At 63.9% G+C, this 54,381-nt stretch carries 47 protein-coding genes and 1 pseudogene; 31 read left to right on the top strand and 17 right to left on the bottom strand.

Going from position 1 to position 54,381, the window contains the following annotated elements:
- Both ACE3UG_RS20255 and ACE3UG_RS20250 read left to right on the top strand, forming a co-directional pair.
- The coding region (locus tag ACE3UG_RS20255; protein ID WP_374627271.1) for an electron transfer flavoprotein subunit alpha/FixB family protein at positions 1–206 on the top strand (206 nt) is incomplete at its 5' end.
- 134 nt (positions 207–340) lie between these two features.
- Positions 341–1,444, top strand: a complete 1,104-nt coding sequence (locus ACE3UG_RS20250; protein WP_374627269.1) for an NAD(P)/FAD-dependent oxidoreductase — start codon at positions 341–343, stop codon at positions 1,442–1,444.
- A gap of 176 nt (positions 1,445–1,620) precedes the next feature.
- Here ACE3UG_RS20250 and ACE3UG_RS20245 read toward each other — a convergent pair whose 3' ends face one another.
- Positions 1,621–2,016, bottom strand: coding sequence for a transposase (locus ACE3UG_RS20245; protein ID WP_374627267.1), 396 nt, complete (start codon positions 2,014–2,016; stop codon positions 1,621–1,623).
- Positions 2,017–2,744: 728 nt separating this feature from the next.
- On the opposite strand from ACE3UG_RS20245, the gene ACE3UG_RS20240 reads away from it, so the two are divergent.
- Positions 2,745–3,560: an IclR family transcriptional regulator gene (locus tag ACE3UG_RS20240; RefSeq protein WP_374627265.1), complete on the top strand. Its 816-nt coding sequence runs from the start codon at positions 2,745–2,747 to the stop codon at positions 3,558–3,560.
- 107 nt (positions 3,561–3,667) lie between these two features.
- On the opposite strand, the gene ACE3UG_RS20235 is transcribed toward ACE3UG_RS20240, so the two are convergent.
- From ACE3UG_RS20235 to ACE3UG_RS20225, 3 genes are all read right to left on the bottom strand, one after another.
- The gene (locus tag ACE3UG_RS20235; RefSeq protein WP_374627263.1) at positions 3,668–4,678 is read right to left on the bottom strand and encodes an AraC family transcriptional regulator; all 1,011 of its coding nucleotides are present in this window, start codon (positions 4,676–4,678) and stop codon (positions 3,668–3,670) included.
- A gap of 153 nt (positions 4,679–4,831) precedes the next feature.
- Entirely contained in the window at positions 4,832–5,599 is a 768-nt protein-coding gene (locus ACE3UG_RS20230) for a 3-hydroxyacyl-CoA dehydrogenase (RefSeq protein WP_374627261.1), read from the bottom strand.
- 35 nt (positions 5,600–5,634) lie between these two features.
- Positions 5,635–7,296 carry an acyl-CoA synthetase gene (locus ACE3UG_RS20225; protein ID WP_374627259.1) on the bottom strand — a complete coding sequence of 554 codons (1,662 nt, stop codon included), beginning with the start codon at positions 7,294–7,296 and terminating at the stop codon, positions 5,635–5,637.
- 454 nt (positions 7,297–7,750) lie between these two features.
- Between ACE3UG_RS20225 and ACE3UG_RS20220 the strand changes: the two genes are divergently transcribed.
- Positions 7,751–8,884, top strand: coding sequence for an acyl-CoA dehydrogenase family protein (locus ACE3UG_RS20220; RefSeq protein WP_374627257.1), 1,134 nt, complete (start codon positions 7,751–7,753; stop codon positions 8,882–8,884).
- Positions 8,885–9,032: 148 nt separating this feature from the next.
- A complete protein-coding gene (locus ACE3UG_RS20215) occupies positions 9,033–9,590 on the top strand; it encodes a YggT family protein (RefSeq protein ID WP_374627255.1) in 558 nt (185 codons plus the stop codon).
- On the opposite strand, the gene ACE3UG_RS20210 is transcribed toward ACE3UG_RS20215, so the two are convergent.
- Positions 9,564–9,962: a hypothetical protein gene (locus tag ACE3UG_RS20210; RefSeq protein WP_374627253.1), complete on the bottom strand. Its 399-nt coding sequence runs from the start codon at positions 9,960–9,962 to the stop codon at positions 9,564–9,566. The two genes, ACE3UG_RS20215 and ACE3UG_RS20210, sit on opposite strands and share 27 nt — an antisense overlap.
- A 455-nt stretch (positions 9,963–10,417) precedes the next feature.
- On the opposite strand from ACE3UG_RS20210, the gene ACE3UG_RS20205 reads away from it, so the two are divergent.
- The 14 genes from ACE3UG_RS20205 to ACE3UG_RS20140 all read left to right on the top strand — a co-directional run bounded on the left by ACE3UG_RS20205 (position 10,418) and on the right by ACE3UG_RS20140 (position 26,643).
- A complete protein-coding gene (locus ACE3UG_RS20205; protein ID WP_374627251.1) occupies positions 10,418–11,518 on the top strand; it encodes a MurR/RpiR family transcriptional regulator in 1,101 nt (366 codons plus the stop codon).
- Positions 11,515–12,471: an isoaspartyl peptidase/L-asparaginase family protein gene (locus ACE3UG_RS20200; RefSeq protein ID WP_374627249.1), complete on the top strand. Its 957-nt coding sequence runs from the start codon at positions 11,515–11,517 to the stop codon at positions 12,469–12,471. Before ACE3UG_RS20205 ends, ACE3UG_RS20200 begins: the two co-directional genes overlap by 4 nt.
- Positions 12,472–12,582: 111 nt before the next feature.
- Positions 12,583–14,436 carry a dipeptide ABC transporter ATP-binding protein gene (locus ACE3UG_RS20195; RefSeq protein WP_374627276.1) on the top strand — a complete coding sequence of 618 codons (1,854 nt, stop codon included), beginning with the start codon at positions 12,583–12,585 and terminating at the stop codon, positions 14,434–14,436.
- Between the two features lie 187 nt (positions 14,437–14,623).
- On the top strand, positions 14,624–16,183 hold the full coding sequence (gene gsiB, locus ACE3UG_RS20190) for a glutathione ABC transporter substrate-binding protein GsiB (RefSeq protein ID WP_374627247.1): 1,560 nt from the start codon (positions 14,624–14,626) through the stop codon (positions 16,181–16,183).
- Positions 16,184–16,282: 99 nt separating this feature from the next.
- A complete protein-coding gene (gsiC, locus tag ACE3UG_RS20185) occupies positions 16,283–17,203 on the top strand; it encodes a glutathione ABC transporter permease GsiC (RefSeq protein ID WP_374627245.1) in 921 nt (306 codons plus the stop codon).
- A gap of 10 nt (positions 17,204–17,213) precedes the next feature.
- The gene (gsiD, locus tag ACE3UG_RS20180) at positions 17,214–18,122 is read left to right on the top strand and encodes a glutathione ABC transporter permease GsiD (RefSeq protein WP_374627243.1); all 909 of its coding nucleotides are present in this window, start codon (positions 17,214–17,216) and stop codon (positions 18,120–18,122) included.
- A 20-nt stretch (positions 18,123–18,142) separates the two neighbouring features.
- A complete protein-coding gene (locus tag ACE3UG_RS20175) occupies positions 18,143–19,264 on the top strand; it encodes a P1 family peptidase (RefSeq protein WP_374627241.1) in 1,122 nt (373 codons plus the stop codon).
- Positions 19,265–19,288: 24 nt separating this feature from the next.
- Positions 19,289–20,107, top strand: a complete 819-nt coding sequence (locus ACE3UG_RS20170) for a M55 family metallopeptidase (protein WP_374627239.1) — start codon at positions 19,289–19,291, stop codon at positions 20,105–20,107.
- Between the two features lie 150 nt (positions 20,108–20,257).
- Positions 20,258–21,157 carry a DUF4118 domain-containing protein gene (locus tag ACE3UG_RS20165; RefSeq protein ID WP_374627237.1) on the top strand — a complete coding sequence of 300 codons (900 nt, stop codon included), beginning with the start codon at positions 20,258–20,260 and terminating at the stop codon, positions 21,155–21,157.
- A gap of 2 nt (positions 21,158–21,159) precedes the next feature.
- Positions 21,160–22,029, top strand: a complete 870-nt coding sequence (locus tag ACE3UG_RS20160) for an alpha/beta hydrolase (protein WP_374627235.1) — start codon at positions 21,160–21,162, stop codon at positions 22,027–22,029.
- 122 nt (positions 22,030–22,151) lie between these two features.
- Entirely contained in the window at positions 22,152–23,354 is a 1,203-nt protein-coding gene (locus ACE3UG_RS20155; protein WP_374627233.1) for an ABC transporter ATP-binding protein, read from the top strand.
- Between the two features lie 110 nt (positions 23,355–23,464).
- Complete coding sequence (locus tag ACE3UG_RS20150) at positions 23,465–24,778, top strand: ABC transporter substrate-binding protein (RefSeq protein ID WP_374627231.1); 1,314 nt, start codon at positions 23,465–23,467, stop codon at positions 24,776–24,778.
- 108 nt (positions 24,779–24,886) lie between these two features.
- Positions 24,887–25,762: a carbohydrate ABC transporter permease gene (locus ACE3UG_RS20145; protein ID WP_374627229.1), complete on the top strand. Its 876-nt coding sequence runs from the start codon at positions 24,887–24,889 to the stop codon at positions 25,760–25,762.
- A complete protein-coding gene (locus ACE3UG_RS20140; RefSeq protein ID WP_374627227.1) occupies positions 25,759–26,643 on the top strand; it encodes a carbohydrate ABC transporter permease in 885 nt (294 codons plus the stop codon). Before ACE3UG_RS20145 ends, ACE3UG_RS20140 begins: the two co-directional genes overlap by 4 nt.
- A 173-nt stretch (positions 26,644–26,816) precedes the next feature.
- Here the strand turns inward: ACE3UG_RS20140 and ACE3UG_RS20135 are convergent, their stop codons facing one another.
- The 3 genes from ACE3UG_RS20135 to rarD all read right to left on the bottom strand — a co-directional run bounded on the left by ACE3UG_RS20135 (position 26,817) and on the right by rarD (position 28,810).
- A complete protein-coding gene (locus ACE3UG_RS20135; RefSeq protein ID WP_374627225.1) occupies positions 26,817–27,278 on the bottom strand; it encodes a universal stress protein in 462 nt (153 codons plus the stop codon).
- A gap of 264 nt (positions 27,279–27,542) precedes the next feature.
- Positions 27,543–27,797, bottom strand: coding sequence for a hypothetical protein (locus tag ACE3UG_RS20130; protein ID WP_374627223.1), 255 nt, complete (start codon positions 27,795–27,797; stop codon positions 27,543–27,545).
- A gap of 83 nt (positions 27,798–27,880) precedes the next feature.
- Complete coding sequence (gene rarD / locus ACE3UG_RS20125; RefSeq protein ID WP_374627221.1) at positions 27,881–28,810, bottom strand: EamA family transporter RarD; 930 nt, start codon at positions 28,808–28,810, stop codon at positions 27,881–27,883.
- 248 nt (positions 28,811–29,058) lie between these two features.
- Here rarD and hisN point away from each other — a divergent pair, with 248 nt between their 5' ends.
- Complete coding sequence (gene hisN, locus ACE3UG_RS20120; protein ID WP_374627219.1) at positions 29,059–29,859, top strand: histidinol-phosphatase; 801 nt, start codon at positions 29,059–29,061, stop codon at positions 29,857–29,859.
- 87 nt (positions 29,860–29,946) lie between these two features.
- Here hisN and ACE3UG_RS20115 read toward each other — a convergent pair whose 3' ends face one another.
- Positions 29,947–31,278, bottom strand: a complete 1,332-nt coding sequence (locus tag ACE3UG_RS20115) for an MATE family efflux transporter (RefSeq protein WP_374627216.1) — start codon at positions 31,276–31,278, stop codon at positions 29,947–29,949.
- 239 nt (positions 31,279–31,517) lie between these two features.
- Between ACE3UG_RS20115 and ACE3UG_RS20110 the strand changes: the two genes are divergently transcribed.
- The 3 genes from ACE3UG_RS20110 (at position 31,518) to ACE3UG_RS20100 (ending at position 34,244) form a co-directional block, all read left to right on the top strand.
- Positions 31,518–31,910: a YXWGXW repeat-containing protein gene (locus ACE3UG_RS20110; protein ID WP_374627214.1), complete on the top strand. Its 393-nt coding sequence runs from the start codon at positions 31,518–31,520 to the stop codon at positions 31,908–31,910.
- Between the two features lie 366 nt (positions 31,911–32,276).
- Entirely contained in the window at positions 32,277–33,596 is a 1,320-nt protein-coding gene (locus ACE3UG_RS20105) for a ShlB/FhaC/HecB family hemolysin secretion/activation protein (RefSeq protein ID WP_374627212.1), read from the top strand.
- Between the two features lie 195 nt (positions 33,597–33,791).
- Positions 33,792–34,244, top strand: coding sequence for a hypothetical protein (locus ACE3UG_RS20100; protein ID WP_374627210.1), 453 nt, complete (start codon positions 33,792–33,794; stop codon positions 34,242–34,244).
- 443 nt (positions 34,245–34,687) lie between these two features.
- Here the strand turns inward: ACE3UG_RS20100 and ACE3UG_RS20095 are convergent, their stop codons facing one another.
- The 7 genes from ACE3UG_RS20095 to ACE3UG_RS20065 form a co-directional block, all read right to left on the bottom strand.
- Complete coding sequence (locus ACE3UG_RS20095) at positions 34,688–34,921, bottom strand: formate dehydrogenase subunit delta (RefSeq protein WP_094068424.1); 234 nt, start codon at positions 34,919–34,921, stop codon at positions 34,688–34,690.
- Positions 34,922–35,145: 224 nt separating this feature from the next.
- Positions 35,146–38,010 (bottom strand): formate dehydrogenase subunit alpha, encoded by a 2,865-nt coding sequence (gene fdhF / locus ACE3UG_RS20090; RefSeq protein ID WP_374627208.1) that lies wholly within the window; start codon positions 38,008–38,010, stop codon positions 35,146–35,148.
- Positions 38,011–38,023: 13 nt separating this feature from the next.
- Positions 38,024–39,631, bottom strand: a complete 1,608-nt coding sequence (locus ACE3UG_RS20085; protein WP_374627206.1) for a formate dehydrogenase beta subunit — start codon at positions 39,629–39,631, stop codon at positions 38,024–38,026.
- Positions 39,628–40,095: a formate dehydrogenase subunit gamma gene (locus ACE3UG_RS20080; protein ID WP_374627203.1), complete on the bottom strand. Its 468-nt coding sequence runs from the start codon at positions 40,093–40,095 to the stop codon at positions 39,628–39,630. The genes ACE3UG_RS20085 and ACE3UG_RS20080 overlap by 4 nt, the downstream gene beginning before the upstream one ends.
- Positions 40,096–40,786: 691 nt before the next feature.
- Positions 40,787–41,500, bottom strand: coding sequence for a GntR family transcriptional regulator (locus ACE3UG_RS20075; protein ID WP_374627201.1), 714 nt, complete (start codon positions 41,498–41,500; stop codon positions 40,787–40,789).
- A 29-nt stretch (positions 41,501–41,529) separates the two neighbouring features.
- A complete protein-coding gene (locus ACE3UG_RS20070; RefSeq protein WP_017231699.1) occupies positions 41,530–41,748 on the bottom strand; it encodes a hypothetical protein in 219 nt (72 codons plus the stop codon).
- A gap of 565 nt (positions 41,749–42,313) precedes the next feature.
- Positions 42,314–43,327, bottom strand: coding sequence for a 2-dehydropantoate 2-reductase (locus tag ACE3UG_RS20065; protein WP_374627199.1), 1,014 nt, complete (start codon positions 43,325–43,327; stop codon positions 42,314–42,316).
- 738 nt (positions 43,328–44,065) lie between these two features.
- On the opposite strand from ACE3UG_RS20065, the gene oxlT reads away from it, so the two are divergent.
- From oxlT to ACE3UG_RS20035, 6 genes are all read left to right on the top strand, one after another.
- Positions 44,066–45,412 carry an oxalate/formate MFS antiporter gene (gene oxlT, locus ACE3UG_RS20060; RefSeq protein ID WP_374627274.1) on the top strand — a complete coding sequence of 449 codons (1,347 nt, stop codon included), beginning with the start codon at positions 44,066–44,068 and terminating at the stop codon, positions 45,410–45,412.
- Between the two features lie 192 nt (positions 45,413–45,604).
- Positions 45,605–47,395 (top strand): oxalyl-CoA decarboxylase, encoded by a 1,791-nt coding sequence (gene oxc / locus ACE3UG_RS20055; RefSeq protein ID WP_374627197.1) that lies wholly within the window; start codon positions 45,605–45,607, stop codon positions 47,393–47,395.
- A gap of 25 nt (positions 47,396–47,420) precedes the next feature.
- Positions 47,421–48,671, top strand: a complete 1,251-nt coding sequence (gene frc, locus ACE3UG_RS20050) for a formyl-CoA transferase (protein WP_374627195.1) — start codon at positions 47,421–47,423, stop codon at positions 48,669–48,671.
- Between the two features lie 214 nt (positions 48,672–48,885).
- The gene (locus tag ACE3UG_RS20045) at positions 48,886–49,329 is read left to right on the top strand and encodes a PAS domain-containing protein (protein ID WP_374627193.1); all 444 of its coding nucleotides are present in this window, start codon (positions 48,886–48,888) and stop codon (positions 49,327–49,329) included.
- A gap of 718 nt (positions 49,330–50,047) precedes the next feature.
- A complete protein-coding gene (frc, locus tag ACE3UG_RS20040; protein WP_374627191.1) occupies positions 50,048–51,295 on the top strand; it encodes a formyl-CoA transferase in 1,248 nt (415 codons plus the stop codon).
- A gap of 122 nt (positions 51,296–51,417) precedes the next feature.
- Positions 51,418–52,191, top strand: a complete 774-nt coding sequence (locus ACE3UG_RS20035; protein WP_374627189.1) for a fumarylacetoacetate hydrolase family protein — start codon at positions 51,418–51,420, stop codon at positions 52,189–52,191.
- Positions 52,192–52,265: 74 nt separating this feature from the next.
- On the opposite strand, the gene ACE3UG_RS20030 is transcribed toward ACE3UG_RS20035, so the two are convergent.
- Positions 52,266–53,246: a LysR family transcriptional regulator gene (locus tag ACE3UG_RS20030; protein WP_374627187.1), complete on the bottom strand. Its 981-nt coding sequence runs from the start codon at positions 53,244–53,246 to the stop codon at positions 52,266–52,268.
- A 251-nt stretch (positions 53,247–53,497) separates the two neighbouring features.
- On the opposite strand from ACE3UG_RS20030, the gene ACE3UG_RS20025 reads away from it, so the two are divergent.
- Both ACE3UG_RS20025 and ACE3UG_RS20020 read left to right on the top strand, forming a co-directional pair.
- Complete coding sequence (locus ACE3UG_RS20025) at positions 53,498–53,872, top strand: hypothetical protein (protein ID WP_374627185.1); 375 nt, start codon at positions 53,498–53,500, stop codon at positions 53,870–53,872.
- Between the two features lie 42 nt (positions 53,873–53,914).
- Positions 53,915–54,381, top strand: a pseudogene (locus ACE3UG_RS20020) (NAD(P)(+) transhydrogenase (Re/Si-specific) subunit alpha); the annotation flags it as partial.

Genomic DNA, 54,381 nt, shown 5'->3' with positions numbered 1-54,381 from the left:
TGGGTCAGACGGGCAAGATCGTGGCGCCGCAGTTGTACGTTGCGGTGGGGATCTCGGGGGCGATTCAGCACCTGGCGGGGATGAAGGATTCGAAGGTGATCGTGGCGATCAACAAGGATCCGGAAGCACCGATCTTCTCGGTGGCGGACTACGGACTGGTGGGCGATCTGTTCACGGTGGTGCCGGAGTTGACGGCGGCGCTGTAAGCGGCCTGTCGTGAGGTGACGTTGCGGGCGGCGCATCAGGCGATGAGCGCCTCCCGCAGCCGATCCGCATGAGGAGACCGGCCGGCGACGGCGCGATGTCTTCATGCGAATCGGAAGGCAATCAAGGAACAGCAATGGACAAGGTCGATTGCGTCGTGATCGGCGCGGGTGTGGTGGGGTTGGCGGTTGCGCGGGCGATGGCCATGGCTGGCCGCGAAGTGGTCATTCTGGAATCCGAGCGCGCGATCGGCACCGGCACGAGTTCGCGTAACAGCGAAGTCATTCATGGCGGTATCTACTATCCTCCGGGCTCGCTGAAGGCGACGCTCTGCGTCGAAGGCAAACACCGTCTGTACGAGTTTTGCGCGTCGCACGGCGTGGCGCATCGCCGCTGCGGCAAGCTGATCGTCGCGACCACCGATCGTCAGGTGGGTGAGCTCGAAGCCATTGCCGCCAACGCGCGCGAGAGCGGTGTCGACGATCTGCAATGGCTTACGGCGGATGAAGTCGCCCAGCGCGAACCCGAATTGCACGTATCTGGTGCATTGCTGTCCCCGTCGACGGGCATTGTGGACAGCCACGGTCTGTTGCTTGCCCTGCAGGGCGATGCGCAGAGCGCGGGCGCCATGCTCGCGTTCGACGCTCGCGTCGTCGGCGCGCGCGTGGGCCATGCAGATGGCATCGAACTGGACGTCGAGACGGAAGGCGTCACGACGACGTTACTTGCCAATGTCGTCGTCAACAGTGCCGGTCTTCACGCTGTAGACATCGCACGCACGTTCGATGGGCTGGCGTCCGAACACATTCCGCCGTGCCATTACGCGAAGGGGAGCTACTTCGCGTGCGCGCAGCGCGCACCGTTTTCGCATTTGATATATCCCGTGCCGGAACCGGGCGGACTGGGCGTGCATCTGACGTTGGATCTTGCCGGGCAAGCCCGTTTCGGTCCGAACGTGGAATGGGTCGATACGATCGACTACACGGTCAATCCGGCAGACGGCGATGGTTTTTATGCGGCGGTGCGGCGCTATTGGCCGAGGCTGGCGGACGGCGCGCTGCAGCCCGGCTATGCGGGCATCCGACCGAAGATCAGCGGACCGGGCGAGGCAGCGGCCGACTTCCGCATCGATGGGCCGGCGGTGCATGGCATCGCGGGACTCGTCAATCTGTTCGGCATCGAGTCGCCGGGGCTGACGGCGTCGCTGGCCATCGCCGAGGCGGTGCGCAAAGCACTTTGATGTGACGCGCGACACGCCGGACGCGGGACGCGACCGGCGGTCGCATCTCGCGCAAGGGCGGCTATCTGGCTAACCCCGTACGTAGTACGTAGTGCTTGCCCGACGGTGCCGCGAGCGCTGCGCGGCATTCCTGTCGAACGCGAATCGTTGTGACGATGGGCCGAAGCGTGCGCCGATCAGCGAACGGCAACCGGCGGCTTCCACGAAGCCGGGTTCGTCCAGAACACACCGCGCAGGCGATCCGTGTCGCCGCAGGGCGTGCTGCGCGTCGGCTTGCTGATCTGGCCCGCGCAGGCGCTGATGTCGCGGCCCGATTGTTGCAGGCGTTTCAGAATCGTATCGAGCATGCCCGATTCGCGCCATTCATTGAGCTTGCGACGGCAAGTCGGTACGGAGGGGTATTGCATGGGCAGCTTGGACCAGCTCTCACCCGTGAACAGCACCCACAAGACAGCATTGGTCAGCGTGCGCTGCTCGACTTGAGGGCGGCCACGTCGTTCCGTACGGACCGGTCGGTCGCAAATCAGATCACGCAGGGCGTGCCATTCAACGTCGCTCAGTTCAGTAAACATAACACCTCGACCCGAAACAAACGGAGGCGCCGCAGGGGGCGAGTCCGGGCTTCACGATCTGGCGGGCCCCTGTGCCAACCGGCACCCGCTTATCAATGAAACCTCGGCCAAGGCGGCGTCGTTCCCCGATGCTGGAAATACAAGCAACAAGCATGCCAGAGCATCGAGTTCTCTCGTGAAGAACGCCGCGGGCGGGTCGAACCACACTGCGAAGGGGGCGTTTGACCAGCAAAAAAACGCCCACTTGGCAGGTGGGCGCAGCTCCTGGGTGGCTATTGGGATAGGCAATCGCAAAAGCGTCAGGAGAAAAGGAATACGTGCCTTTTGGCCAGTCCGGATCGTTTGTTGTTCTCGGTCCTGGTCAGAGTGTCTCGCTCCACATGCGCCAGCTTGTCAAGCTTGCAGGCGCAATGATGACAAAAAGCGCGAGTCGACGCGCTTCGGAATTACCCCCATTGCGGTGCATTGCCCGGGCCGAAGGCGAATCGCCCAAGATGGGTGCCCGTTTGCGCCCCGATAGGGCACTGTGACGCGAGAACGGGCGCAACCCGGCGCGGGCCAGGCGCAACCAAGTCTCGCCACATGAGAAGACGATTGGCGGCGAAGTGCGGTGCGCCGCCGTGGGCGGTGAACGAGTCCGTAGCCTATAATGTGCGCCTTCGATGAATATCGTCCATCGGCTGCGCGGAACCGCCGCACACCGGTCGGCGCCAGTGTGCGCACACGGCATGAGCAACGACAGCGATAACAAATACTCCGTCCCGGGCCTTGAGCGCGGATTGCGCATTCTCATGACGTTCTCGGCGCGCGAGCCCGTGCTGGCCGGGGCCGATCTCGCGCGGCGTCTTGGCATTCCGCGCTCGACGGTGTTTCGCCTGTTGCAGACGCTCGAAGCCGAAGGTTTCATCGAGAAGGCGGGCGACGATCGTCACTACCGGTTGGGCGTGGCGGTGCTGCGCCTCGGTTTTGAGTATCTGAATTCGCTCGAACTGACCGACATGGGCACGCCGGTCATTGAAAAGCTGCGCGATGCGACGGGCTTTTCCAGTCATATTCTGATTCTCGATCAACGCGACGCAGTGTTTGTCGCGAAGGCGGCCAGTCGCGAACTGGTGTTCGGCTCAGTGCGTGTCGGCACCCGACTGCCTGCCCACGCGACGGCCGTCGGGCACATTCTGCTCGGCGACTACTCGCTGGCATCGCTCAAGCAGCTTTACCCGGAACGCAAGCTCGAAGCCTACACGGTGCACACCCCGACGACCGTCGACGCGTTGTACCGCGTGGTGCAGGAAGATATCGCCCGCGGGTACAGCATGAGTCAGGCGTTCTTCGAGCAGAACATTTCGACGATCGCCGCGCCCGTGCGTAATCATCGCGCTCAGATCGCGGCAGTGATCAGCGTGACGATTCCTCAGGCCCGCGTGGAAGCCGATCTGCTCGAGAGCGGCATCGTCGAGAAGGTCGTGTCCGCCGCCGACGAACTCTCGCACAAGCTGAATTACCGCGCGGCGCCTGCGGGCACGGTGCCGATGGCGCCCCGGTAAAGTGCGTGGGGCGTGGGTGACGCCGTAGCGACGGCGAACGCGGCGAGGCGGACGAAAGCCACTGCGTCGGTGCGAGAGCGCGTTCGGGCCGACCCGCCAAGCGTGCGTCAAGCCTCCACGGCCTGACGCCGGTAATCGCCGGGGCGCGCGCCGGTCCACTTACGGAATGCGCGAAAGAACGCGCTCGGATCGGCAAAGCCCAGCGACAAGGCAATTTCCAGCATCGGCTTGGACGTGTGGCACAGCGCGTGAATCGCGAGATCGCGCCGCAACTGGTCCTTGATCGACTGATATGACTGGCCTTCTTCCTCGAGCCGCCGGCGCAATGTCGACGGCGTGGTGTGAAATTCACCTGCCAGCGCTTCGAAGGCCGGCCAGCCATCGGTCGGCATCGTCTTCAGACGTCGCCTGACCCGTGCGACCATGCCCTTCGTGTTCTTGTACTTGAGAATGATGTTGCCCGGGGCGGCGCGCAAGAACTCCTTTACGGACACGTCGTTCTGCACCACCGGCAAGTCCAGACACGTCGCATCGAACTCGATCGCCGTGTGTGGCGCATCGAAAATCAGGCGCGGGGCATACATCGTTCGATACTCGTCGCTGTAGACCGGTTCGGAAAACGCAAAATAGGCCGTGCTCAACGGTACGCGCCGCGCGATCAGCCAGCAGGTGAGCGCGTAGAAGAGAATCAGCAGCGTTTCGTGTCCGAAGATGCGGGGTGCGCGCGCGTCTGCACGCTCGTGCACCTCGAGCCGGGCATGCGTGCCGTCTCGAACCAGATGCATTTCCAGATCGTCGAGCAACAGTCCCATGAAGCGCGCTGCGCGTTGCAGCGCCTGCTCCAGCGTGCGGCAGGTGACGACACTGTGGCACAGCATCGCGAAGCTGCCGACTTTCATGCGGCGTGAATCCTGCCCGAAGAATTCGTCGTCGAGCGCGAGACTGATCAACTGCCACAGGTGCGCGTATCGGTCGGCCGACACGCGGGCGTGCGCATGCGCGAGCAGCGATGGCGCAATATCGGCGGCACGCAGCAAGGCGAGCGGATCGCCGCCGAGCCGCTCGACATGGGCCAATGCGTTGATAACGAAATGTATCGAGATGCTGCCTTTTTCCATGCGTCGCAAAACGGAACGTCGTAGCAGGGGACGCACGAATTCTAGCAGTGCGGCCCCTGTCGACGCTTCCGGTGCCGTCCGAAAACCGGTTCGGCCCTGTCCGATTGTTGTCCGGTTTTGCGTTCGGCGTTGGACGTCGATGCGTGCAAAGGCTTACTTGGGCGCCATGCGCAACGCGCCGTCGAGGCGAATCACTTCGCCGTTGAGCATGACGTTCTCGACGATGTGACGTACCAGCGCGGCATATTCCGAAGGACGTCCGAGGCGCGGCGGGAACGGCACCGACGCGCCCAGCGCTGCCTGCACCTCGGGCGTCATGCCGGCCATCATCGGCGTTTCGAAGATGCCGGGAGCAATCGTCACAACGCGTACGCCAACGCGCGCCAACTCGCGCGCGGCCGGTAGTGTGAGGGCGGCGACACCGCCCTTCGAGGCAGCATAGGCGGCCTGGCCGATTTGTCCGTCGAAAGCGGCGACCGATGCCGTGTTGACGACCACGCCGCGCTCACCCTCGGCGTCGGCGGGGCCTTCGGCCATCGCCGAGGCGGCGATGCGCAGCACGTTGAACGTGCCGATCAGATTCACATTGACGATGCGCGCGAAGCTATCGAGCCGATGCGGGCCTTGCTTGCCCAGAATACGTTCCCCGATGACGAGCCCGGCGCAATTGACCACGCCGTTCAGACCGCCGAATTCGCTTCTCGCCGTATCGACCAGGCGCTGCACATCGTCCTCGCGCGTGATATCGGTCGTGACGAAGCGAGCGGCGTTACCGAACGCGGCGACCTGTTTGGCGCCTGCGTCGGCGTTGATGTCGCCGAGCACGACCTTGGCGCCCGCGTCGACAAACATGCGTGCCGTTGCTGCGCCGAGACCCGACGATGCACCGGTAACGAGAAAGACACGATCCTTGATCTGCATGGGTTGAGATTCCTCGAAGAGATGCGAGATGGCGCTCAGGCTGCGCCGGCCGACGCTTGCGCGGCCTTGGCGATTTCCTGATTGCGCAAGATGAACCGCTGGAGCTTGCCGCTTGGTGTCTTGGGCAGTTCCGTGACGAATTCGATTTCACGCGGATAGGCGTGCGTGGAAAGGCGATGGCGCACGTGTTCCTGCAGCTCGTGCGCGAGTGCGTCCGTCGGTGCGAACTGCGGATGCAACACGACGAACGCCTTGACCAGCTCGGTGCGCGCCGGATCGGGCTTGCCGACCACGGCCGTCTCGACCACCGAAGGATGCTCGATCAGCGCGCTCTCGACATCGAACGGCCCAATGCGATACCCGGCCGACGTAATGACGTCGTCGTTGCGTCCGACAAAGCTGATGCTGCCGTCCGCATTGCGCTCGACGGTGTCGCCGGAGAGGTAGTAGTCGCCGACGAACGCAGGCGTCTCGCGCGACCAGTACCCACTGAACCACATGAGCGGCGATTGCTTGCGATCGAGGGCGAGAACCCCCGGCTGGCCGACCGGGCACTCGCGCCCGTCGTCATCGAGGACGGCCACACGATGGCCCGGCGAGGCGAAACCGGCGGTCCCCGCCTGCACGGGATGGGCGAGCGCGTGGTGGTTGCAGACGACCATGCCGAGTTCCGTCTGCCCATAATGGTCGTGAATGGTCACGCCGAGGTGTTCTGCGAACCAGCGGATGACTTCGGGATTGAGCGGCTCACCGGCACTGGACACGGCACGCAGTTGTCCTTTCAGCGGCGCGGCCGCCTTGTCGCCCCCCGCGATCAGCAGACGGAAGGCAGTCGGTGAGCCGGCCAGATTCGTCACGCCCAGTTTCTGGACGATCCGATACGTGCTTTCGACGTTGAACGGACCGTCGTAAAAGGTGGTGGGGATGCCCATCGCGAGCGGACCGGTCACGGCGTAGTAAAGGCCATAGGCCCACCCGGGATCGGCAATGTTCCAGAAGGTATCGGTCGGTCGCAGATCGACGGCGTCGCGCATGTAACCCACGAACGCCATGATGGCGCGCAATGGCACCATGACCGGCTTTGCGGAGCCGGTGGTGCCCGACGTAAACATCATCAGAAACGGATCGTCGCCACGCCGCAGCACGGGCGCGAAGTCGGGGGTCTGTTGCTCGACCTCGTGCCAGAAGCTGAAGTCGCCCCGCCGTACGCCTTGGCCGCGCGGCCCGCTGACGACGGCGACAGGAGGGCAGTCGGCCACGTCGTCGAGCTTTGCACGATTCGCGCCATCGGTTACCACGAGCTTGCTCTGCGCGGTGTGCAACCGGTGTTCGATCGCCTTCGGCCCGAACGCCGTGAAGAGCGGCTGATACACCGCGCCCGCGCGCCAGGTGCCGAGAATCGTCACAAGCAACTCAGGCGTTCTCGGCAGCAGCCCGCTCACGCGGTCGCCAGACTGCACGCCCTGTTCGCGAAGGAAGTTGGCAAAGCGCGCGGAGAGCGCCTGCAATTGCCGGAACGTCCACGTCTGGCTCGTGCCGTCCTTGCTCTCCCAGAACAGGGCGATGCGCCCCGGCAGCGCGTGGCGGTCGCAACACTCGATGCATGCGTTCATGCCGTCGAGATGGCCGGCCAGCGTGGCGCGCACGGTGGCGTCGAGGTCGAATGCGCGGTAGGCGTCGGTGTAGTCCGCAATCATGGGTCGTCTCCTGTAGTCGGATGCCAGCCGACAACCGCGCGCCCATGAGGGAAGGGCGCGCTCGCGCATGGCAGACCAGCCCTGGCGCCGTCTGGATGGGGACGCGGCGCTCATGGGGCAATGGCGAAATTCATCCTAATGCGTGGCGTCGGCCATAGGCAATGCCCAAACGGGTCAGAGTTTGTGAGGGATTTATCCACTCCGGCGGTGGGGACTTGGGCGGTGTTCGGTCTGCCGCCCAAACAATACGACTCGGGAACCTGCGCCGCGATCAGGGTTTGTCCGAAGGGTTTGTCCGAGGCTGGCTTCGTACCTTTCCGATGGCAATTCCGCTCATGCAATCTGCCGTTTTTGGCTATGGTGCCAATGCGGCGCGATCCCTACACTGGGAGTATCGACAGCGTACGAGCGTCGGCGGTCCATTCGGACAACGTGACGGCGCAGGAGACAGCACATGGATTTCTATACCGAAGACCAACGCATGATTCGCGACATGGCGCGCACGTTTGCCAGCGAGCAGCTCGCGCCCAATGCCGCGCAGTGGGATCGAGACTGCGCATTGCCCGACGCGATGGTGGCGCAGATGGGCGAACTCGGTCTGCTCGGGATGATGGTGCCCGAGGCCTACGGCGGGTCGTACACCGATTACACGGCTTACGCGCTGGCGATGGAGGAGATTGCAGTCGGGTGCGCATCGACGGCCACGATGATGTCCGTCCACAACTCCGTGGGCTGCGTGCCGATTTTGAAATATGGCACCGAAGCGCAGCGCGCGCGCTGGCTACCGGATCTGGCGGCGGGCCGGAAGATCGGGGCGTTCTGCCTGACCGAGCCTCAAGCCGGATCGGAGGCCAATAATTTGCGAACGCGCGCGGAGCGTCGCGGCGACAAGTGGGTACTCAACGGCAGCAAACAGTTCGTGACGAACGGCAAGCGCGCGGCGGTCGCCATCGTGTTTGCCGTGACGGACCCGGCCGCCGGAAAGCGCGGTATTTCGGCGTTCATCGTGCCGACGCATACCCCGGGGTTTGAAGTCGGGCGCCCCGAACACAAGCTCGGAATTCGGGCGTCGGACACTTGCCCGATCACACTGGTCGACTGTGAAGTCGGCGACGATGCGCTGCTTGGCGAACCGGGACAGGGGTTGAAGATTGCGCTGTCCAATCTTGAAGGCGGACGCATCGGCATTGCCGCGCTCGCACTCGGTGTGGCGCGTGCGGCGTTCGAAGCCGCCCTGCAATACGCGAGCGAGCGGCAGCAGTTCGGCAAGCCGATCCGGGAGCATCAGAGCATCGCGAACATGTTGGCCGACATGACCACGCGTATCAATGCCGCGAGATTCCTGATTCTCCACGCGGCGGCGCTACGCACGCAGGGATTGCCGTGTCTGTCCGAAGCGTCGCAGGCCAAGCTCTTCGCGTCGGAGCTTGCCGAATCGGTGTGCTCGGACGCCATCCAGATTCATGGCGGCTACGGTTATCTGGAGGACTATCCGGTGGAGCGTTACTACCGCGATGCCCGCATCACGCAGATTTATGAGGGCACCAGCGAGATTCAGCGTCAGGTCATTGCGCGCGCGTTGGATTGAGTGCGCAGTCGCAATCTGCGCGAGCGACATCCTGATGCGGTGCCACGCGGTGCACATCCATTGAAAGCGTTGGGGGATGGTTGATCTCGGGCAACCGCATGCGACAATGCGGGCTTTGCGGGGGACCGCACAACCCGTTGGAGTCCAGATGCTCGTCGATATCGCCCGTCTATTATTAGACCTCGTCTTCTCGCTGTTCGGCGCCCTGTTGCTGTTGCGCGTATGGATGCAGGCTACGCAGTTACCTCCGCGCAACCCACTCTCGCAGGGGGTGTTCCAGTTCACCAACTGGATCGTGTTGCCGCTGCGGCGTGTCGTGCCGGGTGTCGGCGGGGTCGACTGGGCCTGCGTGATCGGCGCGTGGCTGTGCGCCATCGTCTATCTGGTACTGATCACTGCCGTCGTGGGGGTATCGCCGGTCACGGTGTTCCCGCGTGGCTTGCTGGTCGCGCTGGTGCTGGTGGCCAAGTGGGGCGCCAACCTGGTGATGTGGCTGACGTTGCTGATGGCGGTGCTGTCGTGGGTCAATCCGCGCGCGGCCGCTGCGCCGATTCTTCAGCACTTGCTCGACCCGCTGCTGCGCCCGATCCGTCGCGTCATTCCGATGGTCGGCGGCTTCGATCTTTCGCCGCTGGCGCTATTCCTGCTGATGCAGATCCTGGTGATCGTGCTCGCGCGCTTAAACCTGTTCTTCGCGATGCTGTGATGCGTCGGCAGGCAGCGCCGCTGCCTGCTCCAATTCAAACGTCTCATGGGCCTCGCCCGCCGGTGACGCCGTCCTGGCGGGGCGGTCGCTGAGGGCATGCGCCACCACGGGCGCCGCGCGCTGCGAGGTTGCCATCGCCAGCCGCGGCGTCTCCATACGTTCGCCAACCGGGCGCGCCAACCCCAGACGGCGCAACACCCGGCGACCATCCTCGGTCACGATCACCTTGGCTTGTCCCTCGGCGACATCCAGATGCACCAGGCGCGCTTGTTCCAGCGCAGCGAGATCTGGCGGCTCGAGCGCGTCGGCATCGATGGGGCCAAGGGATGCGGCCGCAAGCAACAGCGTGGCGATTTCATGCGGACTCAGCATGGTCATGCTCCTTGAGGCGAATTCTTCACGTCAGCGTACAGGGCAGATGTAAGCCCACGACTACGCCATATTTACTGCCCGTTACAGCGAATACACCCGATATCGCCAATACGCGGCCGATCAAGCCTTCTCAGGTAGTTCTGCAACGGCCTTGCCATGGGCGCGCCCCGGCCCCGGGCTCGACCCTTCACGCCGATTAAAAAAACTACCGCGCGGTGGCACCGTACGCCTCACTTCGGATCGCAAACCGTCCGGCAAGTTCGTTCATTCGGGTTTCCCCTAGTATGCCCGGGTTGTACGTCTTTTGCGTGGCCTCCCTCCTTGTTTTGACAGGGTTTGCGCCGCATCAGTGGGGAGCACACCGGCGTTCCGACGGCATTTGAACTATTTTTTTTCTTTTGACGGGGTGCCGATGAAAATATACTTTCTTTCACTCCAATGGATTGCCCGACCCCATGATTGACGCCGACTCGATGCCCGCCGATCTACCGCTCACCGAGCGCATCGTGCGTACCATGCCCGATCTGACGCCCGCGCAACAGCGCATGGCGGCGTTCGTGCTCGATAACACGTTTCGTGCGGCGACCATGCGAATCGACGAATTTGCCGACGCCGTCGGCGTGTCGCTGGCCACGGTCAATCGTTTCGCGCGTGCCCTCGGCTTCGACGGCTATCCGCAATGCCGGGCGGCGATGGTGCGCGGATTCGAGGCGACGCTGGCACCGATCGAGAGCCTGCGCACGAGCAAAGCGCAGGCGAGCGCCAGCGCCGATGTGATGGCGGCTTCGCTGGCGCAGGCAGCCGAGAATCTGGACTGGTCGCGTCGTGCCCTCGATGCAGGGACGTGCGAGCGTGCGGTCGACGCGATTCTGCAGGCGCGGCGCGTCTATGTCCTGGGGCTGGGGGCGAGCGGTTACCTCGCCGGCCTGCTGCATCATGGCCTCGATCCTTATTGCGAAAACGTGCAGGCCGTGGTCGGGGCGGGCGGGTCGACGCATGCGGCTCGTCAACTCTTCAAATTGCGCGAGGGCGATCTGGTGATCGCGCTCGCCTTCCCGAGATACGTGTCGGACACCATCACCCTGTGTCGTCGCCTGCGTGGGCGCGGCGTCCCCGTGATCGTGTTGACGGACAGCCCGACATCTCCGCTGGCGCCGCTGGGCGACATCGTGATTTTCGTGCGCAGCAAGCCGCGTCTGTCGAGCAATTCCGAAGCGAGCGTGCTGGCGATGATCGACGCGCTGTGCGACGCCGTCGCTCAGCGCGCCAAACACGCCGTGGACCGCGCGACCGAACTCACCGATTTCCTGCTGCCGTGGCTCGATTCGGCGTCGCTGGCCTCGGCGGCAACGGCAAGTGCCCCGGCCAACGCTCCGGCGGGCGCGGCCGTGCGCCGCGTCGTTGCACCGCAGCGCACGTCTGCCACCAACGCCAGCAACGCCAGCAACACCACGGCGACGGTCGCCACGCACGGTGTGCCGAACCCGGACCCGGCTCCATACGCCCCGCCCCGCAGCACGCAGGGCCGTCAGAACAGAAAGGACAAAGCATCATGAGTCACGCCCAACGCGCGGTCATCGCGATTCACGGCGGCGCCGGAACGATCGCCCGGGAGACCTCGCCGGAAGAACTCGAGGCCTATCACGAGGCGTTGGCCGACGTATTGCGCGCGGGCCAGGCGGTGCTCGCCGCAGGCGGTTCGGCCCTCGATGCCGTGACCGAGGCCGTGCGCCGACTTGAAGATTGTCCGCGTTTCAATGCGGGACGCGGTGCCGTGTTTACCCACGAAGGCACGCACGAATTCGACGCCGCCATCATGGACGGCGCCACGCTCGACGCGGGCGCAATCGCCTGTGTCCACCGATTGCGCAACCCGATCCTGGCCGCACGCGCGGTGCTCGAACATAGCCCGCACGTGCTGCTCGTGGGCGAGGGCGCGGAAGCCTTCGCTGCCGCCAACGGGGCCGAGATGGTGGAACCGGAATACTTTTTCACCGAAACCCGCTACGCCCAATGGCAACGTGCGCTGGCCAATGCAGCGGTATCGCTCGACCACGATATGCCGCTCAAGCACGAGCCTATCGATCCGGACACCAAGCTCGGGACGGTCGGCGCCGTGGCATGCGATATGCACGGTCACGTTGCGGCCGCGACGTCCACCGGCGGGATGACGAACAAGGCGGTGGGCCGCGTGGGCGACACGCCGCTCATCGGTGCCGGTTGCTACGCGAACGACGCCACGGCGGCCGTCTCGGCAACGGGCACGGGCGAGGCATTCATTCGTGCGGTGGCGTGTTACGACGTGGGGGCCCTGATGGCTTACGCGGGCCTGTCGCTCGCCGATGCCGCCGAGCGCGTGGTTCGTGAGCGTCTGCCCAGTGTCCAGGGGCGTGGCGGGCTGATTGCGGTGGACGCGCAAGGCAATGTCGCGCTGCCCTTCAATACCGAGGGCATGTATCGCGGCGTCGCCCGCGTTGGCGAGATGCCCGTGACGGCGATTCACGACTGACGTCCAAGAACAAGGCCGGACCGGCGACGGTGCGGCCCCGGTACCCGATACAGCAGGTGAAGCTTAGCGAGGACAGGCGTGGCAGAGCGCAAGACAACCCCTACGATTTCGTTGCCCGATGAGCGCGTGCTCGACGTGCGCGGCCTGACCGTGCAGTTCGCGACGTCCGAGCGCATGGTCACGGCGGTGCACGACTTGTCGTTCCATGTCGACCGTGGCGAGACGCTCGCCATTGTGGGCGAATCGGGCTCCGGCAAGTCGGTGACATCGCTGGCTGCCATGCGCCTCGTCGAGAACGGCGGCGGACGCCTCACCGAGGGCACGATGGTCATGCGCCGCCGCAACGGCACGCTCGTCGACCTCAGGCGCGCCAGCGGCAGCACCATGCGCAGCATTCGCGGCGCGGACATGGCGATGATCTTTCAGGAGCCGATGACCTCGCTCAATCCGGTGTTCCCGGTGGGCGAGCAGATCGCGGAATCCATTCGCCTGCACCAGGGCAAGGACGCCGCCGCCGCACGCGCCGAAGCCCTGCGCATGCTCGAGCTCGTGCGCATTCCCGAAGCACGCCGTGTGCTCGGGCGTTTCCCGCATCAACTCTCGGGAGGCATGCGTCAGCGCGTCATGATCGCCATGGCGCTCTCGTGCAAGCCGGGCCTGCTGATTGCCGACGAGCCGACGACCGCGCTCGATGTGACGATTCAGGCGCAGATCCTGCAATTGATTCGCGCGTTGCAGGACGAGATGCACATGGGCGTGGTGTTCATCACGCACGACATGGGGGTGGTGGCGGAGGTGGCCGACCGTGTGCTCGTCATGCATCGCGGCGACAAGGTCGAAGAGGGCTCGTCAAGCGAGATTTTTTCGGCGCCGCGCGAGCGCTATACGCAGGCGCTGCTCTCTGCCGTGCCGCGCCTGGGTTCGATGCAGGGCACCGACCTGCCTGCGCGTTTTCCGCTGCTGCGCTACGACGCACCGGCCGACGCCAGGCCCGCTGAAGAAACGCCGCAGCCGGCCGTCAAGACCGAAGGCGGACCGATTCTGCGCGTGAAGGATCTCGTTGCGCGCTTCGATGTGCCGTCGGGGTTGTTCGGCCGCGTCAAGCAGCGTGTGCACGCCGTCGAGCGGGTGAGCTTCGACCTGTATCCGGGCGAGACGCTGGGACTCGTGGGCGAGTCCGGATGCGGCAAGTCGACCACTGGCCGTGCGCTGCTGCGTCTGGTGGCCAGCCAGGGCGGGTCGATCGAATTCGACGGCAAGCCGATTCACGACCTCGCCGGGCGCGCCCTGCAGACGCTGCGCCGCGACATCCAGTTCATCTTTCAGGACCCGTTCGCCTCGCTCGATCCGCGTCTGACGGTCGGCTTCTCGATCATGGAGCCGCTGCTCGTGCACGGCGTGGCCCGAGGGGCAGAGGCCGAGAAGCGCGTGGCCGAGCTGCTCGATCGGGTCGGGCTGCCGGCAGATTACGCGCAACGCTATCCGCACGAGTTCTCGGGCGGACAGCGTCAACGTATCGCGATTGCGCGGGCGCTGGCCCTCAAGCCGAAGGTCGTGATCGCCGACGAATCCGTCTCGGCCCTCGACGTCTCCGTGCAGGCGCAGATCATCAACCTGATGCTCGACCTGCAGAAGGAGTTCGGCATCGCGTTCCTGTTCATCTCGCACGACATGGCGGTCGTCGAGCGCATCAGTCATCGGGTAGCGGTGATGTATCTCGGCCAGATCGTCGAGATCGGCCCGCGCCGCGCCATTTTCGAGAACCCGCAACACCCATACACGAAGAAGCTGATGTCGGCGGTGCCGATTGCCGATCCGGCGCGCCGCCATGCCAAGCGTGAATTGTCGACGGAGGAGATTCCGAGTCCGATTCGCGCGGTCGGTGATGAGCCGCAGGTGCAGCCGCTGGTGGAGGTCGCTGCGGGGCACTTCGTGGCGCGCCACCGCGTGGCAGGCGTGTATTGATTGGGAGGAGACGGCGCGCCCTGATGTGAGTGCGCCGGCCGCCCGCATGTTTTTCCCCGGGGGGATGATCCCCGGTAGCTCAGGCAGTACCCCGTTGCAGCTCTCGTTGTAGCCACAATGCCCGCCAAGGGACGCAGTCGAACGACTCGCTCGCGGCGACCCCGTCAGAACAGAAGGAGAAAGACAGATGTCGAAAAAAGCTTTGTTGGGCGCTCGGTGGAAAACCGCGATTGCGTCCGTCGCTGTGGCTTCCGCCGTGCTCGGTGCGGCCCCGGCGTTTGCCGCCAAGGATGTCGTGATGGCCGTGCAGTCGACCTTCACGACGATGGATCCGTACGATGCCAACGATACGCTGTCGCAGGCCGTCGCCAAGTCGTTCTATGAGGGCATGTTCGGTTTCGACAAGGACATGAAACTCATCAACGTGCTGGCCGATAGCTATACGGTCTCGCCGGACGGCCTGGTCTACACGATCAAGCTCAAGACGGGCGTGAAGTTCCAGGACGGCACGCCCTTCGACGCCGCCGCCGTCAAGGCGAACTTCGACCGCGTGACCAACCCCGAGAACAAGCTCAAGCGTTACAACCTGTACAAGGAAATCGCCAAGACGGAAGTGGTCGATCCGCACACGGTGAAGTTCACGCTCAAGGAGCCGTTCTCGCCGTTCATCAACACGCTGGCCCACCCGTCGGCCGTGATCATCTCGCCCGCGGCGCTCAAGAAGTACGGCAAGGACATCGCCTCGCACCCGGTCGGCACCGGCCCGTTCGAGTTCGTCGAATGGAACCGCACCGATTACGTGAAGGTGAAGAAGTTCGACGGCTACTGGAAGAAGGGCTATCCGAAGGTCGACACGATCACCTTCAAGCCGGTGGTCGACAACAACACGCGCGCCGCGGTCATGGAGACCGGCGAAGCGGGCTTCGCATTCCCGGTGCCGTATGAGCAGGCCGACACGCTCAAGAAGAGCGGCAAGGTCGACATCATTGCCGGCCCGTCGATCATCCAGCGCTACATCAGCTTCAATACGCGGCAGAAGCCGTTCGACGACGTGCGTGTGCGTCAGGCGATCAACTACGCCATCAATAAGGAAGCGCTGGTGAAGGTGGCCTTCTCCGGCTACGCGACGCCGGCCGAAGGCGTGGTGCCGAACGGCGTGGATTACGCCGCAAAGACCGGCCCGTGGCCGTACAACCCGGCCAAGGCGAAGGAACTGCTCAAGGAAGCCGGTTATCCGAACGGCTTCGAGACCACGCTGTGGTCGGCTTACACCTTCACGACCGCCCAGAAGGTGATCCAGTTCGTGCAGCAGCAACTGGCGCAGGTCGGCATCAAGGCGCAGGTGCGCGCGCTCGAAGCCGGTCAGCGTGTCGATCTGGTGGAGTCGGCGCCGGACCCCGACAAGGCCCCGGTGCGCATGTACTACGTTGGCTGGTCGTCGTCGACGGGTGAAGCCGATTGGGCGCTGCGCCCGCTGCTGGCCTCCGAGTCGTTCCCGCCGAAGCTGTTCAACACGGCGTACTACAAGAACGACGCGGTGGACGCCGATTTCACCAAGGCGCTGCTCACGACCGATCGCGCTGAAAAGGCCAAGCTCTACACGGATGCCCAGAAGAAAATCTGGAACGACGCACCGTGGGCGTTCCTGGTGACGGAAAAGCTGCTGTATGCACGCAACAAGAACCTGTCGGGCGTGTACACGATGCCTGACGGCTCGTTCAACTTCACCGATATTTCGATGAAGTAAGCGCGCCTCGCACAAGTGTGAAGTTCCCGCGCCGCCGCATCGGCTGGCGGCGCGGCTTACCGCAAGACATGGTTCGGCAAGACGTTCGGCAAGACTGCGATGCTCAATTATTTTCTCAAACGCCTGTTCGGCCTGTTCCCTACGCTGCTGATCGTGGCAGTGCTGGTGTTCGGCTTCGTGCACATGTTGCCGGGCGATCCGGCGCGACTGGCTGCCGGTCCGCAGGCGGACGAAGCGACCGTGGCGCTGGTGCGCCAGGACCTCGGCCTCGACAAGCCGTTGCTCACGCAGTTCACGAATTTCGTCACGCACGCGGTGCGGGGCGACTTTGGCCTGTCGATGCGCAGCAAGCAACCGGTCTCGGAGGAGATCGGCAGCCGCTTCATGCCGACGCTGTGGCTCACGCTGGTGAGCATGATCTGGTCGGTGATCATCGGCATGGGCCTCGGTGTGGCTTCGGCCGTGTGGCGCAATCGCTGGCCCGACCGGTTGGGCATGACGTTCGCGGTCTCGGGCATTTCGTTTCCGGCATTCGCGCTGGGCATGTTGCTGATGCAGGTTTTCTCGGTGCAGCTCGGCTGGTTGCCTACCATCGGCGCCGATTCGTGGAAGAGCTACATTTTGCCTTCGATCACGCTCGGCGCGGCAGTGGCGGCCGTGATGGCGCGCTTCACCCGCTCGGCGTTCGTCGACGTGTTGCATGAAGACTTCGTGCGTACGGCGCGCGCGAAGGGACTCAACGAAATGCGCGTGGTCTTCAAGCACGCGCTGCGCAATGCCATGATTCCCGTCGTCACGATGATGGGTTTGCAGTTCGGCTTCCTGCTCGGCGGCTCGATCGTCGTCGAGGTGGTCTTCAACTGGCCGGGCCTGGGACGTCTGCTGATCGATTCGGTCGAGATGCGCGATTACCCGGTGATTCAGGCGCTGGTGCTGCTGTTCTCGCTTGAGTTCATTCTGATCAACCTCGTGGTCGACGTGCTGTACGCCGTCATCAACCCGACCATTCGCTACAAGTGAGGCACGCCCCATGAACGCGGGTCAATCGACTACTGCCGTCAACACCGCCGGGTCCGCCACGCCGTCGCGCGTGCGCACGCCGTGGCGTGAATTCTGGCGCAAATTCAAGAAGCAGCACATCGCCCTGGTCGCCGGGGCGTTCGTGCTGACGCTGGTCATCGTTGCGATCCTGGCACCGCACCTCGTGCCGTTCGATCCGGAGAACTACTTCGACTACGACGCCCTGAACGCCGGGCCGTCGGCAACGCATTGGTTCGGCGTCGATTCGCTGGGACGCGATATCTTCAGCCGCGTGCTGGCGGGCACGCGCATTTCGCTGGCCGCCGGCTTCGGCTCGGTCGCGCTGGGCGCGGTGATCGGCACCGTGCTCGGGCTGCTCGCGGGCTATTACGAAGGTTGGTGGGATCGCATCGTCATGCGCATCTCCGACGTGCTCTTCGCTTTCCCCGGCATTTTGCTCGCCATCGGCGTGGTGGCGGTGCTGGGTAACGGCATGATCAACGTGATCGTCGCCGTCGCCATCTTCTCGATCCCGGCGTTTGCGCGGCTCGTGCGCGGCAACACGCTGGTGCTCAAGCACCTGACGTACATCGAAGCGGCCCGCTCGATCGGCGCGTCGGACTGGACGATCATCGTGCGCCACATTCTGCCGGGCACGGTGTCGTCCATCGTCGTGTATTTCTCGATGCGTATCGGCACGTCGATCATTACCGCCGCGAGCCTGTCGTTTCTCGGTCTGGGTGCCCAGCCCCCCACGCCGGAGTGGGGCGCGATGCTCAACGAAGCCCGTGCGGACATGGTCAACGCCCCGCACATCGCCATCTTCCCGAGTCTGGCCATTTTCCTGACCGTACTCGCATTCAACCTGCTGGGCGACGGCCTGCGCGACGCGCTCGATCCGAAGCTCGACCGTCATTGACATCCGCGCAGGAGCGCAACATGACGCCCTCGCCGAACCTTCGCGAAGCCTTGTTCGGTGCGCCCTATGTGGGGCTTCTGCCCGCCGGGCCGCACCACACGATCGCGGACGTGCCGGGCGTCTATGTCGGCCACGTCACGCTTGCGCACGGCCCGGTCCAGACAGGCGTGACGGTGGTGTGCCCGACGCCCGCCGACGCGGGCGTCGCGTCGATGCCCCGCACGGCCCCCGAGACTGGCTGGGACCCGTTCAGGGCCAAGATTCCGGCGGCCACAGCCGTGATCAACGGTTTTGGCAAGAGCGTGGGTTTGATGCAGATCGACGAACTTGGCGTGCTCGAGGCGCCGGTGGCGCTCACCAATACGTTCTCCGTGAGTCATGTGGTGCTCGGGCAGTTGCATGCGGCCATCGCAATGAATCCGGAGATCGGACGTGGCGGCCCGTCGCTCAATCCGACCGTGCTCGAATGCAACGACGGCTATCTCAACGACATGCAAGCGTTTGCCGTGACCGAGGCCCATTACGCGCAGGCGCTGGCGAATGCGTCGTCCGAGGTTGCGCAGGGGGCGGTCGGGGCGGGACGCGGCATGTCGAGCTTCGGCCTCAAGGGCGGTATTGGCTCTGCGTCGCGCGTGGTCGAGACGGCGGGCGCGGCGTACACCGTCGGCGTGCTCGTGCTGTCGAACTTCGGCCGCCCGTCGCAACTGACGATTGCCGGGCGCCACGTCGGGCCGGTGCTCGACGCACGTCTCGCGCAGCCCGAGCAAAGCGCGGCGCCCGAGCGCGGCTCCATCATCATGCTGGTGGCCACCGATGCGCCGCTCGACGCGCGCCAGTTGCGTCGTGTCGCCACGCGCACCGGTGCCGGGCTGGCGCGCACGGGGTCCGTGTACGGCCACGGCAGCGGCGACATCGCACTCGCATTCACCACGGGCTATACCATCGCGCATGATGCGAGCGGGCGCGTTGCCCCTGCCGCGCTCGTGCCGGACCCTTTGCTCGATCCGATTTTTCAAGCCACGGCGGACGCCACGGAACAGGCGATCCTGCACGCGCTCTTTGCGTCCGAGTCGGTGTTGGGGCGCGACGCGCATGTACGGCGCGCGCTGGCCGACGTGTTGCCCGACTGGGCTGCGCTGTGAGTCTTTCATGAGATTGCCGACATCATGCGAATTCTGATCTCCACCGATATCGAAGGCGTCGCGGGCGTCTTTCACACTGAACAGACCCGTGCGGGAAACGGCGAATACGAACGCGCGCGCCACTGGATGACGCGCGAAGCGAACGCGGCCGTCGAAGGCGCGTTCGCGGGCGGGGCCACCGAAGTGATGGTCAACGACTCGCACGGCACTTTTCGCAATTTGCTGCCGGACGAACTCGACCCGCGCGCTCGCCTTGTGCTGGGCAAGCCGCGCTATCTGGGCATGGTCGCGGGTGTGGAAGCCGGCTGCGATGCGCTGTTCATGATCGGCTATCACGGCCGCGCGCAAAGCGCCGGGATTCTGGCCCACACGATCAACAGCTTTGCCTTTGCGCGTGTGTGGCTGGCGGGCGCGGAAGCGAGCGAGGCCATGCTGTACGGTGCGCTCGCGGGCGAGCGCGGGGTGCCGGTGGTGATGGCCAGTGGCGACGACGTCTTCTGCGAAGAGACGCAACTGATCTTCCCGCATGCGCGTTTCGTGCAGACAAAGGCGGCCTGGGGGCAGGGCAGCGGCATGACGCTGAGTCCGGCCCAGTCGTGCGACCTGATCCGCGACGCCGCGAAGGCGTCGCTCGCCGATCCGCGCACATGGCATGCGTACCGAGTCGAGACCCCTGTCGAGGTGCGTCTGCAGGCGCAGTCCACGGCGCTGGCCGATCTCTTCTGCCAGTGGCCGACGCTCGAACGTGTCGACGGCGTGACGCTGCAGTTCGTCGCGCCGAATGTCGAGGCGGCCGTGCGGGTGTTGAACTGCCTCTCGGCGATGTCGTTCATGCTGCGTTAGGTGTTGTTCTCGCGACGCCTTTCGCTGGGCCCGCTGTCCCGGAAGGTCACGGGCCGGTATGCCATAATCCGCAATATTTTGTAACAGGTGCGCCGCTCTATCGGTCGCAACTTCGGATTATTGAGTGCCGGTATGTCCGGGCGAGGAATCATGGATATCAAGAACGCCCGGCGTTGGGCGGAGCCCGGTGCGAAGCGTTATCTCGGCGCGTTGCTGGTGGTACTTGCTGCGTTTGTCTTTCGTAGCCTGCTGCATCCCGTGCTCGATCACTCGATGCCGGGCATCTTCTTCACCTGTGCGGTCATCATTGTCGAATTCATGTGGGGATTGGGACCGGCGATCATGGCCATGGTCATCAGCATCCCGATTTTCGACTTCTTCTTCGTGCCTCCCTTTCGAGACATCGCCCAGTTCGACCGGCGCGATGTGCTGATCGTCACCGCCTTTCTCACGATTACGCCGCTTGCGGTCGTGCTGATCGAGCGGTTGCGTCGCGCCCAGTACCGTGCCGAGCTGATCGCGGAGGTTGCACAGACACGCTATGAAATGCTGCTGCGCGCCGAGAACGAGCGCATGCTCCTGTCCGATTCGGTGCAATTGGGCAACGCGTTGATGACGTATCTGACGAAGCATCTCGACACGATCTTCTACCTCGCCAATCCGACCATCCATTACACGTTCATCGACGAGCCTTTTCGCCGGGCGACGGGCGTCGCACCCGATGTCGTCAAGCGCGATGGCCTGCGTGCGCTGCTGCATCCGGAGGACGCACAGCGTCTGGCGGGTCTGTTTGCCACCGATGGCGAGCGCCCCCAGCACGGTGCACACACCCTGCGTGTGCGCACTCGCGAGGGCGGCTACGAGAGGTTCCACTGCGAATTGCAGTACTTCCGCGCGCATATCGGCACGTACGCGATCTTGCGCTTGAATACGGAGCCGGCAGTGCGTCCGGCCGTGCCGTTGCACGCGCGCACGCCGACGCCTGATGTACCCAATGTGCCCAATGCACCCGCTGTCTTCGGGACGCCCGTCGTCTCCGGCGAGGGTTGACCATGTTTCAGGACGATATCTTCTACAAGGGTGGCGAACACGCGGTGCTGCTGCTGCCCGGGCTCTCGAGTACGCCGCTTGAGATGCGCCCGGTCGCGAAAGCGTTGCATCGCGACGGCTATACGGTCAGCGTGCCGCATATCGAGGGGTATGGGCTGGGGGCTCCATGCACCGACTGGCGCGCGTGGATTGCGGCCGCGCGCACGAAGTATCGTGCGCTGCGCGAGACCCACGAGACCGTGTCGCTGTGCGGATTGTGCATTGGCGCGACTCTGAGCCTTGCCGTCGCGCAGGAGGAACCGGATGTGACGGCGCTTTCGTTGCTCTCCGTCACCCTGCTTTATGACGGTTGGACCATCCCCTGGTACTACCCGCTCATCGATATCGTCTTCCATACGCCATTGCGTCATCGCTACCGTTATCAAGAGCGGGCGCCGTTCGGCTTGAAGAACGAAGGGCTGCGGGCGCGTGTGGCGAAGTCGATGTCGCTGCACGACGCGTCCGAGGTGGGGGCGGCGTCGCTGCCGCTTGCCCACCTGTATCACGCAAGACGTCTTGCCGCGCATGTGCGGGGGCGTCTCGCGCAGGTAACGGCGGATTGCCTTGTCGTTCACGCCGTGGATGACGACACGTCGAGCCCGCATAACGCCCGGATCGTCTACCAAGGCGTTTCGTCCGAGGTGAAGCAGAAGTGCCTGCTTGGCGAGAGCTATCACATTCTCACGATGGACAACGAGCGCGAGACCGTTGCCGACGAGACGCGCCGCTTCTTCCGCGACGCCGTGGCGCGCCGCATCGGTGCCCGGGGCTCCGAGACGCGCATCATCTCCAAGGCGCTGTTGCGCGCCAGACGCCGGCAGTCCGCCGCCTGAACGAACGCGCCGATGGCCGGCGCGCGCGGTGTCATCAAACTGCCATCGATGACCGGTTATGGTCGAGGTTTTCCGATCCAGTCGCCCGCGTCGCTTGCGGGTGACGCTGCGTTCATCCGGCCATGTCCTCGCTCATCATCGAATCCGTCTGCAAGCAGTGGGGCAATACACACGCGCTCGACGGTGTGAGTTTCACCGCCGACGCCGGCTCGCTGGTGGTGCTGCTCGGCCCGTCCGGCTGCGGCAAGTCGACCCTGCTGCGCATGATCGCGGGCCTCGAGACGCCGAGCGCCGGGCGCATTCTGCTTGGCGGCATCGACGTGACCGCGCTGCCCCCTGCGCGCCGCAAGCTCTCGATGGTGTTCCAGTCGTACGCGCTCTTCCCGCATCTGTCAGTGCGCGAAAACCTGTTGTTCGGGCTGCGCGTGCGAGGCGAGCCGGCGCGCGAGTATCCGCAACGTCTGGCGCGCGTGGCGTCGCTGCTCGGGCTGGCGCCGTACCTGGAGCGCAAGCCGTCGCAACTCTCGGGCGGTCAGCAACAGCGTGTGGCGCTGGGCCGCGCGGTGATCGCCGAGACGTCCGTGTGTCTGATGGACGAACCGCTCTCGAATCTCGACGCACAACTGCGTCAGGAAATGCGTCGCGAGATCCGCGCACTGCAACAGCAGCTCGGCATGACGCTCGTCTACGTGACCCACGATCAAACCGAAGCGATGAGTATGGCCGATCAGGTCGTGCTGCTGCGAGATGGCCGCATCGAGCAGTGCGGTGCGCCGCACACGCTCTACGCCACCCCCGCGACGCGCTTTGCCGCGAGCTTCATCGGCACACCGCCGATGCAATTGTTGCGTCTCGTACGCCATGGCGACGCACTGGTGCCCGCCGGGCAGACCGGCCCGGCGTTGGTGGCGGCCGGTGCGCGCGACACCGCGCTGCTCGGCCTGCGTCCGGAGCATGTGCGCGCGGTTCCGCCCACGTCGATGGGCGCGGTGCTGGCCAGAGTGAGTGCCATCGAATATCTGGGCGCGGACACGCTCGTCGCTTGCACGCTGGCCGACGCGGGTGAGATCACCACGCGGGTGCCCGGCCATCGGCCGTTCGCCGTGGGCGACGCCATCGGTCTGCAATGGGCGGCGGCCGACCAGCATCTGTTCGACGCGACCACCGGCGCACGCCTCGATGCGGCTGACGCAGGTCGCGAGACGATCGACGCCGGCGAGTCTGTCGTTGCAAGCGCCGTCGCCGCGCCGCACGACGCGCGTGCACCGGCGTTGCCGCGTCCGGGGTCTGCAGTGACCGAGAGCAACCCGGAACAACACGTCTGACGCGAGCGTGGCCACCCGGCCTGCCGCATCGGCTCGGTGCGGCGCTCCGGCGGCCCGGCGTCGATAACCCGTCACATCACCACAACGCTTACATGGGGGAACCAAACGAAATGCGACGCACGATTCTGAAAACGTTTGCGGCCAGTCTGGCCACGCTGGCATTGGGCGGCCTGAGCGGCCTGAGCGGGTCGGCCATGGCGCAACAGAAGCCGGTCGAACTCACGTTCTATTACCCGGTGGCCGTCGGTGGCCCGGTGACGAAGATCATCAACGACCTGGTCGCCGACTTCGAGAAGGATCACCCGAACATCAAGGTCAAGCCGGTGTATGCCGGGACTTACCAGGATTCCGTGATCAAGGCCCTGACAGCGGCGAAGGCCGGCACGCCGCCGCAACTGGCCGTGCTCGCCGCCGCCGACGTGTTCACGCTGATCGACGAAGACGCGGTGGTGCCCATCGACAGCATCGCCAACACGCCCGCCGACAAGCAGTGGCTCGACGGTTTCTACCCGGCGCTGATGTTGAACTCGCGCGTCAACGGCCACACCTGGGGCGTGCCGTTCCAGCGCTCGACCATCGTCATGTACTGGAACAAGGACATGTTCCGTGAGGCGGGCCTCGACCCGGACCGCGCCCCGGCGACCTGGGCCGAGCTGGCCAGCGACGCGCAGAAGCTCACCAAGCGCGACGCATCGGGCAACGTGACGCAGTGGGGCATCAAGGTGCCGTCCGTGGGCTTCCCGTATTGGCTGTTCCAGGCGTTCACCACGCCGGCCGGCATCGAACTGATGAATCCGTCGGGAACCAAGACGTTCCTGAACGCGCCGCAGGCCGTCGAGTCGTTACAGTACTGGGTCGACCTCGCGACGAAGTACAAGGCGATGCCGACGGGCGCGATCGAATGGGGCACTACGCCGAAGGACTTCCTCGAGAAGAAGGCGGCCATCATCTACACGACCACCGGCAACCTGACCAACATCCGGACCAACGCCACGTTCCCGTTCGGCGTCGGCAAGATGCCGGCCAAGGTGCGCGGCGGCAGTCCGACCGGCGGCGGCAACTTCTACGTCTTCAAGAAGACCTCGCCGGAAGAAAAGCAGGCGGCGATGACGTTCATCAAATGGGCCACTTCACCCGAGCGCGCGGCGCAGTTCGGCATCGACACGGGCTACGTGGCCGTGACGCCTGCCGCGTGGGAAACCCCGGCGATGAAGCAATACGTGCAGAAGGTACCGGCTGCGGCCGTGGCACGCGATCAGCTCGCGGTGAGCGTGGCCGAGTTCTCGACGCACGACAACCAACGCGTGACGAAGGCCCTGAACGACGCCCTGCAAGCGGCGCTCACCGGCACCAAGTCGCCGAAGCAGGCGCTGGATGACGCGCAACGCGAAGCGGATCGCATTTTGCGTCCGTACGCTCGATGAGTCTGGCCGTCGCCGGACTTCGCTGTCAGTCTCGTTGAAATGCGAGGCCCTGGATGTCGCGGCGACCGCGATGTTCACGGCCTCGCGTGTTGAATCGATGGACCGTCGATGAATCGCTCTTCTGCTTCGTGGGTGCCCTGGCTGCTGCTGTGTCCGGCGCTGGTGCTGCTCGTCGCCTTCACCCACTATCCGGCCGTCGCCACGCTGTGGCACAGCTTTTTCTCAACGGCCCGCGCCGGGATGCCGTCCGTCTATGTCGGCGCCGAGAATTATCGGCTTCTGATCGACGACCCCGTCTTCTGGCAGGCGCTGCGCAACAACCTCCTGTTCGCGCTGGTCACCGTGCCCGCAGCGATTGCGCTCGCGATCGTCATGGCGCTGTGGGTGCATCGGCAGGTGCCGGGGCGCGCGTTGTTGCGTCTCGCCTACTTCACGCCCGCGATTTTGCCGATGATTGCCGTGGCGAACATTTGGCTGTTCTTCTACACGCCGCAGTACGGCCTCATTGCGCAGATTTCGCAGGCGCTCGGGTGGGGCGATCACAACTGGCTCGGGCAACCCGACACCGCACTCCCGGCGCTGATGGTCGTGACGGTCTGGAAGGAGGCCGGGTTCTTCATGATCTTCTATCTGGCCGCGCTGCAACAGATTTCGCCCACCCTCGCCGAGGCGGCGGCGCTCGAAGGCGCTTCGCGCTGGCAGTTCTTTCGCCGCGTTCAGTGGCCGTTGCTCATGCCCACGACCGTGTTCGTGGTGATCAATGCCGTCATCAACGCGTTCCGTCTCGTCGATCACATTATCGTGATGACGCGCGGCGGACCCGACAACGCCACACAACTGCTGCTGTACTACATCTATCAGGTGGCCTTTAGTTTTTGGGATACCTCTTACGCGGCAGCGCTCACGGTGGTCTTGCTCACGCTGCTCGCCGTCGTCGCCTTCGTGAAATTCCGTCTGCTCGACTCACGCACGCACTATCAATGACGACCTCTGCCAGCCCGACCACGGCCGCGCGCAAGCCCGCAAAGCCAGGTGCCGCCCTTGCGGCGTTTTCCGCGACCGGTCACACGACGCCGCTCGACGTCGTCGGTGCATGGTTGCTCGGCCTGCTGTGGCTGCTGCCGCTGCTCTATGCCCTGTGGAGTGCGTTCCATCCGTCCGCCTATGCCACCCACTTTTCGCTGAGTGCGCCGCTCACACTCGAGAATTTCGTGCACGCGTGGCAAGCGGCACCGTTTGGACGCTATCTCGTCAATACGTTCGTTCTGGTGACGGTGATCCTTGCGGCGCAACTCGTGCTGGGCACGCTGGCGGCGTATGCCTTCGCGCGCTTCACGTTTCGCGGCAGCGAGGTGGCGTTCATGATCGTGTTGCTCCAGTTGATGGTCATGCCCGATGTGCTGATCGTCGAGAACTATCGCACCATCGCGTGGATGGGGCTGCGCGACACGATCTTCGGCATTGCGTTGCCATACTTCGCGTCGGCGTTCGGCATCTTCCTGTTGCGTCAGGCGTTCAAGACCGTGCCGCGCGAATTAGATGACGCGGCGCGCGTGGAAGGCGCCAACGCGTGGCAGGTGCTCTGGCGCGTGTATGTGCCGCTTGCCCGCCCGGTGTATGTCGCCTACGCGCTGGTATCGATCAGTCATCACTGGAACAACTTCCTGTGGCCGCTCATCGTGACGAACTCCGTCGAGACACGTCCGCTCACGGTCGGCCTTCAGGTGTTTGCGTCGACCGATCAGGGCATCGACTGGTCGATGATCACGGCGGCGACGTTGATGACCGCCGCGCCGCTGTTCGTCGCATTTCTGCTCTTTCAGCGCCAGTTCGTGCAGTCGTTCATGCGGGCCGGCATTCGTTGAATGGCGTGGCGGCGCGGGACGTCGAGCGCCCCGTGATCAAGTGCCCACCACCGAGCGTCCATCATCGAGCACCTGGCATGGGGCTGACAGCGTCGAGCGGTCACAAAATGCAAAACGGCACGCAGGAGCGTGCCGTGTCTTTACTTGCCCTGGCGAGATCGCCGCTTGCGGGCTTACTTGTCGGTGGCCTTGACGAGCAGGATTGGCAGCGTGGTGATGCGCAGCAGCGTTTCGGCAACGCTACCGAGCAGCAGGCGGTTGATCCCGCGGCGGCCGTGCGTGCCGAGCACGATCACGTCGGCGTTCCACGCCTGCGCTTCGCGCAGTACGGCATCGGCGATTTCATCGGTGCCGGCTTCGAGCGTGATGAGCTTCGTCTCGGCATCGACACCGCGCTGCTTCAGCCCGGCCTGTGCCGTCGCGAGAATTTCACGGGTTTCCTGCTCGAACGACTCCTGGCTCTCCAGGGGCACGAAGCCGCTGTAGGCCCCGGCAGCATAGGCGTTGGCAAGCGAGGGAACGACCGACACCAGGCGAATCTTGCCCTGGCTGAGCGCCACAAGCTTAACCGCTTCGTCGATGGCTCGGTTCGAGGGCGTGCTGCCGTCGATCGAGACCAGAATGCGTTCATACATGATGGTGTCCTCTTTGATCTGAAATTGCGTGAAAGCTTGCCGCGTAGCCCGAATCGCCAGATCCGTCATCGAGATCGCGATGTGCGACAAGTCGCCGGCACGTTTTTCATTCTCCCACCGCGAGCGTCGAAAGTCATCTCGCGTGACGGCGTCGCATTGACCGGGCGCAATAACCCATCGAAATTCCAACGGCGCGCGCGTGCCCGCGAGGTCACGCGGCGCCGGGAAGCGAGCGGCGTTTCAGTATCCGGAACACGTGGGCGCTCAGTTCGGCTCGCAGGCGATCACGAGATTCGCGACGCCGTCGTTCACATCGCGTGTGAGCACGTCATAGCCCTTTTGCGCGCATTGCGTGCGCGCGCGCTCCTCGCAGTCTCCGGCGCGGGTGGCCGAACAGTGGATTTGCTGGGTGGGGCGCCCGTCCGCCGTGAACAACGGCGCGGAAGTGCCGCAGGCGGACAGCGCAACAGTGACAAGCCCCGAGGAAATCAGAATGGCGATCTTGGCAGGATTTTTCATAATGGTCGTCTTACAGGCTCTCGCGAGTATAACGCGGCGTGGTGGCCTTACCGTCAGGGCCGGCCCCGCTTGAGGCATATGCCTCAAGGTGTCTCGGCGCGCGTGTGCGTACGGCCCGCGAGGCTCGCCTGACGCTGGCGGTGGAGCGTTCGCAGACTGTCGAACACGATGAGCGCAACGCCGAACCAGATCGGCAGATAGGTCCACAGACCGCGCGCCGTAAACGGCTCGCCGAGGAGAAAGATCGAGACAGCGAAGAGCAGCACGGGTTCCACGTAGCCGAGAATGCCATACAGCCCGATCGGCAGCACGCGCGCGGCCCCCAACGTGCTCGCAAGTGCACCGGCGCTGAGCAGACCGAGCGCGGGCAACCAGACCCAGTAGCGCGGCTCGCCAAGCACTATGGCGTTTTGCGCCCACGCCTGCCAGAGCACGACGGCGGCCACGGGCGTCATCGCGACGATCTCCAGAATGAAGCCGCTGAGCGCGTCGAGCCTTAGCCTGCGGCGCAGCATGAAGTAGGGCGGATAGCCGAACATGATGAGCGCCGTTACCCAGGATATCGCGCGCGTCGCCCAGAGTTCGTGGGCCACGCCCAGCGCGGCGACGGCCACGGCGGCCATCTGCAACGGGCTCAGTCGCTCGTGATAGACCGTGCGTCCGGCCAGCACCATCGTGAGCGGCAACAGGAAGTAGCCGAGCGAGACATCGAGCAGGCGCTGTTGCAGCGGTGCCCAGACAAACAGCCAGAGCTGAACGCTCAGCAGCACCGCGCACAGGAGCACGGCGCCGAGCAGCGCAGGGCGATGCAACACATGCGAGAGCGTGCTGCGCAGCACATGCCACCGGCGCAGCGCCGTCACGATGACAAGCGCGCCGGGCAGCGTCAGCAGAATGCGCCAGGCGAACACGTCCAGCCCGGACAGGGGCGTCAACTGCGAGACGAGGGCTGGCATGACGGCAAACATGACGGATGCCGACACAGAGAGCATCACGCCGCGACCGGAAAGCATGGGTGTCCTGTATGAGGGAGCGCAGAGAGGGGGGCGGGACACGGCCCGGTTCAGGTCGCGAGCATAGCAAATTTGCACCAGGTCGGGGCGTTCGTGCCGGCGCGCGTCAGGACGTATCAAGTGCCGGTTCCCGTCGATGCCGCTCGCATGGACGGGCCGGCGCGCCTGCGAACGCGTATGATCGCCATTCGTCTACTGGTTTCCATTTTTTGCCGCTGCGCGCGGTACTTCTGCGAGGAGATTCGTGCATGTCGTCCGTACCCGCTGTTGCCGAGTATGCGGCTTTCGCCGCTTCGATGGCCGATGCTGTCAGGCCGCTGTCGCTGGGCTGGTTCCGCCGGCGTCTGAGCGTCGACGACAAGGCCGACGAGAGTCCGGTCACGATCGCGGATCGCGAAGTCGAGACGGCGCTGCGCGAACAGATCGCGGCGCGCTATCCGTCGCACGGGATCTGGGGGGAAGAGTTCGGCAAGCGCGGCGTGGATGCGGAATTCGTCTGGTCGGTCGATCCGATCGATGGCACGCGCAGCTTCATTACGGGACATCCGCTGTGGGGCACCTTGCTTGCCCTGCTGCATCACGGCAAGCCGGTCGTCGGACTGATCGATATTCCGGCGACGGGCGAGCGCTGGGTCGGCGTGAACGACCCGGCCAGCGGCGTGCGCGAAGCCCGCTTCGGCAGCGAACCGTGCACCACCAGCCCGGTGACCGTGCTCGCTGACGCGACCGTCTACGCGACCTCACCCGACATCTTCGATGCCTCGGAGTACGCTCAATTCGAGCGTTTGACGAAGGCGGTGAGTCGCCGTCGCTTCGGGGGCGATTGCTACGCTTACGGGTTGCTGGCGAGCGGACATATCGAACTGGTCATGGAAGCCGGTCTGCAGACCTATGACTATCTGGCGGTGGCGCCGGTGATCGAAGCCGCAGGCGGTGTCATCACCGATTGGGAGGGCCAGCCCCTCACGCTCACCTCGCAGGGGCGTGTGTTGGCCGCCGCCAACGCCGAACTGCACGCTGCCGCGCTGGCCCGTATTCACGAGGAATGAGTCCGTGTGCGTTCGCTGAGTCGGGCTGCGTCTCGATTACGTGCCTCGATGCGCGTGCCGATGACGCGTGCCGATGACGTGTGCCGATTACGCGGCCCGGTGCGGCAGACCTTGCCAGACACGCGGTAGCAGGGCGCCCAGCACGATGCCGCGTGTGGCGAGAAATGCCATGAGCGCCACCCACAAGCCGTGATTGCCCCATGCGTCGAGCGTGAACGGCATGACGGCGCCAAACACCGCCAGGCCGATCAGTGAGGAGGTGAGCAGTTCGCGCGTACGCGTTGCTCCGATGAATACACCGTCGAGCTGGAAACACCACACGGCAACCATTGGCGAGAGCACCGCCCAGGGCAGGAATTCGCGCGCGGTGACGCGTAGCACAGGCTGATCGGTGAGGGTATCGATGATGGTCCCGCCTGCCACCGCGAAGACGAGCGCAAACGCGATGGCGCAGCCCAGCGCCCAGCCGAGCGATAGTCGGATCGCATGCAACAGCGCCGCGCGCTGGCGTGCACCGACATAGGCGCCCACGAGCGCTTCGGCCGCATGGGCAAAGCCGTCGAGTCCGAACGCCATGAACGTCTGGAAGTTCAAGAGCAGCGCGTTGGCGGCGAGCGTGGTGTCGCCAAGCCTCGCGCCGACGCGTGCGAACCATGCGAAGGTGAGCTGAAGGAACAACGTGCGCAAGAAGATGTCGAGATTGAGCCGCAGCAGGCGAGACAATGCGCCGCGCTCGACGAGCGTGGCCAGCCGCAGCGGCGGCAGTCCGGGAGTGCGCGCGCGCCAAAGCAGCCAGGCGCCCAGCGCAAAGCCGAGTACGTCAGCCAGCGCGGTCGCCGCTGCGATGCCGGTCACGCCCGCGCCGAACCCGCGAACGAAGACAAGCACCGCCACGATGTTCACGAGATTGATGAACACCTGCAGGGCCAACCCTTGCCGCACGCGTTGACACGCCAGCAGATAGCCGAGCACGACATAGTTCGCGAGCGCCAGCGGCGCGGCGAGCATGCGAATGCTCGCGTACTCACGGCCCAAGGCTTGCACTTGTTCGCTGCCGCCGAGCCACGACACCCCGAGCGACACCAGCGGCGTGCGCAGGACCAGCAGCGCGGCGCCGATGGCAAACGCCAGGGCCAGTGCACGCGCGAGCGTGTCGCGCAGTCGCTCGGCGTCGCGCGCGCCGAACGCCTGCGCGGCCAGACCCGTGGTGCCCATGCGCAGGAACGAGAAGCCCCAGAAGATCAGGTTCAGCAGCAGGGCACCGAGGGCCACGCCGCCCAGATAAGCCGGTCCCGGCAGATGACCGGCTACGGCGGTGTCGACGGCCGAGAGCAAGGGCTGGGTGAGATTGGCGAGCACAATGGGTACCGCCAGACGAAGGAGTTGGCGGTGACCGACGGCCGCAGGGGCAGGGTTCATGGGGTCGCTGTGCGGCAGTCGTTCGCGGGGTTCCAACGGAATTCGGAGAATCCGCGCTCGGCGGCGGGTGGAGAGTGCACCGATTATAAGGTCTGGCTGGCGTCGGGCCGAACAAGGTGCGTGGCGAGGCGACAAGATGCGTGGCGACGCGACAAGGTGACGTGGCGAGGGCGCGAGGGTGCATGTCGGACCCGAAAGGTACAATGCCAAGCTTCTCCGTTCTCAATGAAAGTCTGTGTATGCCGTCCTTGTCGCTGTCAATGCGCACGTCCTTCGTGACCTTGGCGAGCACGTCGTCTGCGCGCCGCCGCAGCGCACTCGCCGCACTTTTATGCCTGATGAGCCTGCCGGTACTCGCCGACGTGACGCTGCAACGCGGTCCGCCGCCGCCGCGCTTCGAGAACCCGCACGCGGCGCCCCAGGGACAGTTCTGGGTGCCGGGGTACTGGCAATGGAGCGACGGCCGTTACGCCTGGGTCGATGGGCACATGGCGCCCAAGCGGCCCGGCATGCGCTACACGCCGCCGCATTGGGAGGAGACGGGCGATCACGAATGGACGTTGCGAGACGGGATGTGGGAGTCCACTGGCTGGGGACCCGGCACGATTCACGAGATTCGCGCCCCCAAGTGAGATTGCAGTCCGTCACGCCCGAACGCGCCTTGCTCGAACACGCGACCGGCGTCGTCACGCGTTGCCCGGACGGGCGTCTGCTTGGCGCCGGCACCTCAGGCGCGTGGTCGACCATTTCCGCGCGACGGAAGTCGATTACGGAGGGCAATAAAAATGCCCGCGCGAGGCGGGCAAAAATCACTACAGGGGAAGTCACGCGATAAGAGTGGCAATCTTTCGAAAGAGTTCCCGACCTTATGCGACTGGCCGTGCGTCATACGATCGACGTAAAATACGGGCTTGTCGCTACAGCACCCCCTCATGTCGGAAGCGGCGCACGACGCCGGTGGACGTCATCAGCGTGGGGGTGGAATTTGCAGGTGTCGAATGTCGGTAAAGCTGGTCGTGCGGCGTCATCTCCTGCTGGCCATGTGCCTGAGCACGGGGACGGTGACGGTCGCGCACGCGCAAGCCTTGTTCTCGGATCCCGATCCGCCATGTTTCACTGAGAGCAACGCAGTGTCCTACGGGCTGTGGGACCGTGGTCTTGCACCCCAGTATTTCGTGCCGCCTCCGCCGCAGCCGGCGGTACCGGATCCGGACGCCGCAACCGATCCCATTGCCCTGTTCGCAGGGGGAGATCCGAGCGAGGTCGCCGCCGCCGTCGATCGCGAGGCGGCCACGCGAGCTGCGGCAGCCGCCCAGGCCCCGCAGCCAGCATCCGGTGACTTGGCGTCGAGCGCAGATCCGTCGCCAGTGGCGCCGGGCGTGGACGGTGCGGCAAGTGCGCCGGTCGCGCAAGTGTCGCCTGCGTCGCCGCCGCTACCGGCAGCCGACTTTGCCGTGGCCCCGGAACTGAGTGCCGACGGCACGGCGATCTCCGCCGTCGATCTGGATGCTGCGGCATCGGCGGCATCGGCGGCAATCGCGCCGCCGGTGGCACCCGACGTCGCCCCTCCCAACGCCTTCCTCGCCCGCGCCGCCTGTCTGCGCGGACTGCCGCGTCACGAAAGCCGCGCGGATCGCAACATTCGCATGCTGATGCGCGGGGGACTCGTCGTGCGCGACGAATCGTTGCCGTTCATCGCCACTCGAAGCCGTACCCCCGGCGAGGGTGCCGTAGGCCTTCAGGTCTTGAACGAACGCCCTTACAAGTTCAGTGTGGGAATAAACAACAGCGGCATGACGACCACCGGCAAGATGCAGGGCACGGCGAACCTGTTGCTGAACAACCCGCTGGGCATGGACGGCAAGTTCAATACGACGTTGAGTCAGGATTTTCAGAACGCCCGTCGCGATGCCACGAACCGCGATCTGTCGGCCAATTACTCGTTGCCGATCGATGCGGACTGGACCGTCGGGATCACGGGCAAGGCCAATGCGGCCACGGATCAGATGGCGGCCGGCACCTCGCAGACGCAAACGCTGCAATGGCGCGTGCGCCGCGCGTTCGACTTCACGGCCAATGGGTCGACCGGCCTCGAACTGCGCTACAACCATAGCCGCACCGAAGATCTGAACGCTGCGCGCACCTATGACAGCTATGCCGAGGTGGGGCTGAGCCACACCCACTATCTGGGCACCTCGAAGCTGGATGTGTCGCTGATGCAGCGTCTCAACGCGCCGTGGATGCCCGCATCGAGCGGCCCGCCAGGCTGGTCGTATCGCTTTCAGTCGATCGACGCGAAGCTCACGGTCCCGTTCTAAAAAAACCCGCCGGGTCGGCGGGTGAGGAAGCAGGCCTCCCACGGGGAAGTGAAAGCCTGATCTCGCGAGGTGTTTGCGAGACCCGTGTAGTATCGTGACCCGGACGTCTGTTGGCTATGGGCCAAGTCCTAAAGAGCATGTCAGACGCTTTCCAATTCCGCTTCCTAACCTTTCCGACCTTCCCGGGGGAGATCGATGACCGAACCGATCGAATTCACGCCGGCCAGTGCCGCCCAGATGTCCGCCATGCAGGCGCTGCGCGCCGCGCTGCTCGCGCAGCACAAGGTATTGATTGCGAACGATCGTTTGCAGTACGAAGCCATCTTCGGACCGGTGCCGACCGGCCGCTTCGTGCAGTTACTGACCGAAGACCCCTGGTTTCGCTGGCTTGACCCGCTCTCGCGCCTGATCGTCGCGCTCGACGAGTGGCTCGAGCAGACCCCGCCGCCGGCAGACACCGGGGTCGCGCTGGCCGATGAGGCCGCCAAGCTGTTCCGCAACGCCGACGCCGAGTTCGGCGAGCGTTACCGCCTGGCGTTGCAGCAGGCGCCGGACGCGGTGCTCGGACAGGGGCAGGTGCTGGCGGCGCTGCGCGTCGCGCCCCAATCGCCGCCCGATGTGCCCGATGTGCCCGCTACCGCGGGATAGTCGGTTGGCCGGTTAGCCAGTGGGTCGGTTGGTCGGTTGGTCGGTTCCGAAGGAGCCCGATGCGACGGCAAACGAGCGGAATGGCGCTTGAGCAGGGAGGGGGCTGAGCGTCAAGCCGAAAATTTGTTCCGCGGCTGACTGTTTTCTGAGCAAGGCTCTTGACAGCCTCTTTCCGTGGGGCGTTCGGGAAGGCGACGGCAGGTTATCCAGTGGGTTATCCACAAAGGGTGTGGATAACTTCAGCCGGCGACGCGTCGTCGGCGGCCAATGGCGCTTCGTTGCCCGATACAAGCGCTCGCACGGTGCATCATCGAGACGAAGCGGTTCGCCGACCTCGTGGCGTGACGCCTCGTGATCGGCGGTGCGGCAGGCATCGCGTGGCGGGCCGGGGCAATGCCCGCCGATCCGCCGATCCGCCGATCCGCCAATGTCCGGTGCTCGGCTCAGCTGCGTGGCCAGAGTTCGGCACGATGGGCGGTAATCGCCGCCACGACGATCTCGCGCATGCCATGCCCGTCGGTGGCTTCGAGATGCTCAAGGATCGTCATGCGCATGCGCGGCGCCCAGAAGCGTCGCAGATGGCCTGCAATGTTCTCGAGCGCCTCGCTACGGTCGGGCATCGTCTCGAAGAAGTCCCCGATCTGATTGGCCATCTTGACCAGGTTGTCGGTGTCCATGATCTGTTCTGTCCCCTAAATCGTTCTCTATGCGTGTGTTGCCATGCGTCTCGTGGTCAATCTCGCGTCCGCCGCACCGTCTTCTGGCAATAGACGGCGAAGCTCGCCGGAACTCGCCGGAACTCGCCGGAACTCGCCGGCGCTGGACGCGGATTGTCCGTTGCAGCGCGCCGCCTCGAGCGCATTCGACGAGGCGGCGCGCGTCGCTTCCTTCCTTCGACGACTTAGCGTGTACCGACCTCGGCTGCGCCGCGCGCCTGCTCCAGGAATGCCTCCTGCTGACGGTTGAAGTCCGAGTACTGGCGCTGCCATTCCGAAGGCTGCGCAACCGGCGTGACCTGCACCGCCGTCACCTTGTACTCGGGGCAGTTCGTCGCCCAGTCCGAGTTGTCGGTGGTGATCACGTTCGCACCCGACTCCGGGAAGTGGAAGGTGGTGTACACCACGCCTGGCTGCACCCGCTCACTCACGACGGCACGCAGCACGGTCTCGCCCGCGCGACTCTGAATGCCGACCCAGTCGCCGTCCTTCACGCCACGCTCTTCCGCGTCGTGCGGATGAATCTCGAGCCGGTCTTCGTCGTGCCAGTGCACGTTCTCAGTACGGCGCGTCTGTGCACCGACGTTGTATTGCGACAGAATTCGCCCGGTGGTGAGGATGAGCGGGAAACGGCGCGTGACCTTTTCATCCGTCGGCACGTATTGCGTGATGAGGAACTTGCCCTTGCCGCGCACGAACTCGTTGATGTGCATGACGGGGGTACCATCCGGCGCGGCGTCGTTGCACGGCCACTGCACGCTGCCCAGCCGGTCGAGCTTCTCGTAGCTCACGCCGGTAAACGTCGGCGTGAGGCGTGCGATCTCGTCCATGATTTCCGACGGGTGCGCGTAATTCATCTCGTAGCCCAGACGCTTGGCCAGTTGAATCGTGACTTCCCAGTCGGCGTAGCCGGCGCGTGGCGGCATGACCTGACGCACACGCGAGATGCGGCGCTCGGCGTTGGTGAACGTGCCGTCCTTCTCCAGGAACGACGAGCCCGGCAGCAGCACATGCGCGTACTTGGCCGTCTCGTTCAGGAAGATGTCCTGCACGACGATGCACTCCATCTGTTCGAGCGCATGCGTCACGTGCTGCGTGTTGGGGTCGGACTGCACGATGTCCTCGCCCTGACAGTACAGACCCATGAAGGTCCCCGCGATGGCGGCGTCGAACATGTTCGGGATACGCAGCCCTGGTTCGGCTTGCAGCTCGACCCCCCACTCCGCTTCGAACAGCGCACGCGCGCTCGAATCCGACACATGACGATAGCCCGGCAGCTCGTGCGGGAATGCGCCCATGTCGCACGAGCCCTGCACGTTGTTCTGGCCGCGCAGCGGATTCACGCCCACGCCTTCACGGCCGATGTTGCCGGTCGCCATGGCGAGGTTGGCGATACCGATCACCGTCGTCGAGCCCTGTGCATGCTCGGTCACACCCAGACCGTAGTAGATCGCCGCGTTGCCCCCCTTGGCATACAGGCGCGCGGCACCGCGCACGAGGTGCGCAGGCACGCCGGTGTGCACTTCGGTGGCTTCGGGGGAGTTCTCGGCACGGGCGGTGAACTCCCGCCATTGCTGGAAGGCGCGATCCTCGCAGCGCTGGGCGATGAACGCGTCGTCCATCAGGCCTTCGGTCACGATGACATGGGCGAGCGCATTGATCATCGCCACGTTCGTGCCGGGGCGCAGTTGCAGGTGATAGTCGGCCTTGACGTGCGGGCTTTGCACGAGATCGATGCGACGCGGGTCGATCACGATCAGCTTGGCGCCTTCGCGCAGCCGCTTCTTCATGCGCGAGCCGAACACCGGATGACCATCGGTCGGGTTCGCACCCATCACGAGAATCACGTCCGAGTGCTCGACCGACTTGAAGGTCTGCGTGCCGGCCGATTCGCCGAGCGTCGCCTTCAGACCGTAGCCGGTGGGCGAGTGGCACACGCGTGCGCAGGTGTCGACATTGTTGTTGCCGAATGCGGCGCGTACCAGCTTCTGAACCAGGTAGTCTTCTTCGTTCGTGCAGCGCGAGGACACCAGGCCGCCGATCGAGTCGCGCCCGTACTTGGCCTGAATGCGCTTGAACTCGGACGCCGCGTAGTCGAGCGCCTCGTCCCACGACACGTCCTGCCACGGATCGGTGATCTTCTTGCGAATCTTGGGCGTTAGAATGCGGTCCTTGTGCGTGGCGTAGCCCCAGGCAAAGCGGCCTTTCACGCAGGCGTGGCCTTCGTTGGCCTGACCGTCCTTGTGCGGCACCATGCGCACGACTTCGTTACCCTTCATCTCCGCCTTGAACGAACACCCCACGCCGCAGTAGGCGCAGGTGGTGATCTTGGCGTGCTCGGCCTGACCGAGATGAATGACCGATTTTTCCTGCAGCGTCGCGGTAGGACACGCGGCCACGCAGGCGCCGCACGACACGCACTCCGAATCCATGAACGGCTGGTCCTGCCCGGCCGAGACGCGCGCTTCGAAGCCGCGTCCCGAGATCGTCAGCGCGAAGGTGCCTTGCGTTTCCTCACAGGCGCGCACGCAGCGATTGCAGACAATGCACTTCGACGCGTCGTAGGTGAAGTAGGGGTTCGACTCGTCTTTCTCGCTGTCGAAGTGATTGGCGCCGTCGAAGCCATAGCGCACTTCCCGCAGGCCGGTCACGCCGGCCATGTCTTGCAGCTCGCAGTCGCCATTCGCGGCGCACGTCAGACAGTCGAGCGGGTGATCGGAGATATACAACTCCATCACGCCCTTGCGCAGCGCTTGCAGCTTCGGCGATTGCGTGCGCACTTTCATGCCGGGTTCGACGGGCGTCGTGCACGACGCGGGGTAGCCACGCCGGCCTTCGATCTCGACGAGACACAGACGGCACGATCCGAACGGCTCGAGCGAGTCGGTGGCGCACAGCTTGGGCACGTTCACGCCGCCCTCGGAGGCGGCGCGCATGATCGAGGTGCCTGCGGGCACGGTGACCTGTTCGCCGTCGATCTCCAGCGTGACTTCCTGCGTCGATTCGCGGCGTGGCGTGCCGTAATCCTTCTCAAACATCGGGTCCATCATGGTGTGCGATCTCCTAGGCGGCCTGGGTCGGCAGATTCGACGGTTCGGCCGCGCCGAAGTCTTCGGGGAAATGGTTCAGCGCAGACAGCACGGGATAGGGCGTCATGCCGCCCATCGCGCACAGCGAGCCGGCGAGCATGGTGTCGCACAGGTCGCGCAACAGCTTGATCTGCTTGGGACGGTCGCGCCCGTCGATAATCTTGTCCATCACTTCGACGCCGCGCGTCGAGCCGATTCTGCACGGCGTGCACTTGCCGCACGATTCGATGGTGCAGAACTCCATCGCATAGCGCGCGAGCCGGGCCAGATCGACGGTGTCGTCGTGCGCCACGATGCCACCATGGCCGAGCACGGCCCAGAGGGCGGCGAACGCTTCGTAGTCGAGCGGCGTATCCCACTGCGATTCGGGGAGATAGGAGCCGAGCGGACCGCCGACCTGAACCGCGCGCAGCGCCCGGCCGGTGATGGCGCCACCGCCGAAGTCGTAGAGAATTTCGCGCAGCGTCACACCGAAGGCCTTCTCGATGAGGCCGCCGTATTTGATGTTGCCCGCGAGCTGGATGGGCAGCGTGCCGCGCGAGCGGCCCATGCCGAAGTTCTTGTAGAACTCGGCGCCGCGATCCATGATGATCGGCACCGATGCCAGCGAAATCACGTTATTGATGACCGTGGGCAGCCCAAAGAGACCCTCGATGGCAGGCAGCGGCGGCTTGGCGCGCACCACGCCGCGCTTGCCTTCGAGACTCTCAAGCAGCGCGGTTTCTTCGCCGCACACATAGGCGCCGGCGGCCTTGCGCACTTCGAGGTGGAACGCCTTGCCCGAGCCCAGGATGTTCTCGCCAAGGTAGCCCGCCGCGGCGGCATTGGCGATCGCTTCGTTGAGCACGGCAATGGAATGCGGATACTCGCTGCGCACGTAGATATAGCCACGCGTGGCGCCCACGGCGATGCCGCCAATCGTCATGCCCTCGACCAGCACGAGCGGATCGCCTTCCATCAGCATGCGGTCGGCGAACGTGCCTGAATCGCCTTCGTCGGCATTGCAGACGATGTACTTCTGTTCGGCGGGCGTGTTGAGTACCGTCTTCCACTTGATACCGGTCGGGAACGCCGCGCCGCCCCGGCCGCGCAGGCCCGACTCGGTCACTTGCGCGACGATGGCCGCGCCGTCGAGCGCAAGCGCGTTGCGCAGGCCGCGATAGCCGTCGTGCGCGAGGTAGTCGTCGACCGACACCGGGTCGGTGATGCCGACGCGCGCGAAGGTGAGCCGTTCCTGCTGCTTGAAGTACGGGATCTCTTCGGTGAGTCCGAGGGCAAGCGGATGATCGCCGCCGGCCGTGACGTTGGCGTCGAACAGACCGGGCACGTCGTCCACGTCGACGGGGCCATAGGCAACGCGACCCGCCGGGGTCACGACTTCGAGCAACGGTTCGAGCCACAGCATGCCGCGCGTGCCGTTACGCACCAGTTCGATCTCGATGCCACGGCGGGCGGCTTGTGCCGCAATGGCTTCGGCAACCTCGTCGGCGCCGAGCGCGAGGGCGGCGGAGTCACGCGGCAGATAGAGCCGCACGGCGCCCGGCGCTGCGGGCGTCTTGGCGGAAGTGAGAGCTTGGCTCATGCGGCATCCTTGGCGCGGGCGACCAATCGGTCGAATTTCTCGGGAGTGACACGCGCGTGCAACTTGTCGTCGATCATGATGGCGGGCGACGTTGCGCACTGGCCGAGGCAATACACCGGTTCGAGCGCGACATCGCCGCTGTGACTGTGCATCGCGCAGCCCAGCACGCGTTCGGCATGCGCCGCGAGGGCGTCTGCGCCCATGCTCTGGCATGCCTCTGCGCGGCAGATCTGTACGATGTGGCGCGGTGGCGGGCTGGTGCGGAAGTGGTGATAGAACGTGATCACGCCATGCACTTCGGCGCGAGACAGGTTGAGGGCGTTGGCGATGACGGGCACGGCATCCGGGGGTACATAGCCGAAGGTGTCCTGAACGTCATGAAGGATCGGCAGCAGGGGGCCTTCCTGAGTTGCATGGGCGTTCAGAATCGCGTGCACCGTCGCGATGGAAAAAGCCTCGCGCATGGCTGTTGTCTCCTGATTGGCACCCCGTGGGGAGCGGTATGCCTGAGGGTATGGGTTATATGTTCTTGTCCTGCCCGGGGGCGAGAGGCCCAATGGTCACATCCGGCGACGCTGCTCGGGTCTAGCGATCAGCGCGGCGCCGGACGAGCGTGCGGCACATAGCCCCCACCATATGCCGCACGGGCTCGGCCTCTCGCCCGTGGCTTACTTCTTCAACAAACAGGTACTGCGACTGGAAAACTGCCTGCCGCCCCAACGCCTGCTACGCGGGTGGACGGCGCCTCGTCACACCAGAGCAGGCAGTCAGCTGCGCTGCCGCCAGTGCGGTGAGGCCTCGATATGTGAAACACGATATATGATATACGGTATACGTGCAAGCGTTTCCAACCCGGTTGGACAGGCTCGTTTACCCGAATTCGGCGATGTTTCGAGGCGTGAGGGGGAGGGGAAACAGGGGAGCGGAGATTGAGGAAGCGAGGCGTTAGGAATGAAGCGTGAGGAATGAAGCGTGAGGACCGAATCGTGAAGCGCGAGGAGCGAGAAGTGACGAACGAGAAGTGAGGAGCGAGGAGTGGGGCGTGAGGCGTGGCGTGCGGAACGCGCAACAAGAAAAAAAGCCAGCGACATTCCGATGTCACTGGCTTTTTCGCAGGTCGCGGCCGTTGCCGCACGCGGCGTCGGCGCTGAGGTGTTATTCGAGGAAGTCGCAGTGCTCTTCGACGAAGGCGGCCAGACCCAGCGTATGGTCGCGTGCCAGTTTCTCGGCGAGTTCCGTATCGCGCTTCTCGAGTGCGGTGATGATCTTCAGGTGATCGACAATCGAGCGGGCAGCCCGGTCGTTCTGAGCGATCGTCACCTTACGGATGGCGCGCACATGAATGAACAGGTTCCTGATCGTATTGGAGATGGCCTGGGAGCCGCCAAGATTGATCAACGCCTGGTGGAAGTCGATGTTCGCGTCGGAGTACTCTTCAATATGATCCGTTGGCGGTGCGTTGACGAACTCGTCGAACAAATGACGGAGTTTGGCGATGTCGTCGTCGCTCGCATGCAGTGTGGCCAGACGTGCAGACATCCCTTCGAGGGCTGCCCACATTTGGATCATCTCGACGATTTCGCGCTTGGTCTTGCGGATAATGAAGATGCCCCGGCGCGGCACCGTACGCAGAAACCCCTCCTGTTCCAGCAAGGTCATGGCTTCGCGAATCGGCGTGCGCGAAACGCCAAGCACCTGGATGAGCTGACGCTCATCCAGGCGGATTTCTTCTTTCTGGTTATAGATATCGGCGTCGGCGATGGCTTTTTTCAGCAGCGCATACGCCTGATTGCGAAAACTCGTGGTCGTATCGATCGGCTCCAGCGCGAGCGGAGTCACGCGCGCCGGAGTTGGGGTGATCAGGGACATGCAATAGTCTCCTAGGTATTACGGCCCCTTCAGAGGCGCAATGCTTGCTGCCCCACGATGGTTGCCGGCTTGGTGACGAGTTTACCCGATTCGTTTGCCTGCGTGGTTTCCGCCAGGTAGGCAAAGCGGCCGTTCTTTTCGGCCTTTTCGAGCATCGAGGCCGGCAGGGCGACGAAGAGATGAACCATCGCAACACCGGTGGCAAGGGCGGAAGCAAGGGCGAGCAAAGTCAGCGCAGCGACAAACATGGTGAGACTCCTGATAAACGTTAAATGATCGTAATGTGGGGGAGAACTTGCTTTGCATTGTATGTCGCGGCGCAGCAAGTCTCAAGATATACCACATACCAAATACCAAAATTTATCGTTTTTCGGGACGTTCTTTGTGTCACTGCACCGGTTCACTGCCCGGATTTGTCGTTTTTTTCGATAATGCTAGGTGGGTCGATGGTGGTGGTGAATCTCCTAGGGGGTCCGTCTGGCTTGCCTAAGTGCGGATTTCGGGACGCCAGCAGCGCGTGCGATTTCAGGGGTGAACGGTCGTGCTTTCAGAGGGGGGCCAGCGTGCGTTATTGCGTTGCCGCGAAACCACATGGGCACCGAGGTCCTTCGGGGACGACGGGCCATGCGCATTCGGCGAAAAATCGGCCGCGCCCGGAGGTCCGGCGGCGGCCCGCTCAAGCCACTGCGTGGGCGGAACGGCAACGCGATTCCGTCGATCGCTCGCATCTGCCTCTCTATATAGATAGCGGCGCTGATTGCGGGGCTCCGCCGTGGACCCCGCGTTCTGTGTTTCATGAAAACAACGTCAGGCTCAGGCCGCTTTGGCCAGACGCGCCTGGGCGGCCGCGACAGCATCCGGCTGCGTCATGAACTCGCGTTGCTGAATCAGCGCCAGCACCACGTCGAGGGTCGGGGTTGGCACGCCGGCGAGGCGTCCCATCTCCTGGACCACGGAGACCAGCGGATCGATTTCCATGGCGCGCCCGCGCTCCAGATCCTGGAGCATCGACGTCTTGTGTGCACCGACCGCGCCCGCCCCATTGATACGACGCTCCACGTCGACGCGAAAATGTACGCCGAACTTGTCGCCGATCGCCTTGGCCTCGAGCATCATGGCGCGTGCAATGGCACGCGTGCCCGGATCGCTCGCAATGATATCGAGTGTGCCGTGCGTGAGTGCCGAGATCGGGTTGAAGCAGAGGTTGCCCCAGAGCTTGAGCCAGATCTCGTCGCGGACGTTCTCGCGAATCGGCGCGTCGAGTCCGCCGGCGGTCATCAACTGCGCGAGCTTCTCCACGCGCTCCGTGCGCTCGCCGCTGGCTTCGCCCAGCGGAAACTTATTGCCGTAGACATGCTGAATCACGCCCGGCGCGACCACTTCGGTGGCCGGATAAACGACGCAGCCGATGGCGCGCTCGGGCCCGAGCTGACGCCACTGGCGGCCGCCGGGGTCGATGCTCTCGAGCGTCGTGCCTTCGAGCGCACCACCGTGCTTGTAGAAGTACCAGTAGGGGATTCCGTTCACGGCCGTGACGACGGCGGTATCCGGGCCGATCAGCGGCTGCATCGCGTCGAGTACCGACGGCACCGAGTGTGCCTTCAGGGCGATGATGACGTAATCCTGCGGACCGAGCTCACGCGGGTCATCCGTGCAGCGCAACTGGGCCACCCGTTCCTCGCCATCGATCAGCAACTTGAGTCCGTGCTCGCGCATGGCGCTCAGATGCGGACCGCGCGCGACCAGACTGACATCGGCTCCGGCGCGCGCGAGTTGCACGCCAAGATAGCCGCCGATGGCACCAGCGCCATAGATGCAAATCTTCATGAAGTCTCTCCCTCCAAAGGTGAATCGAAATCTTGGCCTGGTACTGGCCGTTTATTCTTCTAATACCAAATGTTGTATATCGTATATCACATGAAGAGGGCCGCCAAGCCTTCCAGGCCCAATTACCGTCATGGTTTCCCCGCAGACGCTGGAAAAACATGCGTCTGGATGTGTGAGCGCAACGGGCATGAAATAGGGGGGCGGAAAACGCCTCATCCGCCGAATTAGCGAATTATTACGGTATGTTACAAGGCGAGTGGAAGGCCGCCGAAATGGGGTTCTTGTGAGAAAAATTATCGTAAATATCGTCTTGTGCTGGTTTTAAAAAATACCAAGGAGGCCGATATAAAAAGGCTGAACGCCTTGATTGGCGTGCCTTTCGGATCAGGTTAACTCCTTAGTATTTTCGCATTGCGTTGTTGCGCTACTCCGTCCTACAGTGGCGTTACTGTATCTAGCCGCCACTTAGGACAGTGCCTCGCGTGCCGCAATTGTTTTCCCTGCAATGGACGAAAACGACGGCGGCACGCGAAGAGGAAGACGAAGATCGCAATAAATTAGTGTTGACTTATATCTGATATATCGTATATTTCGTTCGGTATATTTGCGGGAGGCAATGGACCCCGTAAGCATTAGAGATAAGTCGGCGAGGCTAAGACCTCGTAAAGCATACCCAGGGGGCACAGACCCCATCCGGAAGGTGTTGTTGTTGTGAAGCTGCCAAACAACTGGAAACCGATGGAGGAGGTACAAGTGGAGACGACAAATCAACACGGCAAGGAATCCGTGTTCGCGAGCCCTTGGGTTCAGCTCGTGTTCGGTGTGATTTGCATGGCGATGATCGCCAATCTGCAGTACGGGTGGACGCTGTTCGTCAACCCGATCGATGAGAAGTATCACTGGGGCCGTACGGCGATTCAGGTGGCGTTCACGATTTTCGTGGTGACCGAAACCTGGCTGGTGCCGGTCGAAGGGTATCTGGTCGACAAGTTCGGCCCGCGCCCGGTCGTGGTCGGTGGCGGTCTGCTGTGCGGTATCGCATGGGTCTTGAACGCCTATGCATCCTCGCTGCCGATGCTGTATTTCGCTGCGGCCGTGGGCGGGGTGGGTGCCGGTGCGGTGTATGGCACTTGCGTGGGTAATGCGTTGAAGTGGTTCCCGGATCGCCGTGGTCTTGCGGCGGGCCTCACCGCTGCCGGTTTCGGCGCCGGTTCGGCACTGACGGTGGTGCCGATCGCCAACATGATCAAGTCGAGCGGCTACGAAAACACCTTCCTGACCTTCGGTCTGGGCCAAGGGATCATCGTGCTGCTGCTGGGGCTGGCGCTCGCCTCCCCGCCGGCTTCGATCGAAGCGCTCAAGAAGCTGGCCCCTGGGGCCATGCGCTACAACGCCAAGCCGACCGAAGTCATGCGCTCCCCGGTGTTCTGGATGATGTACCTCATGTTCGTGCTGATGGCCGCTGGCGGCCTGATGGCCACGGCACAGCTCGGCCCGATCGCCAAGGACTACGGTCTCGATCAGGCACCGGTCTCGATCCTCGGCCTGACGCTGCCCGCACTCACGTTCGCACTGGCGATCGACCGGGTGCTCAACGGGGTGACGCGTCCGGTGTTCGGTTGGATCTCGGACAAGATCGGTCGTGAAAACACGATGTTCATCGCGTTTGCGATGGAAGCTGCGGGGATTTATGCCTTGGCCAAGTTCGGCCAGCACCCGGTGGCCTTCGTGATTCTGACGGGCCTGGTGTTCTTTGCCTGGGGTGAGATCTACAGCTTGTTCCCGGCGACCTGCGCTGACACATACGGCTCGAAGTACGCCGCCACCAACGCGGGGATGCTCTACACCGCGAAGGGGACCGCCGCGTTGCTGGTGCCCTTCTCGAGCATCATCACCACGATGACGGGGAGCTGGCAGGCGGTGTTCATGATTGCCTGTGCCATGAACGCGTTCGCGGCCTTCCTTGCCTTGTTCGTCCTCAAGCCGATGCGTGCCCGTCTGGCGCAGCGTTACGCGAGTGACTACAAAGCGCAATCGAGTGAGCCGGTGGTGAAGGCGGCGGACCTGTCGCGCAGCACCACGTAACGCGAACTTCACGATGTGAAGCCGCAGCCTGACTGGCCTGATGAGAGAAATGTTTGACCGGCGTGCAATCCGTGCCCTGACAGGGCCGGTTGCACGGCCGGGTGAGCAGGTAGCGAAGCAGTAAGGGAATAGCCATTAATCGTCAGACAAGACGACGCAACACTGAAACCGGAAAATTTGGAGGAGAGAATTATGTCCATTGCGATGACCGTGCCAGTCGGCAAAGCGGAAAACGACACCGCGGGCAACACGCTCAATGACACCAGCCGACACGCGAACATCGTGTCCGAGGCAGAAACGACGGATGGCTTTCATCTGATCATCGATGCCCTGAAAGCGAACGACATCGACACCATCTTCGGTCTGGTGGGGATTCCCATCACCGATCTGGCTCGTCTCGCGCAAGCCGAGGGCATGCGTTTCATCGGCTTCCGCCATGAGCAGCATGCAGGGCACGCGGCGGCCATCGCCGGCTACATGACGCAAAAGCCCGGCATCTGCCTGACGGTGTCCGCACCTGGCTTCCTGAACGGCCTGACGGCGCTCGCGAACGCGACCACCAACTGCTTCCCGATGATTCTCATCAGCGGCTCGAGCGAGCGTGAGATCGTCGATCTGCAGCAGGGCGATTACGAAGAGATGGATCAACTCAATGCGGCCAAGCCGTATTGCAAGGCCGCCTACCGCGTGCTGCACGCCGAAGACATCGGCGTCGGCCTGGCGCGTGCGATCCGCGCCGCTGTGTCCGGGCGTCCTGGCGGCGTGTATCTGGACCTGCCGGCCAAGCTGCTGGCGCAAACCATCGACGCACAGAAGGCGAAGAACTCGCTGATTCGCGTGATCGACGCCGCACCGCGTCAGATCCCGGCACCGGATGCCGTTCAGCGCGCGCTCGACGTCATCAAGGGCGCCAAGCGTCCGCTGATTCTGTTGGGCAAAGGCGCTTCGTACGCGCAAGCCGACGCCGATATTCGTGCGCTCATCGAGAAAACCGGCATTCCGTACCTGCCGATGTCGATGGCCAAGGGCCTGCTGCCCGACACGCATGAGCAATCGGCCGCCGCCGCGCGTTCGTTCGTGCTGCAAGAGGCCGACGTGGTCGTGCTGATCGGCGCGCGCCTGAACTGGCTGCTCGCGCACGGCAAGGGCAAGACGTGGGGCTCGGCACCGAAGAAGTTCGTTCAGATCGACATCTCGCCGACGGAAATCGACAGCAACGTCGCGATTGCCGCGCCGGTCATCGGCGACATCGGCTCGTGCGTGTCGGCACTGCTCGCCGGCGTGGACAGCCAGTTCGGCAAGCCGTCCGCCGAATGGACGGGCGCCATCGCAGAGCGCAAGAGCAAGAACCTGGCGAAGATGGCGGCAACGCTCGCGCAGAATCCGTCGCCGATGAACTTCCACAGCGCACTGGGTGCGATTCGCGACGTTCTCAAGCAGTACCCGGATATCAACCTCGTCAACGAGGGCGCGAATACGCTCGACTACGCGCGCGCCATCATCGACCAGTACCAACCGCGCAAGCGCTTCGACTCGGGTACGTGGGGCGTGATGGGGATCGGCATGGGCTTCGCCATCGGCGCGGCCGTCACGAGCGGCCAACCGGTCGTGGCCATCGAGGGTGACAGTGCATTCGGCTTCAGCGGCATGGAACTCGAAACCATTTGCCGCTACGAGCTGCCGGTCACCACCGTCATCTTCAACAACAACGGCGTGTATCGCGGCACCGACGTCAATCCGACGGGCGGCAAGGACGTGGCCCCGACGGTGTTCGTCAAGGGCGCGCGCTACGACAAGATGATCGAGGCGTTCGGCGGCATTGGCTACCACGTCACCACGCCGCAAGAACTGGCGAGCGCGCTGGAAGCATCGATCGCGTCGGGCAAGCCCACGCTCATCAATGCCGTCATCGACGAAGCTGCAGGCACCGAGAGCGGCCGTCTGACGAATCTGAATCCGCAAAGCGCGGCGATGAAAAAGTAATCCGAGTCAATCAAGGAGACATGACATGAGCAAACCCCTCGAAGGCATCAAGATCATCGACTTCACGCACGTGCAAGCCGGCCCTGCCTGTACGCAATTGCTGGCCTGGTTCGGTGCGGACGTGATCAAGGTGGAGCGCCCGGGTTCGGGCGACGTCACGCGTAACCAACTGCGCGACATCCCCGACGCCGATGCCTTGTACTTCACGATGCTCAACAGCAACAAGCGCTCGTTGACGCTCGATACGAAGACGCCGGAAGGCAAGGAAGTGCTCGAGAAGCTGGTGAAGGAGTCGGACGTGCTCGTCGAGAACTTCGCACCGGGCGCACTCGATCGCATGGGCTTCACGTGGGAGCGCCTGAACGAACTGAACCCGAAGCTGATCGTGGCATCGGTCAAGGGCTTCTCCGACGGTCACCACTACGACGACCTGAAGGTGTATGAAAACGTCGCGCAGTGCGCAGGTGGCGCCGCCTCGACGACCGGCTTCTGGGACGGTCCCCCGACGGTGTCGGCCGCAGCCCTCGGCGACAGCAACACCGGCATGCATTTGGCGATCGGCATTCTGACGGCGCTCATCGGCCGTGGACAGACGGGACGCGGTCAGAAGGTGGCCGTCTCGATGCAGGACTCGGTCATCAATCTGTGCCGCGTGAAGCTGCGCGACCAGCAGCGTCTGGATCGTATCGGCTACCTTGAAGAGTATCCGCAATACCCGCATGGCGAGTTCAGCGATGTGGTGCCGCGCGGCGGTAACGCAGGCGGTGGCGGACAGCCGGGCTGGGTGCTCAAGTGCAAGGGCTGGGAGACGGATCCGAACGCCTACATCTACTTCACGATTCAGGGTCACGCGTGGGAGCCGATCTGCCGCGCGTTGGGCAAGCCGGAATGGATCGAAGATCCGAACTACGCAACGCCGCAAGCCCGTCAGCCGCACATCTTCGACATCTTCGCGACCATCGAAGCCTGGCTGGCCGACAAGACGAAGTACGAAGCGGTGGACATCCTGCGCAAGTTCGATATCCCGTGCGCTCCGGTCCTGTCGATGAAGGAAATCGCGAACGACCCGTCGCTGCGCGCTTCGGGCACGATCGTCGAAGTGCCGCACAAAGAGCGCGGTACGTACCTGACCGTTGGCAGCCCGATCAAGTTCTCGGGTCTGAAGCCTGAAATCACGGGCTCGCCGCTGCTCGGTGAGCACACCGACGAGATCCTGACCGAGTTGGGCTACAACAAGGATCAGATCGCAAAGCTGCACTCGTCGCGGTCCGTTTAAGTCCGGCACGAAGTCGCTGCCCCGCATGGACCGTGACCGCCCTCGGGCGGTGACGGTGCGCGCGGGCGCACGGCAGCGGTACATGGGTGCGGCTCCTTGCGGAGCACGCACCCATTTTTATTTTCGGGACCGCGCTGTTCGCTAATTGATGTACTTTATTGGCATGTTTGGCGCCCGTGCCATTCGCATTCCCCACAAGATTATTGGAGACATCATGAGTGCATCCGTCGACGTCAATCAGTTGGTTCAGGTGGTGGGCGACGCCATCGTCGTGGCCGATCCGCAGAACATCATCACGCTGTGGAATTCGGGCGCGCAGGCGATGTTCGGCTACTCGGCGGCGGAGGCGGTCGGGCAGCCGCTGGACATCATCATTCCCGAGCGTCTGCGTGCGCGTCACAACGAAGGCTATGCCAAGACCATGGAGACCGGACAGACGAAGTACGGCAGCGATCTGCTGAAAGTCCCCGCTGCGCACAAGGACGGCCGGAACATGTCGATCGCGTTTACCGTTGCCTTGCTGCACGGCGACGGCGGAGAAGTGACCGGCATCGTTGCCGTGATTCGCGACGAGACCGCACGATTCCAGGAAGATCGTCAGTTGCGCAAACGTCTGGCGGAACTCGAAGCGAAAGTGGCGGCAACAACAGCAGGCTGATCGCTCGATGCCGGATGCGATGGCACGGCGACGCTGCCGCCGCTGCCGCTAACGCCGCTGCCGCTGCTGCCGCTAACGCCCGACCGGCACCCGAAGTCAAGGAAGCACCGATTCACGACGCGCCCCGATGGGTGGCATCGCGAATCGGTGCTTTTGTCTTTTTGACCCTCGCAAACGAGCGATGGGAGGACGATGAGTATTTTGTATTCAATATATTGATGATGCCAATGACGCCTGCGTTGCTCAAATGGCCGAATTTCATCGTCGTGACATATGCCTGTAAACCCGTAGCCGCGTCGCTGTGGCGGTTTGATGTTGCGGTGCGGATTCCCTTTCGGCATGGGGGTTTGGCCGCTTTTTGACAGATCGATGCCGCGCCACAACAAATCGCATCGGCAACAAAAAGCCGTTGATAAAATATCGTGTATGAAATACCGTATATCACAAGATTCGATCGGCGACGGAAATGGCGCCCGCAGAGGCGACACCCTTCGACCGATCAGGCGAGCCCCCTTTCGCATATCAATTACATAAACGCCGTCGCATCAGGAGGAGACAAACCATGTTCACCGTCGCCAGCATCCGGCGCGAAGCCAGCCCCTCGGGGGGCGCGCACGCACAGTCAACCCCGGCGCGCGCCGTGAGCCGCGCTCAGGTTCAACTTTCGGTGTATGTCTCGGGCGCGTCTGCCCGGGCAACCTGCTGAGCGGAGGCGACCATGGGCAAGGCACTTGAAGGTGTGCGCATTCTCGACTTCACGCATGTGCAGTCGGGGCCGACTTGCACGCAGCTACTCGCCTGGTTCGGGGCGGATGTCATCAAGATCGAACGGGCCGGTCATGGCGACGTGACGCGCGAGCAACTGCGTGACATTCCCGACGCAGATAGCCTCTACTTCACGATGCTCAACAGCAACAAGCGTTCGATCACGCTCGACACCAAGCACCCGGAAGGCAAGGCGGTGCTCGAGCACATGATTCGCGACTGCGACGTGCTGGTGGAGAACTTCGCGCCTGGCGCGCTGGATCGTATGGGTTTCACGTGGGAGCATATCCACGCGTTGAACCCGCGCATGATCGTGGCGTCGGTCAAGGGCTTCGGCCCCGGCCCGTATCAAGACTGCAAGGTCTATGAGAACGTGGCGCAGTGCGTAGGCGGCGCTGCCTCGACAACGGGCTTCGACGACGGCCCGCCCATGGTCACCGGGGCACAGATCGGTGACTCCGGCACGGGGTTGCATCTCGCGCTGGGCATCGTCACGGCGCTCTATCAACGAACCATGACCGGGCAGGGCCAGCGCGTGCTCGCCGCGATGCAGGACGGCGTGCTGAACCTGTGCCGCGTGAAGCTGCGCGACCAGCAGCGTCTGGAGCGTGCCCGCGTGATGGAGGAGTATCCGCAGTATCCGAACGGTCAGTTCGGCGACGCCGTGCCGCGCGCCGGCAATGCGTCGGGCGGTGGCCAGCCCGGCTGGATTCTCAAGTGCGAGGGCTGGGAGACCGACCCGAACGCGTACATCTACTTCATCACGCAGGCGCCCGTGTGGGGCTCGATCTGCAAGGTGATCGGCAAGCCCGAGTGGGTGGAGCATCCGGACTACGCGACGCCGCGCGCGCGTCTGCCGCGTCTGCGCGAAATCTTCGACACGATCGAGCAATGGACCATGACCAAGACGAAGTTCGAGGTGATGGGCATTCTCAACGAGTACGACATTCCCTGCGGCCCGATTCTGTCGATGAAGGAAATCGCCGAGGACATGTCGCTGCGCGAGACCGGGACCATCGTCGAAGTCGATCATCCGAAGCGTGGCAAATACCTCACCGTGGGCAATCCGATCAAGCTCTCGGACAGTCCCACGCATGTCGAGCGCTCACCGCTGCTTGGCGAGCATACGGACGACGTGCTCTCCGAGTTCGGCTACAGCCCGCAACAGATCGCTGCACTGCGCGAAGTCGGCGCGGTGTGAGCGGCGGCAGGCGAGCGCAAGTGTCTGCTCGAGGCAGATGTGAATGACTTCAAGACATCGCGTCCGGCGCGCACACGGCCAACCCTGCCGTGCCGCCGGGCCGTTACAGGAATGGCAAACGCATGAAGCTCTGGACCCGTTTCAAGACCGCGCATGGCCGCATTGGCTTTGGCCTGCTGCAGGGCGACCAAATTCTCGAGCATCGCGGCAATCTCTACGATCAGCCGATCGCGACGGGCGCGACGATCGCGCGCGACGCGGTCGACCTGCTGTGCCCGTGCGAGCCGTCGAAGATCGTGGCGCTCTGGAACAATTTCCACGCACTCGGCGCAAAGCTTGGCAAGGCCGCACCGTCGCATCCGCTCTTCCTCATCAAGCCTGCGACGTCGCTGGCCGGGCCCGACGCGGTGATTCAGCGTCCGGCCTCGTATGCCGGCAAGATCGTCTTCGAGGGGGAGTTGGGCGTTGTGATCGGCAAGCGCGCGAGCAACGTGAGCGAGGAAGCGGCGCGCGATCACATTCTGGGCTACACCCTGGTCAACGACGTGACCGCGGCTGAGATCATCGAGCAGGACGGCAACTTCGCGCAGTGGACACGCGCCAAGGGCTTCGACACGTTCGGCTGCCTTGGCCCGGTCATCGCGCAGGATTTCGACTGGCGCGAGGCAACGCTGGTGACGCGGCTCGACGGCACGGAGCGCCAACGTTATCCGCTCGCCGACATGATCTTCAACCCGTGGCAACTCGTCGCGCGCATCTCACAGGACATGACCCTGCTGCCCGGCGACGTGATTGCGGTGGGCACATCGATTGGCGTGGGCTCGATGAAGGAGGGCGCGCTGGTGGAGGTGAGCATCGACGGACTGGGGACGTTGGCCAATCGCATGGGCGGCTGACGGCGCAACCGATTTCACGGTGATCGGCCGGGGTGGCAATGGCCTGAGTCGATCGCCCTTTTTCATTTGGCAGATCAGCGATCTGTCGGGCGCGGGGCGACGCGATCGTCGCCCCCGGCGGGCGGCGGCACGGGGCTCTTGTAGGCCATCATGCCGTCGATGAGCGCCGCGCCCTCGGCCAGCAGGAACTCGCGGAAGGCGAGCGCGACAGGCGGCAGCCGCTTGCTGCGACGATGCACGACGTACCAGCTTTGCCACGCGGGAAAGCCTTGCACGTCGAGCACCGTCAACTGACCGGTCTGTAGCTCCATGCCGACGGTATGCGCGGACAGAAAGCTGATACCCATGCCCGCCGCGACCGCTTGCTTGATGGTCTCCGTGCTGGCGATCTCCATCGTGATCTTGAGTTGCTGAGTGCGATGACCGAACGCGTCCTGCAAGGAATTCCACGTGTCGGATCCGCGCTCGCGACTGATGAACGGCTCTTGCGTGAGGCGCGAGAACGGAATCTGACGCTGGCCGGCAAGCGCATGGTCGGGCGGCGCGACGATGACGTAGGGATGGGGTGCGAAGGCTTCGTTGATCGTATCGATCTCGTGAGGCGGGCGCACCATCACCGCCAGATCGGTGAGGTTCTCGGTGAGCCGGTGCAACAGTTCTTCGCGGTTATGCACCGTAAGGCCCAGCGTCACGCCGGGATGGCGCACGGTGAACGCGGCGAGCAGCCGGGGAAAGAAATAGTCCCCTGCGCTGATGACTGCGACGTTGAGCTTGCCGCCGGTAATGCCCTTGAGGTGGCCCATTGCCTCTTCGGTCTCGCGAAAGAGCGCAATGATCGCGCGGCTGTAATGAAGCATTTCGGTGCCCGCTGGCGTGAGGAAGACCTTTTTGCCCAGTTGCTCGAAGAGCGGCAGGCCGGCGTGTATCTCGAGTTGCTTGACCTGGGTCGAGACGGCCGGTTGCGTGAGGTGAAGTTCTTCGGCGGCACGCGAAAAGCTCAAATGGCGCGCCACGGCTTCGAAGACCTTGAGTTGACGGAGCGTGGCGTTTTTCATGCGGCGGGCATCCAGAGGTCGGCGTGTGCGGCGGAACGATTTCCGCTCACGAAGCATTTCCGACGAAGTATAAGTAATCGTTGATGGTTTGCATAATTAACTTTAACTGTCTTTTATGGGTTGGGCTGCGTAATCTGCAATGGCAGCCTGCATGAAAGTGGTGTGACAGCAAAGCGTCGGTGACATGTCATGCCAGGCGAGAGCGGGTTTGCGTGTTCTGGAGTCGATCACTGTTTTGGGAGAGCGCCATCATGTCTGTCATCGAATCGCATATCAAACCCGCCGCGCTGGCACCGGTTGCCAACGCCCATCTGCACGCGTTCAACAACGCGTTCGTCGAGCTGGGTCTGGACTGGTACTGGGATAACCACACGTACACCCGGTTGCTGCACACGACCGGAAATCAAGATTTGCCGCTGGCGTATCTCGAAGGCGCTTCGGCGCAGGCGCTGCGCATGGCCGAACTGGTGTTGATCGGGGCGTATCTCGACGGACATCAGCCGCATTTGCTGCGCGCCTACGAGCCGGAATTCCTGTGCGATCTGATTCATTGCACCAAGGTGCGTTGCTTCGAAGGCGCCAATGAAGGGCGTTCGATGCAGCCGCCGCGAGCCGCTGCGGCCTGAGTTTCACAACACCACAGGGGCTCAGACCCCGAGACAATAACTATGCATATTGGCATTCCAAAGGAGACGGCCGACGGCGAATCCCGCGTCGCGGCCACACCGGAAACGGTGAAGAAGCTGGTGGGCGCTGGGCATCGCGTCACCGTGGAGCGGGGCGCAGGCGAGGCGGCGAGTGTGCCCGATGCCGCGTATGTTGCGGCGGGTGCGTCGAGCGGCAGCGCAGCCGAGGCCCTCGGCGCGGAGTTGGTGCTGAAGGTGCGCGCACCGTCGGTCGCCGAGATCGGCCTGATTCCACGCGGTAGTGCGCTCGTGGGCATGCTCAACCCGTTCGATGCCGAGAACAACGCTCGCATGGCGGCCGCGGGCGTCATCGGCTTCGCTTTGGAAGCCGCGCCGCGCACCACGCGTGCGCAAAGCATGGATGTGTTGTCCTCGCAGGCCAACATCGCCGGCTACAAGGCCGTGATGCTCGCCGCCAACCTGTATCAGCGCTTCATGCCGATGCTCAT

Origin of the sequence: Pandoraea sp., from assembly GCF_041919235.1 — a bacterium.
Classification (GTDB): Bacteria; Pseudomonadota; Gammaproteobacteria; order Burkholderiales; family Burkholderiaceae; genus Pandoraea.
This window is presented reverse-complemented; position numbering and strand designations above follow the sequence as displayed.

Bases quoted from the DNA above. Each gene is read 5' to 3' on its own strand.
- ACE3UG_RS20250 (WP_374627269.1), top strand. From the start codon at position 341: ATGGACAAGGTCGATTGCGTCGTGATCGGCGCGGGTGTGGTGGGGTTG.
- ACE3UG_RS20245 (WP_374627267.1), bottom strand. From the start codon at position 2,016: ATGTTTACTGAACTGAGCGACGTTGAATGGCACGCCCTGCGTGATCTG.
- ACE3UG_RS20240 (WP_374627265.1), top strand. From the start codon at position 2,745: ATGAGCAACGACAGCGATAACAAATACTCCGTCCCGGGCCTTGAGCGC.
- ACE3UG_RS20235 (WP_374627263.1), bottom strand. From the start codon at position 4,678: ATGGAAAAAGGCAGCATCTCGATACATTTCGTTATCAACGCATTGGCC.
- ACE3UG_RS20230 (WP_374627261.1), bottom strand. From the start codon at position 5,599: ATGCAGATCAAGGATCGTGTCTTTCTCGTTACCGGTGCATCGTCGGGT.
- ACE3UG_RS20225 (WP_374627259.1), bottom strand. From the start codon at position 7,296: ATGATTGCGGACTACACCGACGCCTACCGCGCATTCGACCTCGACGCC.
- ACE3UG_RS20220 (WP_374627257.1), top strand. From the start codon at position 7,751: ATGGATTTCTATACCGAAGACCAACGCATGATTCGCGACATGGCGCGC.
- ACE3UG_RS20215 (WP_374627255.1), top strand. From the start codon at position 9,033: ATGCTCGTCGATATCGCCCGTCTATTATTAGACCTCGTCTTCTCGCTG.
- ACE3UG_RS20210 (WP_374627253.1), bottom strand. From the start codon at position 9,962: ATGCTGAGTCCGCATGAAATCGCCACGCTGTTGCTTGCGGCCGCATCC.
- ACE3UG_RS20205 (WP_374627251.1), top strand. From the start codon at position 10,418: ATGATTGACGCCGACTCGATGCCCGCCGATCTACCGCTCACCGAGCGC.
- ACE3UG_RS20200 (WP_374627249.1), top strand. From the start codon at position 11,515: ATGAGTCACGCCCAACGCGCGGTCATCGCGATTCACGGCGGCGCCGGA.
- gsiB (WP_374627247.1), top strand. From the start codon at position 14,624: ATGTCGAAAAAAGCTTTGTTGGGCGCTCGGTGGAAAACCGCGATTGCG.
- gsiC (WP_374627245.1), top strand. From the start codon at position 16,283: ATGCTCAATTATTTTCTCAAACGCCTGTTCGGCCTGTTCCCTACGCTG.
- gsiD (WP_374627243.1), top strand. From the start codon at position 17,214: ATGAACGCGGGTCAATCGACTACTGCCGTCAACACCGCCGGGTCCGCC.
- ACE3UG_RS20175 (WP_374627241.1), top strand. From the start codon at position 18,143: ATGACGCCCTCGCCGAACCTTCGCGAAGCCTTGTTCGGTGCGCCCTAT.
- ACE3UG_RS20170 (WP_374627239.1), top strand. From the start codon at position 19,289: ATGCGAATTCTGATCTCCACCGATATCGAAGGCGTCGCGGGCGTCTTT.
- ACE3UG_RS20165 (WP_374627237.1), top strand. From the start codon at position 20,258: ATGGATATCAAGAACGCCCGGCGTTGGGCGGAGCCCGGTGCGAAGCGT.
- ACE3UG_RS20160 (WP_374627235.1), top strand. From the start codon at position 21,160: ATGTTTCAGGACGATATCTTCTACAAGGGTGGCGAACACGCGGTGCTG.
- ACE3UG_RS20155 (WP_374627233.1), top strand. From the start codon at position 22,152: ATGTCCTCGCTCATCATCGAATCCGTCTGCAAGCAGTGGGGCAATACA.
- ACE3UG_RS20150 (WP_374627231.1), top strand. From the start codon at position 23,465: ATGCGACGCACGATTCTGAAAACGTTTGCGGCCAGTCTGGCCACGCTG.
- ACE3UG_RS20145 (WP_374627229.1), top strand. From the start codon at position 24,887: ATGAATCGCTCTTCTGCTTCGTGGGTGCCCTGGCTGCTGCTGTGTCCG.
- ACE3UG_RS20140 (WP_374627227.1), top strand. From the start codon at position 25,759: ATGACGACCTCTGCCAGCCCGACCACGGCCGCGCGCAAGCCCGCAAAG.
- ACE3UG_RS20135 (WP_374627225.1), bottom strand. From the start codon at position 27,278: ATGTATGAACGCATTCTGGTCTCGATCGACGGCAGCACGCCCTCGAAC.
- ACE3UG_RS20130 (WP_374627223.1), bottom strand. From the start codon at position 27,797: ATGAAAAATCCTGCCAAGATCGCCATTCTGATTTCCTCGGGGCTTGTC.
- rarD (WP_374627221.1), bottom strand. From the start codon at position 28,810: ATGCTTTCCGGTCGCGGCGTGATGCTCTCTGTGTCGGCATCCGTCATG.
- hisN (WP_374627219.1), top strand. From the start codon at position 29,059: ATGTCGTCCGTACCCGCTGTTGCCGAGTATGCGGCTTTCGCCGCTTCG.
- ACE3UG_RS20115 (WP_374627216.1), bottom strand. From the start codon at position 31,278: ATGAACCCTGCCCCTGCGGCCGTCGGTCACCGCCAACTCCTTCGTCTG.
- ACE3UG_RS20110 (WP_374627214.1), top strand. From the start codon at position 31,518: ATGCCGTCCTTGTCGCTGTCAATGCGCACGTCCTTCGTGACCTTGGCG.
- ACE3UG_RS20105 (WP_374627212.1), top strand. From the start codon at position 32,277: ATGTCGGTAAAGCTGGTCGTGCGGCGTCATCTCCTGCTGGCCATGTGC.
- ACE3UG_RS20100 (WP_374627210.1), top strand. From the start codon at position 33,792: ATGACCGAACCGATCGAATTCACGCCGGCCAGTGCCGCCCAGATGTCC.
- ACE3UG_RS20095 (WP_094068424.1), bottom strand. From the start codon at position 34,921: ATGGACACCGACAACCTGGTCAAGATGGCCAATCAGATCGGGGACTTC.
- fdhF (WP_374627208.1), bottom strand. From the start codon at position 38,010: ATGATGGACCCGATGTTTGAGAAGGATTACGGCACGCCACGCCGCGAA.
- ACE3UG_RS20085 (WP_374627206.1), bottom strand. From the start codon at position 39,631: ATGAGCCAAGCTCTCACTTCCGCCAAGACGCCCGCAGCGCCGGGCGCC.
- ACE3UG_RS20080 (WP_374627203.1), bottom strand. From the start codon at position 40,095: ATGCGCGAGGCTTTTTCCATCGCGACGGTGCACGCGATTCTGAACGCC.
- ACE3UG_RS20075 (WP_374627201.1), bottom strand. From the start codon at position 41,500: ATGTCCCTGATCACCCCAACTCCGGCGCGCGTGACTCCGCTCGCGCTG.
- ACE3UG_RS20070 (WP_017231699.1), bottom strand. From the start codon at position 41,748: ATGTTTGTCGCTGCGCTGACTTTGCTCGCCCTTGCTTCCGCCCTTGCC.
- ACE3UG_RS20065 (WP_374627199.1), bottom strand. From the start codon at position 43,327: ATGAAGATTTGCATCTATGGCGCTGGTGCCATCGGCGGCTATCTTGGC.
- oxlT (WP_374627274.1), top strand. From the start codon at position 44,066: ATGGAGGAGGTACAAGTGGAGACGACAAATCAACACGGCAAGGAATCC.
- oxc (WP_374627197.1), top strand. From the start codon at position 45,605: ATGTCCATTGCGATGACCGTGCCAGTCGGCAAAGCGGAAAACGACACC.
- frc (WP_374627195.1), top strand. From the start codon at position 47,421: ATGAGCAAACCCCTCGAAGGCATCAAGATCATCGACTTCACGCACGTG.
- ACE3UG_RS20045 (WP_374627193.1), top strand. From the start codon at position 48,886: ATGAGTGCATCCGTCGACGTCAATCAGTTGGTTCAGGTGGTGGGCGAC.
- frc (WP_374627191.1), top strand. From the start codon at position 50,048: ATGGGCAAGGCACTTGAAGGTGTGCGCATTCTCGACTTCACGCATGTG.
- ACE3UG_RS20035 (WP_374627189.1), top strand. From the start codon at position 51,418: ATGAAGCTCTGGACCCGTTTCAAGACCGCGCATGGCCGCATTGGCTTT.
- ACE3UG_RS20030 (WP_374627187.1), bottom strand. From the start codon at position 53,246: ATGAAAAACGCCACGCTCCGTCAACTCAAGGTCTTCGAAGCCGTGGCG.
- ACE3UG_RS20025 (WP_374627185.1), top strand. From the start codon at position 53,498: ATGTCTGTCATCGAATCGCATATCAAACCCGCCGCGCTGGCACCGGTT.